Origin of the sequence: Pseudomonas sp. B21-015 (assembly GCF_024749285.1) — a bacterium.
In the GTDB taxonomy this organism is placed as follows: domain Bacteria; phylum Pseudomonadota; class Gammaproteobacteria; order Pseudomonadales; family Pseudomonadaceae; genus Aquipseudomonas.
Genome location: NZ_CP087196.1, coordinates 5,665,377 through 5,723,047 on the forward strand (window position 1 = coordinate 5,665,377; position 57,671 = coordinate 5,723,047).

Genomic DNA, 57,671 nt, shown 5'->3' on the forward strand with positions numbered 1-57,671 from the left:
AGCGCTACTGCTACGACAGCAGCGGTCAACGTGTACGCAAGATTCAAACGACTTATGCTGCATCAGTGACTCACACCCGGGAAGTCCGTTATCTGCCGGGCATCGAGATACGTACCCGCACTAACGAGCGACTGGAAGTCATCACCCTGCAAGCCGGCCGCTGTAGCGTACGTTACCTGCACTGGACCCAAGGCCGGCCGGCCGGTATCGCGGCAAACCAGCTGCGCTATAGCCTTGACGACCATCTGGGCTCCAGCTCACTGGAACTCGACGACCAGGCCTGGCTCATTAGCCAGGAAAGCTATTTGCCTTATGGCGGGACTGCCTGGACGGCATCCCGTTCGGCTGTGGAGGCCGACTACAAAACCATTCGGTATTCCGGCAAGGAGCGCGACGCCAGTGGCCTCTATTACTACAGACACAGGTATTACGCACCGTGGTTGCAGCGGTGGATCAGCGCCGACCCGGCGGGCACGGTCGACGGGCTGAACCTGTATTGCATGGTTGGGAATAATCCGCTGCGTTACATCGATCATCACGGCACTCAAAAAGACGAAGCCGCCATCAAGGAAGAATTAGGGGCCTATTCCGACATTTTGAGCGAAGTGAACAAAAGGGTGGGCACGCTGAACCATCAGCTCTACAACAGCATGAGAAAAAGAGACATCGTAAAAAGACTGTTTCAGAGTTACGGCTATAACGCAGTGAGGCATGTGATGGCATTGGGGGCGGGCCTGCTGGCCGCACCAACCGGACCGACTAGTATCGTGGGGGCGACAGTCGCCACTTCTTTAACGACTGACTCGCTTGCCGGGAAATTCAATGCAACACGGCATCTGCCCGTCGCCATGTATCCCCAGGCCAGGCGACTAGAGCCTGACGATATAGAATACACAGCACGGACGGCTTTCTATGACGCGAACGCAAAGTTACAGCATGCAAAAAAGAAGGACCTGAATCCGCAGCACGAGATCGGGCGGAAAAATCTGTCGATGATGGCAACCGGCTTCGTTCTGACAAAGGTGCTTGAGGTCAAAGGAGCGTGGATTCCAAACTTTGAATCGTCGACCCAAGCTACCAAAGCCCTCGACGGTCTGCCGGGACAGAAAATCGAGCGTTTGAACAATGCCCTGATCGAACTCGACAACTTTCTGGAGCACGATACTCACGCCATCAACGCAGCATTTGACGAATTGGGGGTGGATGAGTTTTATGCCTCGGGTGTGAAAGGCCAGCTGGGTCGAGCCACTGATCGCATGGCCAACCGTATAGGCATAGAAAGCTCAAGCCTCATAAGCCGCACCTCAATGCAAAGTGAGATGGCCATCTCGCGCGCAACGATACAAAGAGGACGGGAGTTACTGTTCAAGCTTAATGAACACAACAAATCGCAAGGCAAGTTTTTTGTTTGAAACTGGCCAGGCGAGGTCTCTCGGGAAATCGGCAGTTCTCGCTTGACCTCGCTCAATCAAACACTGATCGCATTGGTAAACACCAACCGATTGCCGAACGGATCACTAATGGTCATGTCCTGGCTCCCCCATGGCATGGCCTGAATCTGTGGGCGAGCGAAAGAATACTCCTTGGCCAGCAATTGCTGCTGGAACGCCTCCAACTCATCGGTCTCGATGCGCAGGGCTGATCCCGGTGTCGCGTCGCCGTGGTGTTCGGACAAGTGCAGCACGCATTCGCCACGGGAGATTTGCAGGTACAACGGGAAGTCCACTTCGAAGCGATGCTGCCAGTCGATCTTGAACCCCAGGAACTCGACGTAGAACTCCAATGCCTTGGTTTCATCGAAAATCCGCAGGATCGGGGTGGTTTTGCCGAAACTCATGGGGTAGCTCCCTGACTGAATGAGCCCAGTGTAGCTGGGCTGGATGTCAGCGCTTCGGCTTGGTAGCGGCTTTCTTTAACCCCAATGTGCCACCATGAGACACAGATCAAAGGATCGAAGCCTTCGGCAGCTCCTGCGGGCGTTCACATGTCTCTGTAGCTGCCGAAGATGCAATCTTTTCTATCAATGAAACCCTTTGCGCAAATCCCCTTCCCGCGCCAGAAACCGCCCTTCCCTTCTGCCATTCGCCTGACCGTCGCAGTAACTCAAGACACCGTTGACCCACACCCCATCAATCCCTTGCGCCGCCCGTTGCGGATCGTTGAAGTCCGCCACATCGCGAATCGTCGCTGGATCGAACAACACCAGGTTCGCCCAATACCCTTCACGAATCTCGCCACGCGCCTTCAAGCCAAATCGCGCCGCCGACAGTCCGGCCATCTTGTGCACGGCGGTGTGCAGCGGAAACAGACCAACGTCGCGACTGAAATGCCCGAGCACTCGTGGGAACGCACCCCATAAACGCGGATGCGGAAACGGGGCTTCCGGCAATCCGTCGGAGTCAACCATCGACAGCGGATGCGCGAGGATGCTTCGTAAACTTGACAATGACATTGTCGTAGCTGAAGTCGTACATCTCTATTCCTTGAAAAGTCACGATGCAGTGAGCCGAGATCAAATCGAGCTCTGTATCGAGATCAAGTCATCAGAGATTGCGCGATAGCGCCCTGCGCACGCTATCGCTGTTCAGCACAGGGCTTTCAGTCTCGACAGGGGGTTGCGCCGGTGCAGGACTTTCGACCTGGAAAGAGATTTCAGCCTGGACCGGGCTTTCAACTTGAACAGGGTCTGGTGCCCGACCGCGACTGGCGACCTGATTGTCCAGCTTCTCGATGTAGGCGTTCAAATCGCTAATCAGCCGTTTCTTGCGCTGGGAGCCTTGATACCACGCGTAGCAAAAATAGCCCGCTGCCGCCAGGAAGCCTAGCCCGGCTGTAGCAAAACCAGCGATGCACAATCCAAGCACGATCAGCACTGTCTTCCAGTTAAAGGGCGACAGCTCCAGCTCGGTATTCAGTACGTTCGCGTCACGCAACACCCAGCGCTTGGACGCCGTGTGGTTCTGCAAAATGGTGTGCAGAGGCGAACCATCCTTTTTCAAGGCACTGATCAAAGAGATTTCCTGACCTGTGCGCAAAGGAATGTCCACACCGCGCAGCTTTACATCGTGCTCGACGCCGTCCGGGGTTTTGACCCAGATCTCATGATTGATGATTGAAACAGAACTGATGCGCACAGGCGTCACATCACCGTCGTTACCGTTCACCTGAACGCCGCCCGTGGATGTCACACGGGTCTCGCTGAGTTTTTCGCTGCCCACCACTTCACCGCTCAAGACAGTGAAAGAAACGGTTTTATCGCCATGGGTGAAGTTGAGCATTTCGATTCCTTGATAGACCCACGTCGATCGACGTGCAGGAGAAAATCCGTATGCGGCGGATGCTACTAAGTAGCCATTATGCTGTCCAGAATTCGCCCGCACCAGTGACGCGGAGTATGGGAACGATCACTCATCGATTTCAGTCGTGATGCTCGCTGGCGCGTTTGAGCAGTTTCTTGCAGCGTTCGGACAGGTGCAGTACGCGTAGCTGCTTGCCAGCCTTGGCGTAGCGCTCGCGCAATGTCTTCAGCGCGGCGATAGCCGAGTAGTCGACAAAGCTCAGGTGGCGACAATCAAGGGTCACCTGGGCCGGGTCATTGGCGGGGTCGAACTGGTTGAGGAACGGCGTGGTAGAGGCGAAAAACAGTGTGCCGTGCAGGCGGTAGAGTTTGCTGCCGTCGCTTTCCTGATGACTGTCGGCATACAGCTCGCGAGCCTGCTGCCAGGCAAAGTTGAGCGCCGCAATGATGATCCCGCATAACACGGCGACGGCCAGATCGGTGAACACCGTAATCACCGTTACCGCGATGATCACCAAGACATCGTTCAGCGGCACCTTGTTCAGCACCCGCAGCGAGGCCCAGGCGAACGTCTGCTGCGACACCACGAACATCACCCCGACCAGCGCGGCCAGCGGGATGCGCTCGATCAGCGGCGAAAGGAACAGCACGAACAGCAGAATCATCCCCCCGGCCACCGCACCGGACAGCCGACCGCGACCGCCGGAGCTGAGGTTGATCATGGTTTGCCCGATCATCGCGCAGCCACCCATGCCGCCGAACACGCCAGAGACGATGTTGGCAGCGCCCAATGCCACGCACTCACGATCCGGGAAGCCACGGCTCTCGGTGATCTCGTCGGCCAGGCTCAGGGTCAGCAGGGTTTCCAGCAGGCCGACCAACGCCATCAATATCGCGTAAGGGGCGATGATGCGCAGGGTTTCCAGGTTCCAGGGGATGTCTGGCAGCGCAACACCCGGCAAGCCGCCAGCAATGTGCGCCATGTCACCCAGGGTGCGGGTCGGCAGGCCGAGCAGGTAAACCGCCAGCCCAACGCTCAGAATCGCCACCAGCGCCGGCGGCACGGCACGGGTCAGGCGCGGCATCAGGTAGACGATGGCCATCGTCAGCGCCACCAGCCCGATCATCATGTACAGCGGCGTGCCACTCAACCAGGCTTCACCGCTCTTGAAGTGCTCCAATTGGGCCAGGGCAATGACGATCGCCAGACCGTTGACGAAGCCGAGCATCACCGGGTACGGCACCATGCGCACCAGCTTGCCCAGCCTCAACAGACCGAACGCCAGCATGATCAGCCCGCCCAGCAGCACCGTCGCCAGCAAGTACTGGACACCGTGCTGCACCACCAGCGCGACGATCACCACGGCCATCGAGCCGGCGGCGCCGGACACCATCCCCGGCCGTCCGCCGAAGAGCGCAGTCAGGGTGCAGATGATGAAGGCGCCGTAAAGCCCCATCAGTGGATTGAGGTGAGCCACCAGCGCGAAGGCGATGCATTCGGGTAGCAGGGCGAAAGAGGTCGTGAGTCCGGCCAGGACATCGGCACGCAGACGTATGGGTTTCATGGCTTACCTAAAAATGCAGGCGGGAGAAGAGCGGCGGATGTTACGGAATTGAAGGTGGGCCGGCCAGTTAATGGGCTGCCGGAAATGCAATCGCGAGCAGGCTCGCTCCCACAATGGACTTGCGTCGATTCACAATAATGGGATCAACACAGAACCAATGTGGGAGCGAGCCTGCTCGCGAAGAACGATGACGCGGTCTGGGAATCAGCCCCTGAAGTCCGCAATCGCATAAACCGCCAACTTGCCCTGGATGAAGTCCAGGAAGCACTGAATTCGTAGGGCCAGTTGCGAGTTTCGGTAGTACACCGCGTTGATGGGCTGGCGATATCCGCTGTTGAACTCCGCCAGCAGCACCTGCAAGCGACCGGCGCGGATGTCGTCGATGGTCATGAAGTGCGAAAGACAGGCAATGCCCTGGCCGGCCAGCGCCAGGTGCCTGACCGTCTCGCCACTGGACGCGCTGATCGACGCCTGGATCGGCCAGCGATCACCGTGGACATAGCGCAGCGGCCATTGGTTGAGGCCTTCGTTATGGGTAAAACCCAGCAGCGTGTGCTCGCTCAAATCCGCGACAGCGCTCGGTACGCCGCGCTGCTCCAGATACGCCGGGCTGGCGACGATGTGCAGCGGGCTGCAACCCAGGGAACGGGCATGCAAGGTCGAGTCGGCCAGCGTGCCGATGCGAATGGCGATGTCGGTGCTTTGTTCAAGCAGGTCGATAATCAGGTCGTTGCTGTTGAGTTCGAGCTGGATGTCCGGGTAGAGACGGCGGAATTCTTCGATGTGCGGCACGATGGCATGCAGCATGAACGGCGAGGCGGCGTTGATCCGCAGGCGCCCGGACGGGGTTTGCTGGCGTGAGGACAGGCGCTCTTCAAGTTCGTCCATCTGATCGAGAATCAGCTTGGCGTGCTCGAAAAAATACTTGCCCTCCTCGGTCAGGTCCATGCGCCGTGTGGTGCGGTTGATCAGCGTGGTGTCGAGCTTGGCTTCCAGCCGCGACAGTGTACGGCTGACCGCCGATGGCGTTTGCCCGATCTGTTCGGCGGCAGCTGAAATCGACCCGCATTCAATTACGCAGACGAAAATCTGCAACTCATCGGATCTGGCTTTCACGTGTGTACCTTATCGATAGTCCCACGCCGCCGTTTTACTGTGGCGAGGGAGCTTGCTCCCGCTGGTGCGCGAAGCGGACCCAAAACAATGCAGTGATTCAGCAAACCACGTCGACTGACTTTACGACGGCTTCGCCGCCGAGCGGGAGCAAGCTCCCTTGCCACGGATTCGGTGCCCGCTTCAGATATCGATAGTAGCTGAGCGTTATGCCTTAAGGCCAAACACCTCGCTCAAGTGCTGCTCATAACGCACCACATCAGCTTCGACGTTCGGGCGTTTCATCACATCCACGCACAGGAAGGTCGGCAAACCGGTCATACCGAGGAAGGTGTTGGCTTTGTGGAACGGGAAGTACACCGCATCCACGCCCTTGGCTTCGAAGAAATCGGTCGGGTCGTCGAAGGCTTGCTGCGGGGCGTTCCAGGTCAGCGACAGCATGTATTTCTTACCGTGCAACAGACCGCCGCTGCCGTATTTTTGCGACGCGTCGGAGCGCGTGCGGCCATCGCTGGCGTAGAGGCTGCCGTGGCCTTCGGTGAAGACTTCATCGACGTATTTCTTGACGGTCCAGGGTGCGCCCATCCACCAGCCCGGCATCTGATAAATGATCACATCGGCCCAGAGGAATTTGGCGACCTCTTCGGCGACGTCGTAACCCTCGTCGATGAATGTGGCTTTCACATCCACACCACCGCGATCCAGCACGCTCAGCGCCGCTTCGTGCAGCGTCGTGTTGTAGCGACCATCGGAGTGGGCAAATTTTTTTCCGCCATTGAGCAACAGGACTTTTTTCATGAGAAATCTCGCAAGGTTGAAATTCGATGGCGGCAGAGTAGCGATCAGCCTCGCGTGGAATAAGCGCTCGATCAGCAAAATTCATTTGACCAATACGCACGAATCGACGAGCGATTGTTGCCATAAACTTGCGCCGATTCAGACTTTCAAGGACACCCTGATGAGCGAACTGCAAGGCTTCATCCTGTACGCCAAGACCCGCCCGGAAAAAGCCGAGGCTTTCGAAGCGTTCTTCCGTGCCTATGTCGAACCGAGTCGCGCCGAGCCCGGTTGCATCGAGTACCACATGCTGCGAGACCAACAGGACCCGACGCTGTTTATCTTCTACGAGATCTGGCAATCCCAGGCCCATCTGGACGAGCACTCGAACCTGCCACACATGAAGCAGTTCCTCGACCAGCGCATGGAGTATCTGGAGCGGGATTTCGATATCCGCTCGATCGAGATGCTCAGCACTTCGTCCGCTAGCCGCTGATCAGCAAATGGCTGCCGAGCGCGCCAAGGCCGATGAAGAACACCCGCTTGAACAACACGGCGCTGATCCGCTGGCGCAGCCATTGGCCCAGCAACATACCGAGCACCGCCGGGATCAGCGCCAGCAGTGATGCACTCAATTCACCACCGCCGAGGGCGCCGCGCCATAACAGGCCGGCGGCCAACGCGAGGGTCGAGACGGTGAACGACAGGCCCAGCGCCTGCACCAGTTCATCCTTGTTCAAGCCCAGCGCTTGCAGGTAAGGCACCGCCGGAATCACGAAGACACCGGTGGCCGAGGTGATGACGCCCGTCAGCACACCGCAGAGCGGACCGAGCCAACGCTCGGTGCGACCGCCGACGCGCAAGGTCGGCAGGAACAACCCACTCAAGGCGTAAATCAACAACGCCGCCCCCAGCCCCCGCACCACCCAGTGTCCACCGGCCATGCCGATCCATACTGTGCCGGCGCCGGTGCCGATGAAAATCGCCAGCAGCATCGGCCACAGCCGGTTAAGCAGCCCGCGCAAATGGCCGCCGAATGCCAGTTGCCAGACGTTGGTCAGCGTCGCGGGAATAATCAGCAATGCCGCAGCCTGCGACGGCGCCATAGCCAGACCGAGCAAGCCCATGGCAATGGTCGGTAGTCCGAGGCCGATCACGCCTTTGATCATCCCGGCCAGCAGGAAGGTGGCGATCACCAATAAGGACAGGGCCAAACCCAGGTGTTGGTAGAACGCGGCGAGTGTATTCATGGGGCTATGGTGAGCCCTGAAGGTTGCGCTGAAAATCTGCCATATACTGAGGCTGCCTCTTGATTTGGTAGAGGCTAAAGTTCTTCGTTGCGGCTGCTGACGCCTTCGCGGGCAAGCCTCGCTCCCACAGTTGAAATGTATCGAACACAAATTTGTGTGTCCGCCAAAGATCCCTGTGGGAGCGGGCTTGCCCGCGAAGGCGCCCGTCCTGACAACAAACATCCAGAGGTTGCCGATGCACTTCGACCTGACCGACCTGCGCCTCCACCTGAACATCCTCGACACCGGCAACATCACCGCCGGCGCCGCGCGCAGCCATTTGTCGCTGGCGGCGGCGAGTGCGCGAATCCGCGCCATGGAGGCTTCACTGGGTGTCGAGTTCCTTGAGCGAGGTCGTCGCGGTGTCAGCCCTACCCCAGCCGGAACAGCCTTGGCACAGCACGCCCAAGTCCTTTTGCAACAGGCCGAGCGCATGCAGCAGGACTTGCTTGAATACGCCAAAGGCGTCAAAGGCCAGGTGCGGTTGGTGTGCAACACCACTGCAATCACCGAGTACCTGCCGGAGTTGCTGGCAGACTTTCTGCGCGCCCATCCAAACCTCGACATCGACCTGCAAGAGTTGCCCAGCACGCGCATCACCCACGCCTTGCGCCAAGGTGCGGCGGACCTGGGCATCGTGTCTGACGCCGTGGATTCCGACGGCCTTCAGACCCGTTATTTCCGCGACGACCCGCTGGTACTGATCCTTGCGCGAGATCACCCCTTGGCCGACACCGGACCGTTAAATTTCAGCGCCACCTTGCATCATGATTACGTCGGCCTGAACGCCAACAGCGCCTTGGCCGTGTACCTGGAAGAGCAAGCCCTGCACAGCGGCTCACGGATGCAAATCCGCATCCGTGCCGATGGCTTCGATGGCGTGATGCGCATGGTCGCCCGAGGTGCCGGGCTGGCGATCGTGCCCTTGGCGGCGGTCGAACGCTGGCCAGCTGAAACACCGTTCAAAAGCATCGCACTGAAAGAGCCGTGGGCCCGACGCAAACTGTTGCTGTGCGCCAAGGACTTCGCCACGCTGCCCGGTTATGCCCAGGCCTTGCTGAGCGCCTTGACTCTCCCCTGAGGGGCAGACTTTACCCTTGAGTTTTCATCTTCAGGGACAACTACGGTGAGCAAACGAATTCTGGTGATTCTTGGCCATCCCTCAAGCAACAGTTTCTGCGGCGCACTGGCCGAACGCTACGCACAATCGGCGTTGCGGGCCGGGCATGAGGTGCGCCAGCTGTGGCTGGGCAACATGGACTTCGACCCGGTGTTGCGCGAAGGCTATCAACAGGTGCAGCCACTGGAAGCCGACCTGCGCCGTGCTCAGGCAGACATTCTGTGGGCCGAACACCTGACCCTGGTCTACCCGATCTGGTGGGGTGGCGTACCGGCTTTGCTCAAGGGTTTTCTCGATCGAGTGTTGCTGCCAGGCTTCGCCTTCAAGTACCGCGAAGGCAAAGCCTTTCCCGACAAATTGCTGCATGGCCGCAGTGCGCATCTACTCGTGACCATGGACACGCCACCCTGGTATTACCGCTGGATCTACCGCATGCCCGGGCTGCATCAGATGCGCAAAACCACCCTGGCGTTTTGCGGCATCGAACCCCGGCGCACGCTCACCTTCGGGCCGATTCTGGGGTCCAGCGCCGGTCAGCGCGAAACCTGGCTGCTGCAAGCCCAGGCTATCGCCAGCCGATGAGTCTGCCGATAATGGGTCTGGCTTACCCACGGCAAAAAAGGACTTTTCATGTACATCGGCCAAGCCGCGCAGCGCTCCGGAACGACGATCAAGAGCATCCGCCATTACGAGTCGATCGGCTTGCTGCCTACCGCTCAGCGACAAGGAAAATACCGTGTCTATGACCAGCAAAGCGTCGACTTGCTGATCTTCATCAAGTGCGCTCAACAACTGGGTTTCCGGCTCAAGGAGTTGCAGGCGATCTTTACCGGCCATCAAGGCCAGACGATGCCCTGGTCATTGGCGCAGCAGGCCATCGATGCCAAGAAGTGCGAAATCAGCGAGAGGATTGCCGCGCTCAGGTATCAACACGAGCAATTGGTCGAGTTTGAAGCCCGACTCACACAGGCCAAAGCCGATTGCCCGCTGGAAAGCCTTTGAGGTCTGCGCGTTTCTGGACAGCTCGATGTCGAATACAGACAACTGAACGGTGTATGGGCGCTATAGGGTGCGACTTCAGTTCTTGAACCCACTGCCCGGAGTCATCATGACCGCACCGATTACCGTCCTACGCGATACCCATCCGCTGCCCGTGCTCGACGCCTGCAAATGGGAAAAACTCGAAGGCGACCCGCACACCGTCAACCTCAACGCCTACACCAGCGAAGATGGCAGCAAGATCATGGGCACCTGGATCTGCACGCCGGGAAAGTGGTATGTGGAATACGTGAAATGGGAATACTGCGACTTCCGCGAGGGGTATTGCATCATTACACCTGACGGGCAGGAGCCTATTCATTTGAAAGCTGGTGATATTTTTATAGTTGAACCCGGCATGAAAGGCACTTGGGAAGTTGTTGAGACAGTACGTAAATATTTTGTATTTGCGTAAAACCCAAATCGGCCGGGCGCGAAAATGGATGGCGCGCCCAAGGCATGGCGAAGCAAGCCTGTGAACGACGTAAGTTCGTGCACTAGCGCTTGTTTCTACCCATATGATCGCTGAGAAACACCAGAACGATCCCTCCGATGATCAACATCGAAGCCGACAGCAATGTCGTATCCAGGTGTTGCTCCAAGGCAACACCTTCTATTCCCAACACCGCGACAGGCACGGCTACCGACGCCATGCTGGAGTGAAGCAGGTCAATGCGCGGCACAACATAAAACCACAGTGAAAATGCAACAACCGACCCAATGACGCTGACATACAACATGGCGAGCAGACTCTCAGCGTTTACGTTGAATTTGACTCCACCATCGACCATTAGCATGAGCACTAGTAGTCCAATCGCTCCAAAGGTCATTTGCCATGTTCCGATGGTCAACTTGTCAGTATTCGGAAGGTATTTTTTCAAAAGAAAGCTCGATATTGACCATGACATGGCCGAGCCGACCAGCAATGCTTCCCCAATGAAACTCTCTTTTGACAGGCTTGGGGAAACCATGACCACCATTCCAACACAACCGGCCATCAAGCCTGCACATTTGAGGGGTGTAAAACGCTCCTTCAAAAACAGCCAACCCAGCAAACTGCTCCACAAGGGCGTGGAGTAAATGAGAATCGCTGCTCTGGCTATCCCCACCTCAAGCAAACCATAAGTCGCGAGCGAAAACATTAGCGTGGTCTGAAACAATCCGATAAGAGCGACCCATACCCATTCCATGCTCTTCAATGCACCGCGCTTTTGCCGCCATGCCAAAATTGACTGCATTAAAACCGCCGCAAGCAAAAATCGCACGGCGGTGAATGAAAAAGGAGTCGAACTCTCCAAACCTACTTCGGTTAAAAACCAGCCGAGCGTCCAAACCCCTACAAGCACGGCCAACGCCGCATTTGTGCGAAAGCTATCCGATAACTGCATCCCTACTCCTTGGCGAATCATCAGGCACAGCCGCCCTCCCCAGCGGACGGTGATCGCACTTTAATCAGGCGTTGATAATTTTTCCAATAACATTATCGTAATCCATACCCGCCAACCCACTCGCCTTGACGAACACGCTGTGTGAATTCAAACCCGGTAACGTGTTGACCTCAAGAAGAAATGGCACTCCGTCCCTGATAATAAAATCAAATCGGGCGTAGTCCTTGATAGCGAGAATCCTGCACATCTGCCGAACATCATCCTCAACACGCGCCACTGTTTCAGGGGGCATCTGCGCAATCGAATAGCGTGTGGTTTCCGGGGAGTGAAATTTGGCATCGTAACTGAACAACGAGTGAGCATGAGATATCAGTAAGAATGGCAATATTTCTCCATTGAGCACTCCCACGGTGATTTCATCACCTGACACCAACTCTTCAAACAAAACCCGCCCCTTGAACCTGTTCAATATGGACAGTGCTACATCGAAATCATCTCTATTGTTTATAGCACTCACACCGATGCTGCATCCTTGCGCATCCGGTTTTACAACGAAGGTCGTCCCGAGGATAGATTGCAAGCGACTAAAGTTTGCGACTTCCCCACACGCTATCCAGACACCTTCCGGAACGCGGACACCGCTTGCCGAAGCGACCAGACGAGTCAGCACCTTACTCATGCAGATTGCGCTGGCCTCACGACCCGCACCGTTGTAGCGAATATTCAAGCCATCCAAAAATGCCTGAAGAGTCCCATCCTCCCCATACCCTCCGTGCAGCGCATTGAATACATAATCAACACCCTTCAATGGCAAGGACAACCCTTCGGAAAAACCATTTAACTCCCGCGATTGATAATCCAGCCCCATGCGTTCAAATGCGGCCTCTACCTGTGCGGCTGTCTTGAGAGAAACTTCTCGCTCAGATGAACTCCCGCCTTTCAGGATCAAGAACTTTCTTTGCTTTGTCACTGTCATCTCCTTTGGGATCGGAATTTATACTAACGACTGAAGTTGCAGCACCTTATTGGCAACAATGCGAACGGCGTCTTCGATTTGCGATCTGGTAATGCCCGGATGCAATGAAATTCTCACGGAACAGTTAGCGTCCTGATCACTCATGCCGATGCCTTTCAACACATAAGAGGGCTCCATACTGTCGGAGTTACAAGCCGATCCTGATGCAATACAAATATTATCCAGGGAGCTGATCAGGGTTTCGGCACGAACGCCTTGAAAACTGATATTCAAGATATGGGGCACACTCACGTCCAAAGAGGAGTTCACCTCATACGTTACCCCCGCAAAAGACAGGCCCGAGAGGAACAAATCCCGAAGAGTTGTGAGGTGGTTCCATTCACTCTCCAGGTCTGCGCCGCCCCGTATCTCGCAAGCCACACCCAAGCCGACGATCAATTGAGTCGGCAGGGTGCCGCTTCTCAGGCTGTTACGCTCACCGCCAAACGTCAGTGGACGCAAGCGTTGCTGAATGGCTTTGCGCACATACAGGGCCCCAATCCCCTTGGGCCCTCCGATCTTGTGAGCGGACAATGAAATACAGTCGATTCGACTGTTCTCTACTTCCAGTTTCACCTTGCCGAACGCCTGGGCAGCATCGATATGCAGAATGAGTTGGCGAGACTCACAAAGATGAGAAATTTCTTTGAGATCCTGAAACGTTCCGATTTCCGAGTTGACGTAACTGATACTGACCAACCGGGTATTATCATCAATCAGCGCTTCAAGAGATGACAGGCAGACACGCCCATTTCGCCCGACCTTGACATAACGCACGTCAACGCCTCTTCGGCACAATTCCTTTGAGACTTCAATAGTAGACTTATGGTCAATGGGACAAAACACTGCATTGACCGGCGCCGTCTCTCCATAGCCAAACGCGCCCTGAATGACAATGTTATTACTTTCGGTAGCGCCGGAAGTGAACACGACCTCGGTCGGAGATACACACAGTGCGCTCGCTATCTTCGCCCGAGCGACATTCACGGCATGCTGAGCAATTTTCCCCATTTTATGAGGGGATGACGCATTACCGTAGTGATCTGCGAGAAACTGATGCATTGATAAAATGACTTGATCATTACATTGAGTTGTTGCCGCACTGTCCAGGTATATATCCATCTGCCATCTCCACGTCTTGATCTGGACGGTTACTGATTACCCATTGAAAATATAACTGCTTTACCATCCGCCTTAAGGCCGGTACATGATTACCTCTGTACAGGCCTTGACCGCAAAATTAAGAACGGAAGACTGAAAAATTAACCATTTTGTTGTATATCTCTTCCGGTGTCAGTTCGCCACTTCCCCCCGGGTCCGCTACGACAATCTTCATTCCCTCCAGATTATAGAGAGAAAGAGCAATCTCGATACCCGACTTGACAGGTGCATGACATTCACCTGGTGCGAATATGAGCATGAGTCGCTTCCCGGCCTTATAGACTTCGGAAATCATTTCCGTCACTTCCCCTGCGCACCCCGTAATGCCGCAACTGATGAGCGTCCGGTAATGACCAGCCTCATCCAGAAAAGAGATTTCCGATTGGTTTGGGCGATCCTCAAGAACTCTTTTCTCTAGTTTCCCTTGCTTCACCAATTTGGCGGCGCTTTTTTGGAATCTATATTTCAGCCATGTTTCCGGGAAGGCAAGGCTGTGTTTACGGCTCGGAAGGACATCTTGTTCAGTAAATACCCCTTGAATCTCCAGAGATTCCCGATACGTATTCGGCAGTCGCGTGAAACCATCATAGAATTTTGTTCGATGCTCACTAGCCGATCCAGTCTCAGGCACATACTGCCAGTCGTTTATCAGCACTAGAAACTTAACATCACCCACCGACTCTCGGTATTTTTTGGCGATATCCAACGAGAGATCCCATGTGTACTTCGGAAAAATACCGACACGTTGCTTGATTCGCTCTTTGAGCACATTGTCGTTATGCTCCTGAAATATACCGGAAACCAGTTTCTGGGTCTGTTCATCATAAAAAAGCATGAAGTGCCCCGCCATTACAACGAGCTCATTAAAACCTGAATCTTTTAACTCTTTGTCGATCAACTCAAGCAGTTCTTTCTCTGATGCAACAAATTCATGATGAGATGAAATAACGGCCATTTGCACATCCTTACTTTGGATAAAAAGCGTCATAGTCGACGCGATACTTGCAACGCAGGAGAAGTCAGAGATCGCCACTGCCTGCCATTAATCGCAGGTACGCGCGCTATCGATGAATAAGTCTCTCGGCGCTAAAAACATGGCAAGAAGAGCGCTTTAATTTGAAATCACCCGAACCGGACAATCAATATCCAATGCGGACAGGGTCTGCTGATCAATCTCGATCCAAAATGCTACAACAGGTTTCTGATCGACTCGCTGAGGAACCGAAACTCGATGAACATTGACCCCCATGCGCTTCAATAGACGCTCGTTCCCCACGGCCGATACCGCAATCAATCTGTTGGCGCCCAATTCTATCGCCGTGGTAATAACTTTTCGAACAAGTGCAACGGTATCGGCCCAATGATTGCTTGAATGGCTACTTCCATTTCTGGAAGAGCTAATCGCAAAGCGAGACAGTTCCCATGTTTCCGAATTATTGGGGAGGCCGGTACCACCCATTAGATGAACAAAGTGCTCTGACAGCAAATATGGCTTGTTCGTTGGAAGCAGACGTGCACAGCCACATATTTTGTTATCGGCATCCAGCACAATCGCATATACGGTGTCCGGCCGATCAAATTCATCTTGTTCAAAACCTTCCGGGCAGTTCAGTGGCCAGCCCATTTTTTTGACAAAGATCTCGTAACGATACTCTGCAAGCCCATACATTACGTTTTGATTGATTTCGCTGTTCATCCCTGTAATCAAACGCAACATAACCCCTCCCATTGGTTAGCCCACCAATTAGAGATGTAAATGCTATTTGTTCATAGCTGCCCGTTTGGGCAGGTCACAGGAACATTCGCCTCTCCCAGGTCATGCAAGACAGCTACCTGGCAAGCAGGTGTTCCGAGAGACTCTCATCCAGGTCATAGCCATTGACACGGCCCGGCTTAGGGTGTCCGTTGACGGTCAAGGCGAAATCTGCCCAACCGATACTGACGGCCGTTGCAGCAGTACTTTATCCGAACGTTACTGTCTGCATCCTCAACCCACGAAGCTTATCTCTCAATTCGTCGATAACCATCGACACAGGGTGGTTAAACGTCAACTTCCATGAACGCCCTTGATTCCTGATCAAACAATCAACAATCGACGTCATATTCAAGTAGTGCTCACGGAGAGTTAAATAAGATCAATGGAAAACCCAATAGACATGACGTATCATTTTACACGGCAGCCCCCCTACTGCCGATTGCATGGACGCATTATAAAAAAAAGGACTATGCCTTGTCTGACTGGCTTGAAGATTTTCTGGCTCTCTGTTCGGAATCCAAATCCGAAACTGCATTATTTTCCAGCTTACAAAGCATCGCTGAAAGTTTAGGTTTTCAATCCTGTTCTTATGGCATTCGAATCCCCCTCCCTGTCAGCCCCCCCACCTTCCATTTGTTGTCCTCCTACCCCAAAGCCTGGGAAGAGCGCTATATCAGTAATAATTATTTTTTTCTGGACCCTACGGTGCGTCACGCGCTGAATACACATCGACCACTCACATGGGAAGCACAATCGGCGTCCCAGGATGGACAGTTCTGGGAGGAGGCCAGAATGCACGGCCTCGCCCATGGTTGGTGTCAGAGCGCGTTCAGCAGATTTGGCGTGATCGGTCAGCTTTCCATGGTGCGTAGCCATGATTTCATTTCTGCCAGGGAACTTGCACTTCAGGAACCCAAGCTGATGTGGCTGACCAGTCTTGTACACTCCACCATGAGTGGTTTTTTATCACCTGAAAGAATGCCAGAGTCCCTCACAGAACTGACCGATAGAGAGCGGGAGGTCTTAAGGTGGACTGCATCGGGCAAGACATACATCGAGATTGGCAACATCCTGAATATAGATGCACGCACAGTAAAATTTCATATCGTTAACACACTCAAAAAACTGAACGCGTCCAACAAGGCGGAGGCGGCAGTAAAAGCGACTGTGTTCGGTATGATTTGACAGTCACCGCGCCCACTTCCATCGAGTGATCAGCCACCCTAAAAAATCGAGAGGCCACCCGACGTGATCTCTCGGTAAAATTTTTGCTGTGTTGTCCCAAAAAAGATCGCAGCCGTCGGCAATTCCTACACGGGTTTGCGATAGCTATTGATGATCGCCGAGAAGTCCTTACCCCCTTCCCCACGCTGACTCATCGCCTGATACAACTGCTGCGCCAGCGCGCCGAGCATCACCGGTTGGTGCGCCTGACGTGCCGCCTCAGTGGCCAACCCCAGATCCTTGAGCATCAGTTCGGCACCGAAACCGCCGGTATACCCGCGCGAGGCCGGCGCCGTTTCGACGATGCCGGGCCACGGGTTGTACATCTCCGAACTCCAGCAACGCCCGGTGGAACTGTTGATGATCCCCGCCAGCACCGTCGTGTCGATCCCCAGCGCATCGCCCAAGGCCATGGCTTCGCTGACGCCGACCATGGAAATCGCCAGCAGCAGGTTATTGCAGATTTTGGCGATTTGCCCGGTGCCGACTTCGCCACAGTGGACAATGTTGCGGCCCATCTGCGCCAGCACCGGTTGCAGGGTGGCGAACAATTCAGGCGTGGCGCCGACCATGAAGGTCAGCGTCCCGGCCGCTGCACCGCCGGTACCGCCGGAGACCGGGGCATCGGCCATGGCCACACCTTGTTTGGCGGCAGCTGCAGCCACATCACGCGCCGTCTGCGGATCAATGGTGCTGCAATCCACCGCCGGCACGCCTTTGGCGATCCCCGCCAGCACGCCATCTTCGCCCAGCCAGACGCTGCGCACATGCACAGCGGCGGGCAGCATGGTAATCACCAGCTCTGCACCTTGAGCCGCTTCACGGGCCGAAGCGCTGATGCTGCCGCCCAGTTGCTCGAGCTCTGCCAGTACAGCTTTGTTCAGGTCGACCAGCCGCAGTGAATGGCCGGCCTTGATCAGGTTGCGCGCCATCGGCGCGCCCATGTTGCCGAGACCGATAAAAGCGATTTTCATGTCCGGCTCCTTAACGCAAGTGGATGGTGGTGTTCACACCGTCGTTGACGCTGTCATCGTCGAACCAGCGCGCGGTGACGGTCTTGGTTTGAGTGTAGAACTGCACCACTTGCTTGCCATACGGACCGAGGTCGCCGAGCTTCGAACCACGGGAACCGGTGAAACTGAAGAACGGCACTGGCACCGGAATCGGAATGTTGATGCCGACCTGGCCAACGTCGATTTCCGTCTGGAATTTACGCGCCGCCGCACCGCTCTGGGTAAACAGGCCCGTGCCGTTGCCGAACGGGTTGGCGTTGACCAGGGCGATGGCTTCATCGAGGGTGTTGACTTCCAGTACCACCAGCACTGGACCGAAGATTTCCTGGGTGTAGATCTGCATCTCAGGGGTTACGCCGGAGAACAGAGTCGGCCCCACAAAGTTGCCCTGCTCAAAACCCGGAACGCTGATGTCGCGACCGTCCAGCTCCAGCTTGGCACCCTCCTTGATGCCGCTTTCGATCAGCTCGAGAATCCGCGCCTTGGCCCGTTTGGAAATCACCGGACCAACATCAGTGCCCGGCTCGCTGCCGGCATTGACCTTGAGTTTCTGCGCCAGCGCTTTCAAATCCGGCAGCCATTGTTTGGCCGCGCCCACCAACACCACCACCGAGGTGGCCATGCAGCGCTGCCCGGCTGCGCCGAAACCGGCGCCGACCAGTGCATTGAGCGCCTGCTCGCGATTGGCATCGGGCAGCACAACGGCGTGGTTCTTGGCGCCCATCATCGATTGCACGCGCTTGCCGTGTTTGCCGGCCAAGTCGTAGACGTGAGTGCCGACCGCGGTCGAACCGACGAACGAAACAGCCTTGATGTCCTTATGGGTGCAGAGCGCGTCCACTACATCCTTGCCGCCGTGAACGACGTTGAGCACGCCCGGCGGAATGCCGGCTTCGATGGCCAGCTCCACCAGCAGCATGGTCGACATCGGATCCTGTTCGGACGGCTTGAGCACGAAGGTGTTGCCGCAGGCGATGGCCATCGGGAACATCCATAGCGGAATCATCGCCGGAAAGTTGAACGGGGTAATGCCGGCACAGACGCCGATTGGCTGACGCAGGGTGTAGGTGTCTACACCGCCAGCGACGTTCTCGGCGAACTCGCCCATTTGCAGGCTGCCAATGGAGCAAGCGTGTTCGACCACTTCCAGGCCGCGGAAGATATCACCTTCAGCGTCGGCGATAGTTTTGCCCTGCTCATTGCTGAGCACCACGGCAATACGCTTGGAGTGTTCACGAATCAACGCCTGAAGCTTGAGCATGATGCGCATCCGCGCGCCGATCGGCGTCAGCTTCCAGGTCTGGAAGGCACGATGGGCAGCACTGATAGCGGCATCGACTTCGGCAGCCGTCGCGAATGGGACTTTGGCCAACACTTGTTGGGTCGCCGGGTTGACGATGTCGTGCCATTCGGTGGTCTGGGACTCGACCCACTCGCCATCGATCAACAACTTGACCTTTTGCACGGTGGTTTCTAGCGATGCGTTCATGTTGGTCTCCGGGACGTTGTTCTTATGTAGAGAGCTATCTGGGGAGCCAAGGCGAGAAAGTCGCCTTGAGATGAGGCGTGTGTCGCGAATTGGTTGTCGGACTGTTTTTGGAGTATAGATGTGCAAACTTCTAATAAGAACGCACATAAAAGCCGGTCCATCATGCAAAAAAACATCACGTCTTTAGGCTCGTTGAACTGGGATGACCTCAAGTTTTTCCTCGAGGTTGCCCGCACTCGCAAGGCCAGCACCGCAGCCAAACGCCTGGCGGTGGACTACACCACCGTGTCGCGGCGCATCAGTTCGCTGGAAGCGGCATTGGGTACGTTGCTGTTCGAAAAATCCCGCACCAGTGGTTTCGTCCTGACCGCCGAAGGCCAGCGTCTACTGGGTTACGCCGAGTCGATCGAAAGTACCCTGCACATGGCTTGCGAGCAGGTTTCCGGCTCCGGCGTGGCGTTGTCCGGGCATGTGCGCATGGGCTGCACCGAAGGGTTCGGCAGCTTTTTCATCACCCCGCAGCTGAGCCATTTCGTCGACGCCTACCCGGCGATCTCGGTGGACATCCTGCCGCTGCCGCACTTCATCAGCTTGTCCAAGCGCGAGGCAGACATCGTCATCGCCCTGGAACGGCCGGAACACGGCCCCTATGTCTGCTGCAAACTCTGCGACTATCGATTGCAGCTGTATGCGACCCAGGATTATCTGGACAAGCACCCACCGATCCGCCGCCCGGCAGACTTGGGCAAGCATCAATTCATCAGTTATGTGGACGATCTGGCGTTCAGCTCGGAGTTGCTGTACCTGGCGAATGTGTTGCCCGGCGCCAGTGCCAACCTGCGCAGCACCAGCGTGATTGCGCAGTTTGTGGCAGCCCAGCAAGGACGATCACTGGCGATTCTGCCGTGCTTCCTGGCCGCTCAGGATCCGCGATTGCTGCCGGTGTTGCCGCAAGAAATCACCATTACCCGGCAGTTCTGGATGTACTGCCGGGAGGACTTGCGCAAGCTCAAGCGGATCACGTTGCTATGGGACTACATCCGTGCCGTCACCGAGCAGAATCAAGGGCTGTTGATGGGGGAAAGTCGGAAGATGCTGTTCGCCGACTGACAGTTCTTCAAGGAATCAGGTAGCGGCATCGTAACGAGCTCAGCAGGCCTTCGCCAACGGTTTGTATCAGTGGTTGGCACTCGACTTGTAACACTGAGAGGTACTCGCAGACACCGAAAAGGACCAATTTCCAGAGGCCTGCGCGAGCGCGATAAGGACCCACGCGGACACGCGATAAGACTCAGGCGCGAGGGCCTACGGGGGAACCTGCGCACGTATGCGTAGTGAGGTGGTCATTCAGATTTTTCTGCCAGATCCTCAAAGAGACCGTCCCGGCCAAGGTTGAGACTTTCCTACAGACTCCTCCATCCGTTTCCGGTAGCCTCCCGCGCGCCAGAATAAGACTGGTCACTGTCCATGGATGAAAGAGACAAGGATGATGCAGGATGATTTCTTCTGCTCGATTGGGTGACAAGCATGTCTGGGGGAAAGGCATCCGTGAACACAAATGCAAGCAATACTAAAATCAGATACGGCCGCTGGCTGCTTGTCGCCCTATTAGTCTGCCCTATTGCGTTTTGGTACTTGGCTTCTCCAGTCGTAGCAGTCAATTTTTCGCATGAAGGAAAGGAAGAGTTTCGATACATCTGGAACACTCAGCATCGAATCTATAAGGGTGACATGCCCGAAGGGGGTGGCTCATCCGTCGAGTGGGGCCATATTTTTCCTGATAAAGATTTCTTCATGAGGTTCGATTGGTGGACCGACAAGGGAGCTCAGAGGTGTTTCTATGTAACGCCAAAATGGGGGCGGATGATAGATATCTACCTTGATGCTAAAGGTCGAATCGATACTGCTCTCACTGACCCTGACGTTATCACTCGTTTAAAACAGTGTGCAGGCGAACCTGATCCCTTCCGCTCATAAGGTGCCTAATCAGCATCACAGCAAGCTTACCCGGCGCAGCCCCCAAGTAGGACACACACGACATTCCCAAAGCCTTCGACCAGCGGACCACCTTGAGCAACTCCCAGAGTGACAAGGAGCAAACCAAGAAATCGATAGGTGACACGATGGGTAGTTGATGGGGGAAAGCAGGAAGATGCTGTTCGCCGATTAATCCGCGCTCACCACGATCGACACCCGACGGTTCTCGGTGCGTCCGGCCGCGGTGTCGTTGGACGCAACGGGCTTGCTGCTGCCCAAGCCGCGAAACTGAATGTTTTCTTCTTTTAGGCCGACAGCGCTCAGCACCTTGCCAACGCTTTTCGCGCGACGCAGGGAAAGCTGTTCGTTATAGGGCTCTTTGCCCGAGGTATCGGTGTGGCCGTCAACCCTCACCCGCTCGATTCCCACACTCAACAACGCCTTGCCAATACGCTCGACGATCTCGGTACTGGCAGGGTTGAGGCTCTCGACATCACTGCTGAACAGCACTTTGTCGGACAGGCCAAAGGCCCACCCCTCATCGGTCATCTCGAACCCTTGCTGCTTGAGCATGGCGATCTGCGCCGCAGTCAGGCCCTTTTGCGGTGTCGTCTGGCAACCGGTCAATGCCAGCAAGGCCATAAGCAGGGTAATCGTGAAAAATCGCAAGGAACGCTGAGTGAGTGTGAACACAGAAATTAGCTCCTGGTTTGAACATGAGCGACAGGGTGCTCCGACCCCGACGTGTGCTGGGCGCCTCGGGAAAGGCGTTTGGCCTGGTACATCGCGGCGTCGGCCGCATCGAGCAGCGCACCCGGTGTGCCCCCATGATCCGGGTACACGGCGATGCCAATACTGAGTGAAGTCAACACCTGAGTACTGCCCGGCAACGGGATGGGTACTTCCATGCTGGCGATGATTTTGTCGGCAATCCATTCAGCGTCTTCGGTCTTGTGCAACGGCGTCAGCAGGACGGCAAACTCGTCGCCGCCCAGACGCGCGACCAGATCCTCTTCACGCAGCTGTGCGCGAACCCGGGTTGCCACAGCGATCAGCACCGCATCGCCGGCGGCATGGCCGAAGTTATCGTTGATCTCCTTGAACCGGTCGCTGTCGAGAAACAGCACGGCCACTCGCTCATCCAGCTTGCCGGCATTGCGCAAGGCACGCATCAGGCGGCCTTCGAAAAACGCCCGATTCGGCAGTCCGGTAAGGCTGTCATGGCTGGCCTGGTGGGCCAGGGTTTCGTTTTCGCTTTGCAGGTGGGTCTGCCAGGACTCAAGCTCATCGAGCAAGGCATTGAAGTCGTTGCCCAGGTTGTCGAGTTCGGCAATGTCGGCGGGCGGCACGCGCCGGTCGAAGGCTCGCTCGCTGCGGGCGGCGTGAGCCACGGCGGCCAGGCTGCGCAACGGGCCAATGATCCCCCGCAATTGCCGACGCGCCAGATAGAGCGCAACCCAGGCACTGACAGCGGTACACAAGACGATCCCCACCAGACCACTGAGCAAAAAGCGCATCAGGCTGCCGCCGTGACCGGTGAGCAGAATGCTGCCGATTTCCTGACCTTGATGGACGATCGGCATGCTGATGGGTTTTTCCAGAATCGCCCGGGCGATCTGCATTTCAAGATCAGAAAGCAACCCCGTTTCCGGTCGTTGCCAACGTGCGAGCACCTCGCCTTGCTCGTCCATCACCTGTGCATCAGCCACTTCTTCGGTGGATGCGATCAACGCCAGCGCTTCGGTAGCCGCGACCTTGTCGTTGAACACCACCGCGGCTTCCACGGTGTAGTTGATCGAACGGGCGATCAGATGCAGGTTGTGATCGGCGTAGACCCGCAAGGCCAGAACGCCCAGCAGGGTCAATGAAACACTGGCCATGGCCACGCCCACCAGGGCGACGATCAAATGTCCACGGCCGATAACCGACCCCAGGGTCGGACGTATACGAAGTTTGAACAGGCTCATGGTGCCGCCGGCTTGCGGCGTGACAGTTGCAGCACACTGGGATGAATGCGCACGCCGCTGCGGGCGATCGAGTCGAGGTTGACCTCGAAGGACACCTGCTCATCGCCGACCCGAAGGCAGAACAGACTGCCGACGGTGCATTGATCACCGCCTTCGCTGATGCTCACCACCGGGCGCCCTGTCAACGAGGTGAATAGCTGACTGCGTTCGTCGCTGGTCAGCTTGCCGATGTACACCGCATCGCACTCACCGGCAATGGCCGGGTTGTCGGCCAAAAGCCGCCGCACGGTAACCGGCCGACCAGTGGCCTGGGTGGGGCCTTTGACCAGGTCGTCTGTGTATTCGGTGGGGCCGACCACGCACAGACGCAGCTGTTGGGGCTCAACAGGCCACCGGGCATAACTGAGGATCCCGAGCACCACTTGAGTGACTGATCTGGCACGTTGGTCGGCCTTGCTCACGGCGGTTTCCGGCTCAGCGCAGACAACGCCCGTCAACAAACAGAGAAGGCCGGCAAGTAGTACTTGCTTGCAGCCAACGACGCGCTCTGTCGCCCAGACAGCCACCTTCATGCAGGGATTCTCTTCGATTACAACGAAATGATGCCGCAACGATAGCACAGCACCGAAACACCCGCGAGGCCACGCACTACGGCACTTCGGACAGATTCCGTCGTCTGGCGCGCCTCCGTCAGTGACTCGGCTCGATCCCCTCTTCCAGCTCCAGCATCAACCCGCTCAAGCGCTTGACCTTGCGCTGCACGGCCTCTTCGAATACGCCGGCGCGAGGCTCAATCAGGGTGAACCAGTCTTTGGCCCGGGTAATCCCGGTATAGATCAGCTCCTTGGTGAGCACAGGGTTCAGGGCATCCGGCAGAATCAACGCGGTATGGGCAAATTCCGAGCCCTGGGATTTGTGTACGGTCATGGCGTACACGGTGTCGACATCGTTGAGCCGGCTTGGCAGGACAAAACGCACACCGCCCTGACCATCGTTGCGCGGGAAGGCCACACGCAACACTTGCCGGCCGGCCTCGGGGCCTTCACGCTCCGGCAGCCTGAGGGCAATGCCAATGTCGCCGTTCATCAAACCCAGGCCATAGTCGTTGCGGGTCATCAGCACGGGCCGCCCTTCGTACCACTGGTGGTCGCTGTCGATCAGCCGAGCCTTGAGCAGCGCGTCGGTCACTCGCTGATTCAAGCCTTCCACACCCCAAGGCCCTTTGCGTACCGCGCACAATAGCTGGAAAGCGTCGAAGGCTTGCAGCACCACGCGAGCCCAATGGGTCCAGCGTGGATCGTCGAGCGGGCTGTCGAGCGGTGGCCGCTGACTGCGTAAAAGACTCAGATAATGCCGATAGCCTTGCGGTCCCTCGCCATGGCCTTCGAGCAGCAAGCGCTCCAGAGCACGGTCCTGCTCCCCCTTGAGGACCAGGGAAAATACGTCGTCATGACTTGCAGCGGCCAATAGCTTGCGCGCGTCCTCGGGACGCTGCTGGTTGACCCAACGGGCCAACTGACCAATGCCGCTACCCTCGCCGAAGCGCCGTGAGTGGCGCAGCATCACGACTTGCTGGGCCAGTGGATGCGCTCCGTGGGTGTCTTCCCGCAAACCGCTGGCATCGAGGTTTTCACCGCTGACCGCCTCCAGCCACTGGCGGGTCTGCGGGCTGTACCAACCGGCTTCGGCATCGCGACACAGATCACCCAGGACGGCACCGGCCTCTACCGACGCCAGTTGGTCCTTGTCACCGAGCAGTACCAAACGGGCATGGGCCGGCAACGCGTCGAGCAGGTTGGCCATCATCTCCAGGTCGATCATCGAGGCTTCGTCCACCACCAATACATCCAGCGGTAAGCGATTACCGGCGTGGTGGCGGAAATGCCGGGTGCCGGGACGACTGCCGAGCAAACGGTGCACGGTGGTCACATCCGACGGGATCTTCTCCCGTACGGCTTCAGCAACTTTCAGGGTTTGAACCTGCTGACTGATGGACTCGGTCAATCGTGCGGCAGCTTTGCCGGTGGGGGCCGCGAGACGAATGCGCAGCGGTTTGCCGGCCTCCACCGCGGGTGCCTGGAGCAATGCAAGCAAGCGCACGACCGTGGTGGTTTTACCGGTTCCCGGGCCGCCAGTGACGATGCTGAATGCGCTACGGGTTGCCAGGGCGCAAGCGAGCTTCTGCCAGTCGATCACTTCATCAGACTTGGCTGGACCGAACAGGCCGGTCAGACGTTGGGGCAAATCATTCGGTGTTGTTTCGTGTGCCGCCAGACGCTGACGCAGGGCGTTGTCGATCCGCCGCTCGTAAGCCCAGTAGCGGCGCAGGTACAGGCGTTTACCCGACAGCACCAATGGTCGGTGCTGCGCGGCCTCACGCCCGTCAACGGCCAGAGCCACCAGACGGCTGGACGCCAGGACCTTGCACCAATGGGCACCCTCCAGTGCCTCAAGCAATTGCGACGGCAGCAACATCGCACCGCTTTGCAGATCACCTTCCGGTGGCAGCGACAGAGCGAAGTCTGGTTCTTTCAGCGTTTCGAACAGATCCAGACAGACATGGCCATGGCCCAACTGGTGACTGGCCAACGCGGCGGCCAGCAGCACCAGTGGATCATCGTCGGGTGCGAGCTCGTGGAGAAACGCAACGAAGGCCTTGTCCAGCGGCCGCAACCAACCGCGTTCGACCCAGCGCGTGAGCAGCAGCAACAAATCATCAGCGCGACTCAACGGGGCCAGACCCGCCAGACTTTCGGCCGCCAACGGCATGGGCAGCAAATCGGCGAAGGTGCGACTCATAGCAGTACTCCCTGTTCCCAGGCGGGTTCAGCCTTGGGCTCTGGCTTGCCTTGGAACAACCGGTCCAGGCGCTCGATCAGCTGCCGTGGTGGACGGGCGAAATACACGCCCTGGCTGGCCGCGCGAGTACCGCGCAGGAACAGGTACAACGCCCCACCGACATGTCGGTCGTAATCGTAATCGGCAAGCCGCGCCTTGAGCTGGCGATGCAGGGCGAGCAGGTACAACACATATTGCAGGTCATAGCGGTTATCGAGAATCGACTGCTCCATGGCCTGCTCGGTATAGGCCGCATCATCGCCGCCCAGCCAGTTGGATTTGTAGTCAGCGACGTAATAGCGGCCATCATGCTCGAACGTCAGGTCGATGAAACCTTTGAACATGCCATTGAGCAACACCGGTTCAGCGGCCACCCGGGCCACACCGTTGTGAGTGTATTGACACACCAGCTCATCGAGTTTGAGCACATCGACCTTGTGGCTGGCGAACCAGAACTCCATCTCGACCCGGTATTGAGTCAGTTTCTCGAACACCACCGGTGCCTGCCCATCACCGATGTGCAGCGAGGATTTGAGCAAGTGCTGCAGCCAGTCGCTCAGCGTGGTGATCCAGCCTTCCCAGCCACGGCGGTTGCAACGGCGGGCGATGGCATCTTCCACGTTTTGCGGTGCGGCGGAAAAACCTTCGTCACCGGCCCATTCGAGCAATCCATGGAGAAAAGTGCCGGGGTTCGGGCCACGAGGGAATCGATGGATATCAGCACCGCCAGCGATCACTTCTCGCGGCGTTTGCGGATCGAGACGTTCGTCGTCAAAAAGCTTTTGTGCTTGCGGGCTCTCCGGGGCTTCGTCACTGCCCACGCTCAGACTGTCGCCAATGCGCAAAGCGCTGTAGGAGGCGATCCACCAGTTTTCACTGGCTTTGCGCTTGGGTATCAGCGGGGCAAGCAAGGTCGCTTCATTGCGCGGCGGATGGTAATGCTCGGCGGTCGCTTCAGGCATTTCACCGTAGTTCAGCGCCGGACAGCCCTGCTGCAAATCTTCCAGCCAACGCCGCAATCCTGCCGACTCGGCCAATGGCGCACCACCGCCCAGCAGATAACCCAACGCAGAGAGGTGCAGAACCGAGCCGTTGTTATTGCCGCGTTTGAGGTCGGTCACACCGAGCCAGCAAGCATGCTGTGCCCGGGTCAGGGCTACATAGAGCAGACGCAGGTCTTCGGCCAAACGCTCATCATCGGCCTGGGCGATCAACTCGGTCGTTGGCTTCAAGCTCACCTGAGCCTTACCCGTCGCGTCGTGGTAATGCAACGGCAAACGGCTGCCATCCACCGGTTTTGCCGAGCAGATGAACGGCAGAAACACCAACGGATATTCAAGCCCTTTGGATTTGTGGATGGTCACGACCTTGACCAGTTGCTCGTCGCTTTCCAGGCGCAGGATCTGCTCTTCGCCAGCCTGGCCGGACAACGCCAGATGCTCGGACAAATGACGGATCAGCGCTTGCTCGCCATCGAGTTCGGCAGCGGCCTGCTGCAGCAACTCGGACAGATGCAACAGGTTGGTCAATACCCGCTCGCCATCGCTGCGCGCGATCAATGCCTGGGGCAGCTGGAAATCGTGCAGCAAACGCCGCAGCATTGGCAATACGCCCTGCTTGCGCCAGAGCTCGCGATAACCGCGGAACTGCATGACCCGTGCTTCCCAGGCCAGTTCATCCTGATTCAGTCGTTCCAGCTCTGCCAGCGAAAGGTTCAGCGTGATGCAAGCCAGCGCAGCCCGCAGTGGACGCTCGACATCCGGCTCGGCACACGCCTTGAGCCAGGTCAGCAGGTCATGGGCTTCCTGCGCGGCGAATACTGAATCCTTGTCTGACAGGTAAACACTGCGCACACCCCGGGCGGCAAGTTCGCCGCGCACGGTCTGGGCCTCTTTGCCGTCACGCACCAGAATCGCGATATCCGCCGGCAGCAGACCTCTTAAGTCCTTACCGTCCTGGATGAAGCCCGCACGGCCTTGCTGACCGCCATTGAGCAGTGCGGTGATTTCGCTGGCGCAGGCGGAGGCCAATTGTTGTCGATACACGGCGCCAGACAGTGGCTGATCGGCGGACAGGTGCCAGATATTCAGGGCAGGTACAACCTGACCATCAATACGCAGAACTTCTTTGCGTCCCTGGGACTCGACGGGCAGAAACGGTACAGGGTTTTCGCCATTCTTCTCACGAAACAGGAATGCTCCACGCCCCTGCTCCCGAGATTCGGCGCGCTCGAACACATGATTCACCGCACCGACCATGCCATGACTGGAACGGAAGTTGGTGCCCAGGGTATGCAGGCGGCCAGCGGTAGCCTGGCGAGCGCGCAGGTAGGTGTAAATGTCGGCACCGCGAAAGGCATAGATTGCCTGCTTCGGATCGCCGATCAGAAACAGACCGGATTCAGGATTGTTATCTTCGATGCGATAAATGCTCTCGAAGATTCGGTATTGCACCGGGTCGGTGTCCTGGAATTCGTCGATCAGCGCGACCGGGAACTGCTCGCGGATGAGGGTTGCCAGGCGCTCACCGCCATCGGACTGCAAGGCCGCATCAATGCGCAGCAGCATGTCATCGAAGCCCATTTCCGCGCGGCGACGCTTTTCTTCCTCGAACCGAGCACCGACCCAGTGGGCAGCGTGTTGCAGCACGGCGGCATCGGGGGTCGGCAAGCCATCGAGGCTGGCCTTGAGGCCGGGCATGGCATCCAGACCCGGATGGCGGGGGGCTTCACCCTTCCAGGCTTCTGCCATGCCATCAGGAGTCAGGCGAGTGAAGCCGGTGCCAATGTCCAGCTGCTCCAGAGATTCATCTTCGGCCCAGGTCCGAAGTTTTTCGAACCAGGGTTCGAAGTAGCGTGCCTGCATCTTGCGACCATCGACGCTCTTGCTCGCGACGCCCTGGTGACAGATGGCAAGCAACTCATTGGCCCATTGACGCCAGGGCATCTTGAGCTCGAGCAAAGCGGCCCGTCGTTCCTCCAGGCACTCGGCAATCAACTCGGCGGGTTCTTTACCTTCAACGCTGTCACGCTCGCTGGCGAACAACCCACGCACTCGCGGCAACAACGCCGCCGGGCCACCCCAGTTACCGCGAACCCAGTTCAGCGCATCGCCTTGCATCGGGTAGCAGAACAGTCGCCAGTAGTCGCGCAGGACTTCGCCGAGCAAATCGCTGTGATCGGTTTCCAGGGTCTGGGTAAACAGGCTGCCACTGTCGAATGCATGTTCGCGCAACATACGCTGGCACCAACTGTGGATGGTCGATACCGCCGCTTCATCCATCCACTGAGCGGCGATGTCCAGACGGTTTGCGCAACTGGACCACTGTTCGGGCAGGTATTGCTCGCGCAGTTCGGCAATGAGGCCATCCGGTGCCGGTGTCTCTTCACGGAAAAACCGTGCCGCTTCGGCCAGCCGAGTGCGAATACGCTCGCGCAGTTCTTTGGTCGCGGCATCGGTGAAGGTCACCACGAGGATTTGCGGCGGCAACAATTCACGCCCAAAACCACTCGATTCGTCACCGCGCCCCAGGACCAGACGCAAGTAAAGCGCAGAAATGGTGAAGGTCTTGCCGGTCCCGGCGCTGGCTTCGATCAGTTGGCTGCCACGCAGGGGGAATGCCAGGGCCAACGGTGTTTTCGTGGTCATGAGCGCGCCTCCTCGCTGCTCAATGAACGCCAGGAAGCCTCAAACAGCGGCCGATACAAAGCGTCGCACCAATCGGGGAAGGTCTCATCGGCAACCAGTGCATCGTAATCGCCAAATTGCCGAGCCAGTGCCGGGCTTTCGCGGCGCTCGCCGTCAGTGGTCTGGCCGTCGCCTTCATAAGCCTTGCGAGCAGCGGCGTCAGCTTTGGCCGGGTCGGTTTGAGCGAGCCAGGCGAAGGCCGTTTTTACTGCAATCGGCAGCGGCTGGCGCATGCCTGTTTGCCAGGCCAGTAACAGGTTATTCAGGACATCAAGTGCTGCACCCTTCGCCAAGGGGGCCAATAGCAAACTGTCATCGCTGGCCACCAGTGCGGTTGTCATCGACATACCGCTGGCACAGGCAACCAGGTGATTGACCCATGGCCGCGTCAGGCGATGCCATTTGCGGGCCTTGATTGAACCGATGCTGTTGGGAATCGTAGAAACCGACAATAAGCCGCCATCTGCGCGTTGATGCAGGCCACCGAGCCAACCCTCCAGATGTAGTCCATGCAGTTCCAGATTCACCGGCAACGCGCTGGTGAGCGGGGTCGGCCATAGCGCCAGAAGCTGCTGATAGCGCAGCAGCAGATCCGGCAGCGGCTCGATCAACTCGCGCTGCAGACACTCGCCAAAACCGGCCATGGGCAAGAGCCCGCTGTTTTGCAGGCGTTTTGCCTGCGCCTCCAGCGCCTGATCGGTTTGGTCCAGTTGCCCGAGTGCCGCCTCGAGCAAGCTGTCGCTGAGGCTATAGCGTTGCAGCGCGTCGAGAACAAACGGCTCTTCATCCGCCAAAGGCACTTCAGCAGCCTCGAAGAACACTTTGAGCCGCTGACTGAAGAAATGCCTCACAGGATTGCGCAAGAAATCCTGCAACTGCCCCAGGCTCAACGGTTCGTCCTGAACGTAGGGTTCGAGAACCTCGGTATGAGTCGTTAGATCACTGGCTTGATGAAGTAACTGCCACTCGCTGGCGTAGCTGAACAAATCATCGCCTTCATGGAAATAGCGAGCACTGAAGGGTTGCAGGGGATGTTCCTGAGTCATGGACTCAAGCAGATCATCATTGTCATCGTGCGATTGCCAGCCGCTGGCGAGATGGTCACGCAGCTGTCCTATCAATACCGAAGCAGGGCGCTCGCTGTTGTCCCGAATACTGCGACCGACCCAGCTGATATAGAGTTGGTCACGTGCCGACAACAATGCTTCCAGTAAAAGATAGCGGTCATCTTCGCGCCGGGAACGATCACCAGGCCGGTAGTCGCTGCCCATCAGGTCGAAGTCCAGCGGCGGCTGTGCGCGAGGGTAATCGCCGTCATTCATGCCCAACAGGCAGACTCGTTTGAACGGGATCGCTCGCATGGGCATCAAGGTACAGAAGTTAACTGCACCGGCGAGAAAGCGCTGAGACAGGCGACCTTGGTCGAGACCAGCCAGCCAGGCTTCACGGACCACGGTCAGCGGTAACTCATCCTGCAAGCCTACGGACTCGCAGGTCTCAAGCCAGGTCTCACGCAACTCTTCAAGTTGAGCCAACAAATAGTCGTCATGCTCGTTACTGGCCAGGAAGAACAACTGCACCAAAGCTTGCAACCTCGAGCCCCATTGTTTGGGCGCCGCAGGTTGAGTGAGTTCCTGGTGGGCAATTTCCAGCGCATCCAGCAATGCCACCAAAGGACCTATGAGCGCGGCATCCAGACCACCAATCTCATCGTAGGGTTCGATCCCCTCGCAGGCACTGGCACTACCCACGGCATAACCGAGCAGCATCCGTCGCAGACCAAAATGCCAACTGTTTTGCTCCAGTTCTTCAGGCAGCCCCAAACCCGCGCGTTGCTCGGCATTCATCCCCCAACGGATACCTGCGCCTTCGATCCAACGGTGCAAGATCGGCAGGTCACGTTCTTCTACGCCAAACCGGGCGCGTAATGCCGGAACGTCGAGCAGATCAAGGATCTCGCTGACGGGAAAGCGACTGTCGGGCAACTTCAGCAGATGCTCGACAGCAATCAGTAGCGGATCCCGGCCGCGCTGGCCTTGATCCGCGAGCGTGAAGGGAATGAAACGCGGGTCATGGCGATCAAGCTGACCAAAGACAGCACGGATGTGAGGGGCATAACTGTCGATGTCCGGAACCATCACGATCACGTCGCGAGGCCTTAAGTCTGGATCAGCACTGAATCGAGCCAGCAACTGATCGTGGAGGATCTCCACTTCGCGTTGAGCGCTATGAGCGACGTGAAATCGGATCGATTCGTCCTTATCCAGATCAACAGCAGGCCAACGCTCGCGAGTTTCATTCAGGGGACGCAATTCCAGGATGTCGTCCTGCAGTTGATTGAGCATGTTCTGCGGCTGGTTATCGCTGAAAAGGTCGATACGCCCGTCGCGAAACGCCGAGCGATAGCTGTTGGGGTCGTCGTAACTGTCGAGCAGATTGATGTAGTCCCGCCCCTGTTTACCCCACGCGGCCAATAGCGGGTGCGCATGCTGATGGAGAGTTTGTGGGTCGAGCACAACGGGCATGCCGCGCTTGCGAGCCTGACGTTTGTATTGATGCCGCAACAGATCTTTATCGGCGACGATGTCCGCCCAATGGTGACGACATGGGTTGTGTACGCACAACAGAACCTGGCTGAACCGAGCCAAGCCGGCAAGTGCTTCCAGGGCTTGGGCAGGCAATGAAGAAATCCCGAAAACAATCACCCGTGAAGGCAATCCACAGGGCGCCATGTCGAGACTATTGATACGCTCGATAAAGCGTTGGTGGACGCCCGCGCGGCTTTGCGCCATGCCTTGTTCACCAACATCCAGCAACAGCGCACGCCACAGCTCCGCCTGCCAGCAGTTGGCCGGGGTCAGGGCTTTGGCTTCGCCTCTGCCATTTCGTAACTGATGACGACCTTCTGCCCAGTCTTCGAGCCAGTCGGCCCTATATACCTGATATTGGTCGAACAGATCCGCCAGTCGCTCCGCCAATTGGTAGCGCTTGCGTAAATCGGTGTCATGGGTAAGGAAGCGATGCAGGGGCTCGAAATGCGGTTGATTGATCAACTGAGGTAACAGACGCATCAGACGCCAGGTCAGCGGAGCTTTATCGAGCAGGGATTTGGCCGGGATTTCGTTACGTCCCAGCACCATGCGATAGAGCTGCCACATGAAGCTGCCTGGTAACTGCACATCGATGGCGGCGGCGATTCCGCAACCGCCCATGTCGTCATCTTCAGGATCTTCGGCCAGTGCCAGCTTCAGCCATTGGGCGATGCCGTTGCTCTGTACCAGAGCGATTTCATTTTCCAAGGGAGCCAGCGGGTAGCGCCGCATCCAACTGACCACCAGGCTGCGCAACTCGTCCAGGCGGTTGCCGTGAACCACCATAAAACCAGCACTGAGGGACGTGGCGTCCGGCATAAAGGCTTCCTTGGGAAAATACAAAAGCTAGGGCCGAACCTTAGCACTGTCGGCAGACCGTGACAGCCGGGAGCGGTCCGATGATGTTGTACGAACTTTCCTGCGGGAAAAACAAAACCCCTACCTGCATACGCAGATAGGGGTTTCGGAATTTAATCTTGACGATGACCTACTCTCACATGGGGAAACCCCACACTACCATCGGCGATGCATCGTTTCACTGCTGAGTTCGGGATGGGATCAGGTGGTTCCAATGCTCTATGGTCGTCAAGAAATTCGGGTACCGAACCGTCTTTCGACGCTTCAGCAAATTGGGTATGCGATAGTTTGTGTGTTTGTGCGAACTTTCGGTTCATTGCGTCTTCACACACCGCAATCTGGTGCTCTCTCGAGTCAGCAAATTGCTTGGGTGTTATATGGTCAAGCCTCACGGGCAATTAGTATTGGTTAGCTCAACGCCTCACAGCGCTTACACACCCAACCTATCAACGTCGTAGTCTTCGACGGCCCTTCAGGGGACTCAAGGTCCCAGTGAGATCTCATCTTGAGGCTAGTTTCCCGCTTAGATGCTTTCAGCGGTTATCTATTCCGAACATAGCTACCCGGCAATGCCACTGGCGTGACAACCGGAACACCAGAGGTTCGTCCACTCCGGTCCTCTCGTACTAGGAGCAGCCCCTCTCAAATCTCAAACGTCCACGGCAGATAGGGACCGAACTGTCTCACGACGTTCTAAACCCAGCTCGCGTACCACTTTAAATGGCGAACAGCCATACCCTTGGGACCGGCTTCAGCCCCAGGATGTGATGAGCCGACATCGAGGTGCCAAACACCGCCGTCGATATGAACTCTTGGGCGGTATCAGCCTGTTATCCCCGGAGTACCTTTTATCCGTTGAGCGATGGCCCTTCCATACAGAACCACCGGATCACTAAGACCTACTTTCGTACCTGCTCGACGTGTCTGTCTCGCAGTCAAGCGCGCTTTTGCCTTTATACTCTACGACCGATTTCCGACCGGTCTGAGCGCACCTTCGTACTCCTCCGTTACTCTTTAGGAGGAGACCGCCCCAGTCAAACTACCCACCATACACTGTCCTCGATCCGGATAACGGACCTGAGTTAGAACCTCAAAGTTGCCAGGGTGGTATTTCAAGGATGGCTCCACGCGAACTGGCGTCCACGCTTCAAAGCCTCCCACCTATCCTACACAAGCAAATTCAAAGTCCAGTGCAAAGCTATAGTAAAGGTTCACGGGGTCTTTCCGTCTAGCCGCGGATACACTGCATCTTCACAGCGATTTCAATTTCACTGAGTCTCGGGTGGAGACAGCGCCGCCATCGTTACGCCATTCGTGCAGGTCGGAACTTACCCGACAAGGAATTTCGCTACCTTAGGACCGTTATAGTTACGGCCGCCGTTTACCGGGGCTTCGATCAAGAGCTTCGCGTTAGCTAACCCCATCAATTAACCTTCCGGCACCGGGCAGGCGTCACACCCTATACGTCCACTTTCGTGTTTGCAGAGTGCTGTGTTTTTAATAAACAGTCGCAGCGGCCTGGTATCTTCGACCGGCGTGGGCTTACGGAGCAAGTCCTTCACCCTCACCGGCGCACCTTCTCCCGAAGTTACGGTGCCATTTTGCCTAGTTCCTTCACCCGAGTTCTCTCAAGCGCCTTGGTATTCTCTACCCAACCACCTGTGTCGGTTTGGGGTACGGTTCCTGGTTACCTGAAGCTTAGAAGCTTTTCTTGGAAGCATGGCATCAACCACTTCGTGTTCTAAAAGAACACTCGTCATCAGCTCTCGGCCTTGGAATCCCGGATTTACCTAAGATTCCAGCCTACCACCTTAAACTTGGACAACCAACGCCAAGCTGGCCTAGCCTTCTCCGTCCCTCCATCGCAATAACCAGAAGTACAGGAATATTAACCTGTTTTCCATCGACTACGCTTTTCAGCCTCGCCTTAGGGACCGACTAACCCTGCGTCGATTAACGTTGCGCAGGAAACCTTGGTCTTTCGGCGTGGGTGTTTTTCACACCCATTGTCGTTACTCATGTCAGCATTCGCACTTCTGATACCTCCAGCAAGCTTCTCAACTCACCTTCACAGGCTTACAGAACGCTCCTCTACCGCATCACCTAAGTGATACCCGTAGCTTCGGTGTATGGTTTGAGCCCCGTTACATCTTCCGCGCAGGCCGACTCGACTAGTGAGCTATTACGCTTTCTTTAAAGGGTGGCTGCTTCTAAGCCAACCTCCTAGCTGTCTAAGCCTTCCCACATCGTTTCCCACTTAACCATAACTTTGGGACCTTAGCTGACGGTCTGGGTTGTTTCCCTTTTCACGACGGACGTTAGCACCCGCCGTGTGTCTCCCATGCTCGGCACTTGTAGGTATTCGGAGTTTGCATCGGTTTGGTAAGTCGGGATGACCCCCTAGCCGAAACAGTGCTCTACCCCCTACAGTGATACATGAGGCGCTACCTAAATAGCTTTCGAGGAGAACCAGCTATCTCCGAGCTTGATTAGCCTTTCACTCCGATCCACAGGTCATCCGCTAACTTTTCAACGGTAGTCGGTTCGGTCCTCCAGTCAGTGTTACCTAACCTTCAACCTGCCCATGGATAGATCGCCCGGTTTCGGGTCTATTCCCAGCGACTAGACGCCCTATTAAGACTCGCTTTCGCTACGCCTCCCCTATTCGGTTAAGCTCGCCACTGAAAATAAGTCGCTGACCCATTATACAAAAGGTACGCAGTCACCCAACAAAGTGGGCTCCCACTGCTTGTACGCATACGGTTTCAGGATCTATTTCACTCCCCTCTCCGGGGTTCTTTTCGCCTTTCCCTCACGGTACTAGTTCACTATCGGTCAGTCAGTAGTATTTAGCCTTGGAGGATGGTCCCCCCATATTCAGACAAAGTTTCTCGTGCTCCGTCCTACTCGATTTCATGACTAAGAGATTTTCGCGTACAGGGCTATCACCCACTATGGCCGCACTTTCCAGAGCGTTCCGCTAATCTCAAAGCCACTTAAGGGCTGGTCCCCGTTCGCTCGCCACTACTAAGGGAATCTCGGTTGATTTCTTTTCCTCAGGGTACTTAGATGTTTCAGTTCCCCTGGTTCGCTTCTTAAGCCTATGTATTCAGCTTAAGATACCTAACTTATGTTAGGTGGGTTCCCCCATTCAGACATCTCCGGATCAAAGTCTGTTTGCCGACTCCCCGAAGCTTTTCGCAGGCTACCACGTCTTTCATCGCCTCTGACTGCCAAGGCATCCACCGTATGCGCTTCTTCACTTGACCATATAACCCCAAGCAATCTGGTTATACTGTGAAGACGACATTCGCCGAAAATTCGCGATTAAACTCACAAATTTTACCTTAGCCTGATCCGTTACCAGTGAAAGTAACGTTCAGTCTATCTTTCTATCACATACCCAAATTTTTAAAGAACGATCTAGCCAAAGACTAGAAATCAACATTCACCATCATCACGATGGAATGCTCATTTCTAAGCTTTAATACAAAAAAGCTTCTCTTTAAGGAGAAACCTTATCGTCTTCTTCAATGAATCAAGCAATTCGTGTGGGAACTTATGGAGCAGCTGATGTCGTCGATTAAGGAGGTGATCCAGCCGCAGGTTCCCCTACGGCTACCTTGTTACGACTTCACCCCAGTCATGAATCACACCGTGGTAACCGTCCTCCCGAAGGTTAGACTAGCTACTTCTGGTGCAACCCACTCCCATGGTGTGACGGGCGGTGTGTACAAGGCCCGGGAACGTATTCACCGCGACATTCTGATTCGCGATTACTAGCGATTCCGACTTCACGCAGTCGAGTTGCAGACTGCGATCCGGACTACGATCGGTTTTATGGGATTAGCTCCACCTCGCGGCTTGGCAACCCTCTGTACCGACCATTGTAGCACGTGTGTAGCCCAGGCCGTAAGGGCCATGATGACTTGACGTCATCCCCACCTTCCTCCGGTTTGTCACCGGCAGTCTCCTTAGAGTGCCCACCATTACGTGCTGGTAACTAAGGACAAGGGTTGCGCTCGTTACGGGACTTAACCCAACATCTCACGACACGAGCTGACGACAGCCATGCAGCACCTGTCTCAATGCTCCCGAAGGCACCAATCCATCTCTGGAAAGTTCATTGGATGTCAAGGCCTGGTAAGGTTCTTCGCGTTGCTTCGAATTAAACCACATGCTCCACCGCTTGTGCGGGCCCCCGTCAATTCATTTGAGTTTTAACCTTGCGGCCGTACTCCCCAGGCGGTCAACTTAATGCGTTAGCTGCGCCACTAAGAGCTCAAGGCTCCCAACGGCTAGTTGACATCGTTTACGGCGTGGACTACCAGGGTATCTAATCCTGTTTGCTCCCCACGCTTTCGCACCTCAGTGTCAGTATCAGTCCAGGTGGTCGCCTTCGCCACTGGTGTTCCTTCCTATATCTACGCATTTCACCGCTACACAGGAAATTCCACCACCCTCTACCATACTCTAGCTCGACAGTTTTGAATGCAGTTCCCAGGTTGAGCCCGGGGATTTCACATCCAACTTAACGAACCACCTACGCGCGCTTTACGCCCAGTAATTCCGATTAACGCTTGCACCCTCTGTATTACCGCGGCTGCTGGCACAGAGTTAGCCGGTGCTTATTCTGTCGGTAACGTCAAAACAATTACGTATTAGGTAACTGCCCTTCCTCCCAACTTAAAGTGCTTTACAATCCGAAGACCTTCTTCACACACGCGGCATGGCTGGATCAGGCTTTCGCCCATTGTCCAATATTCCCCACTGCTGCCTCCCGTAGGAGTCTGGACCGTGTCTCAGTTCCAGTGTGACTGATCATCCTCTCAGACCAGTTACGGATCGTCGCCTTGGTGAGCCATTACCTCACCAACTAGCTAATCCGACCTAGGCTCATCTGATAGCGCAAGGCCCGAAGGTCCCCTGCTTTCTCCCGTAGGACGTATGCGGTATTAGCGTCCGTTTCCGAGCGTTATCCCCCACTACCAGGCAGATTCCTAGGCATTACTCACCCGTCCGCCGCTCGCCACCAGATACAAGTACCCGTGCTGCCGCTCGACTTGCATGTGTTAGGCCTGCCGCCAGCGTTCAATCTGAGCCATGATCAAACTCTTCAGTTCAAACATCTTTGGGTTTTTAAGAAACCCTAAACTTGGCTCAGCAATCGTTGGTTACATCTTTGATTTCTCGCGGAGTAACTTGTGATGCTGATAATCTTGTTGACTATCAGTCTGACTCCACAAGCACCCACACGAATTGCTTGATTCAGTTGTTAAAGAGCGGTTGGTTAAGATCTTTCGTCTCAACCGAGGCGCGCATTCTACAGCAGCCTCCGTTGCTGTCAAGTGGTTATTTTCAGAAGTTTTCAAAGTTTCCTTTGCAACTTCAACCACTTGCGCTTCCGATCTCTCGTTAGCGGGAGGCGAATTCTACAGCGTTAGTCGCTGCTGTCAACACCTGTTTTTCTCCGCTTTCGACCGAGAAGATCGAACCGTCAATAAGGCGACAACACACTGCCTTACCAACTCCTTCTGGCCTCGATGAACTGAAGCGTAACCGCTGCCGAAAACTGCGTAACTCATTGTTTACCAAGAAGTTTTCCGTTTCGACTGCGCCGGAAGTGGGGCGAATTATAGACGTCCAGAATCTGCCGTCAACTCCTATCTTCACATTTCTGTCATATAGGTCAAAAAAGCCCGAAAACACAAAGGCCGACCTCAAGAGGTCGGCCTTCAGCCCTTCTACTTACAAGCTAGGGAATGCAAATTGCGAAGCTTCATGACTCGCCCGTTGCGGCCAGCGCTGGGTAATAGCCTTGCGACGGGTGTAGAACCGCACGCCATCCGGACCATAAGCATGCAGATCGCCGAACAGTGAACGCTTCCAGCCGCCAAAGCTGTGATACGCCACAGGCACCGGCAATGGCACGTTGACGCCGACCATACCCACTTCGATCTCATCGCAGAACAACCGCGCCGCTTCCCCATCACGGGTAAAGATGCAGGTGCCGTTGCCATACTCGTGATCATTGATCAGTTGCATCGCCTCTTCCAGGCTGTTGACCCGAACGACGCACAGCACCGGCCCGAAGATCTCTTCTTTATAGATGCGCATTTCTGGCGTGACGTTATCGAACAGGCAGCCACCCAGGAAGAAACCTTCCTCATGACCGGCCACGCTCAGACCACGACCGTCGACCACCAAGGATGCACCGGACGAAACGCCATCTTCTATATAGCCACTGACTTTATCCCGCGCCTGACCGGAAACCAGCGGCCCCATGTCCAGACCACAGGTCGTACCCGCACCGATCTTCAGCGCCTTGATCTGCGGCGTCAGTTTGGCCACCAACGCATCCGCCACCTGATCGCCGACGCACACCGCCACCGAGATCGCCATGCAGCGCTCACCGCAGGAACCATAAGCCGCGCCCATCAGTGCGCTGACTGCGTTATCCAGATCCGCATCCGGCATCAATACCGCATGGTTCTTCGCCCCGCCCAACGCCTGGACGCGTTTGCCGCGCCTGGTGCCTTCGGCGTAGATGTATTCGGCAATCGGCGTCGAACCGACAAAGCTCAGCGCTTTGACTTCCGGCGCTTCAATCAAGGCATCCACCGCAGCCTTGTCGCCATGCACCACACTCAGCACGCCTTTCGGCAGGCCGGCTTCCAACAGCAGCTGAGCAATCAGCAGCGTCGAGCTTGGATCGCGCTCGGACGGTTTCAGAATAAAGCAGTTGCCGCAGACGATCGCCAGCGGATACATCCACAGCGGCACCATGGCCGGGAAGTTGAACGGAGTAATACCGGCCACCACGCCCAATGGCTGGAAATCCGACCAGGCATCAATGTTCGGCCCGACGTTACGGCTGTACTCGCCCTTGAGGATTTCCGGCGCCGCACAGGCGAACTCGACGTTCTCGATCCCGCGCTTCAATTCACCGGCAGCATCTTCCAGGGTCTTGCCGTGTTCTTCGCTGATCAGTTGTGCGATACGGGCTTCGTTCTGTTCCAGCAGTTGCTTGAAGCGGAACATCACCTGAGCGCGCTTGGCCGCCGGCGTATTACGCCAGGCCGGGAACGCAGCCTTGGCCGAGTCAATGGCTTTCTGAATGGTTTCGCGGCTGGCCAATGGCAGCTTGTGGATAACCTGACCGGTGGACGGGTTGAACACGTCGGCCGTGCGACCGTCTTCGGTCACCAGTTCGCCATTGATCAAATGCGGGATAAGGCTCATGCGGGGCTCCTGAAAAATTGTCCACAGGCGCCCGCTAAAGGACGCCTTTCTTTCTATTAGAGGGAATAGAGGGAGAAATCAGTCGGTCTTGTTCAGCACTTCGCCGACCGCATCGAACAGACGATCAAGGTCTTGCGGCTTGCTGTTGAAGGTTGGGCCGAACTGCAGGGTGTCGCCGCCGAAGCGCACATAGAACCCGGCTTTCCACAGGGCCATGCCGGCTTCGAACGGACGCACGATGGCATCGCCGTCGCGAGGCGCGATCTGGATTGCACCGGCCAACCCGTAGTTACGAATGTCGATAACGTTCTTCGAGCCCTTCAAACCATGCAACGCATTTTCGAAATGCGGCGCGACTTCAGCCACGCTCTGCACCAGGTTTTCCTTTTGCAGCAGGTCAAGTGCCGCCAGGCCAGCGGCGCAGGCTACCGGGTGCGCGGAATAGGTGTAGCCATGCGGGAATTCCACGGCGTACTCAGGCGTCGCCTGGTTCATGAAGGTCTGGTAGATCTCGGAGCTGGCAATCACTGCGCCCATCGGAATCGCGCCGTTGGTGACTTGCTTGGCAATGCACATCAGGTCCGGCGTCACGCCGAAGCTGTCAGCACCGAACATCGAACCGGTACGGCCGAAACCGGTGATCACTTCGTCGAACACCAGCAGGATGTTGTGCTGATCGCAGATCTCGCGCAGACGCTTGAGATAACCCTGCGGCGGAACCAGCACGCCAGCGGAACCGGCCAACGGCTCGACGAATACCGCTGCGATGTTCGAGGCATCGTGCAGTTCGATCAGCTTGAGCAATTCATCCGCCAGCGCGATACCACCCTGCTCCGGCATGCCACGAGTAAAAGCATTGCTCGCCAGCAAGGTGTGCGGCAGGTGATCGACGTCCATCATCGCCTGACCGAACAGTTTGCGGTTGCCGTTCACGCCGCCGAGGCTGGTGCCGGCGATGTTCACGCCGTGGTAGCCACGAGCGCGGCCGATCATTTTGGTCTTGGTCGCCTGGCCTTTCAGGCGCCAGTAGGCACGCACCATTTTCACCGCTGTATCTGCACACTCGGAACCCGAATCGGTGAAGAACACGTGATTCAGATTGCCCGGGGTCAGGTCGGTGATTTTCTCGGCCAGCTGGAACGACAGCGGGTGACCGTACTGGAAGCCCGGCGAGTAATCGAGGGTGCCCAATTGCTTGGCCACCGCCTCCTGGATTTCCTTGCGAGTGTGCCCGGCGCCACACGTCCACAGACCCGAGAGCGAATCGTAGACCTTGCGGCCCTTGTCGTCTGTCAGCCAACTGCCCTCGGCCGCTACGATCAGGCGCGGGTCACGCTGGAAGTTGCGGTTCGCGGTGTAGGGCATCCAGTGAGCGTCAAGCTTGAGCTGGCTGGCCAGGGAAGTCGGGGCGTTTTCAGGCACGTTCATGGGCAAAACCTCGCAGAGCAAATAAGCGGCGTGGAGATCAAAAGCGTTCTTGCAGCTAAATTGCCACGGGGATAAAGTCGATGAAATCCAACTTTTCTAACCTTCAGTCAGGCCCGAACTAAACTATGAGTACCCGTCGCCCCGATCCACTGGCGCAAGTCAGTGACTTTGATATCCGCCTGCTGCGGATTTTTCGCAGCGTGGTGGAATGCGGCGGCTTCTCCGCAGCGGAATCGGTGCTGGGCATCGGTCGCTCTGCGATCAGCCAGCAGATGAGCGATCTGGAACAGCGCCTCGGTCTGCGCCTGTGCCAACGAGGTCGCGCCGGTTTTTCCCTGACCGAAGAAGGTCGCGAGGTCTACCAATCAGCGTTGCAGCTATTAAGTGCGCTGGAAAGTTTCCGCACCGAGGTCAACGGCCTGCACCAACACTTGCGCGGCGAGTTGACCATCGGCCTGACCGACAACCTGGTCACCCTGCCCCACATGCGCATCACCCACGCCCTGGCTCAACTGAAGGAACGCGGCCCCGACGTGCAGATCCAGATCCGCATGATCGCACCCAATGAGGTTGAACAAGGCGTGCTCGACGGTCGCTTGCATGTCGGCGTGGTGCCGCAAGCCAGCGCGCTATCGGGGCTGGAATATCAGCCGCTCTACAGCGAGCGCTCGCTGTTGTATTGCGCGGTCGGCCATCCGTTGTTCTATGTCGACGACAAACAGCTGGACGATGAGCGTCTCAACCGCCAGGACGCCATCGCCCCGACCTTTCGTTTGCCCGCCGAGATTCAGGCTCATTATCAGGCGCTCAATTGCACCGCCAGTGCGTCGGATCGCGAAGGCATGGCATTTCTGATTCTGACCGGGCGCTACATCGGTTATCTGCCGGATCATTACGCCAGCCTCTGGGTACAGCAGGGCCGATTGCGTGCACTGAAACCCAAGGCACGCTTTTATGACCTGAGCCTGGCATCGGTCACACGCAAGGGCCGTCGTCCCCACTTGGTGCTGGAGAGTTTTCTGGAGAGCCTGGCGGCGACGCGTTGAGAACTTGTGGGAGCGAGCGTGCTCGCGAAGAGGGAGTGTCAGTCGATATTTATGCAACTGACACACCGCCTTCGCGAGCAAGCCCGCTCCCACAGGGACTGTGGTGTTCAGGATTTATCGCGTCGGGACTTGTCTGAGACGTGCGGGTGCGCTATCAACGCATCTGGTTGCACCCATCTACCTGTTCGGAAGTGCCTATGACCTTTGAAGTCCCAGCCCACGGCGGCAAACCCGCCAGCCGCATTCGTCAGAAGAACGAAGAGACCATCATCAAAGCCGCCGAAGACGAGTTCGCCCGTCACGGGTTCAAAGGCACCAGCATGAACACCATCGCGCAGAAAGCCGGGTTGCCCAAAGCGAATCTGCATTACTACTTCACCAACAAACTCGGTTTGTACGTGGCGGTGCTGAGTAACATCCTTGAGTTATGGGACAGCACCTTCAATACCCTGACCGTCGAGGACGATCCGGCAGAAGCATTGACGCGATACATTCGCGCAAAAATGGAGTTCTCCCGGCGCCAGCCACAGGCTTCGCGGGTCTTCGCCATGGAAGTCATCAGCGGCGGCGAATGCCTGACCGAGCATTTCAACCAGGACTACCGCAACTGGTTTCAGGGCCGGGCCGCGGTGTTTCAGGCGTGGATCGACGCCGGCAAAATGGACCCGGTCGACCCGATCCACCTGATCTTCCTGCTGTGGGGCAGCACCCAGCATTACGCCGACTTTGCCACGCAGATCTGCCGTGTCACCGGGCGCACCAGGTTGACCAAGCAAGACATGGAAGACGCCGGCAGCAACCTGATTCGCATCATTCTCAAAGGCTGCGGCCTGACGCCTTCGCTCTAAGACACTTATGCCTTTTACCCTCAGCGGTTTTTGCGAATACCGCGAAGAGATTCGCAAAAGCCGCTTCATCGCCCTCGCCGCGCCAATCACCAGCGCAGGTGACGCCCAGGCGTTCCTTGAGCAACACAGTGATTTGAATGCCTCGCACAATTGCTGGGCCTGGAAGCTCGGCGATCAATACCGCAGCAGTGACGATGGCGAACCCGGTGGCACCGCTGGCCGGCCAATCCTTGCAGCGATCGAAGCGCAGGAGTGCGATCAGGTCGCGGTCGTGGTGATCCGCTGGTATGGCGGCATCCAGTTGGGCACCGGCGGCCTCGCCCGAGCGTATGGCGGCAGTGCCAACAAATGCCTGCAAGGGGCACCGAAAGTCGAGTTGATCAGTCGGGTGCCGGTCAGTTGTGCCTGTGCATTTGGCGAGTTGCCGTTGGTGAAGCTTCGGGTGGCGGAGCTGGGTGGTTTGGTGGTGGAGGAAACCTTCACGGCCAATGGTGTGGAACTGCAATTGGCGATTGGCGACGAGCAGATAGATACGCTGCAAATGCAACTGGCGGATTTGAGTCGCGGGCGCATTTTGTTGCAGCGTTGAAGATCAAAGATCAAAAGATCGCAGCCTTCGGCAGCTCCTACGCCGACCTTGCCCACCCGTAATACCGGATAAACGCAAATCCCGTAGGAACTGCCGAAGGCTGCGATCTTTTGGGGCACCCCGATTTTCTTAGCCCTCGACACTTGCCCACATCTGCTGTGCACCCGGCTGTGGATAACCTGAGCACATTCTGCTGTAACCCTTCTGTCATGCGGCTTTGCGGGCTTTGCTCATTTTTCGTCCAACTCACCAGTCGTGACGTTTATTCCATGTAAAAACAGTCAGTTAGAGCGGTTTATCGCCATTAGAAGAAAGCCCCTCGGTGCTTATGCCCGTGCGGTCGGCTTGCGCACAAATACTGTGGAACAACCTGTGGATAACCCGTTCATGGCTGGCGCAGCGCCATATCCAACCTAGCGTGTAGCCTGTTGCTTGTTTTTTGACCAACTCATCGCGCGCAAAACCGGAGCCTGATCAAACGGCTTGCCCTCAAGTGGTGCCTGATTTGGAATTGGGATAAGGCGAGGCACCGTCGAAAAAGCCTATGCCTGCAAGGCTTTGCCGTTTTCCTGACTCAATGGCCAGGAAATTGCTTTATCCCCAGGCATAACTTCAGTTGACCCGAGCCTGTCATGTCCAACCCCGTGCCGATCCCCGATCAAACACCCCGCCTGCAATTGCGCAGAATCACCAAACGTTATCCCGGTTGCCTGGCCAACGACGCCATCGACCTGAGCATTGCGCCCGGTGAAATCCACGCCTTGCTCGGCGAAAACGGTGCGGGCAAAAGTACCCTGATGAAGATCATCTACGGCGTCACTCACGCCGACTCAGGGGAAATGATCTGGCAGGGCCAGCGCGTGAGCATGCGCAATCCGGCCCAGGCTCGCGGTCTCGGGATCGGCATGGTGTTCCAGCATTTCTCGCTGTTCGAAACCCTGAGCGTGGCGCAGAACATCGCGCTGGCAATGGGCGCCGCGGCAGGAACACCGAAGCAGCTTGAGCCGAAGATTCGTGAAGTGTCCCAGCGCTACGGCATGGCGCTGGAACCGGAGCGACTTGTCCACAGCCTGTCCATCGGCGAGCGTCAGCGGGTGGAAATCATTCGTTGCCTGATGCAAGACATCCGCCTGCTGATTCTCGATGAGCCGACGTCGGTACTGACTCCGCAAGAGGCCGATGAATTGTTCGTCACTTTGCGCCGACTGGCCGCCGAGGGCTGCAGCATTCTGTTTATCAGCCACAAGCTCGGCGAAGTACGCGCGTTGTGCCACAGCGCTACGGTGTTGCGCGGCGGTCGGGTGGCCGGGCATTGCGTACCGGCCGAATGCTCGGACCGGCAACTGGCGCAGTTGATGGTCGGTGAAGCCGCCGAGCTGATCACCGACTACCCAAAGGTCATGGGCGCTGATGCTTTTTTGAATGTGGCTGAATTGTCCTGGCACAACCCGGACCCGTTCGGCTGCTCGCTCAAGGACATTAATCTCGAGGTGCGCAGCGGCGAAATCGTCGGTGTCGCCGGGGTGGCGGGCAATGGCCAGGATGAGTTGCTGGCCTTGCTCAGTGGTGAAGAACGGTTGCCCCGCGATGACAGCGCGACGGTCCGTTTCGGCGGGCAACCGGTCGCTCATTTGCGGCCGGACGCACGACGCAAACTTGGTTTGGCATTCGTCCCCGCCGAGCGTCTGGGCCACGGCGCGGTGCCGGAGCTGAGCCTGGCAGATAACGCCCTGCTCACCGTATTTCAACAGGGGCTGGTCAGCAATGGGCTGATCCAGCGTGGCAAGGTCGAAGCGCTGGCCGAAGACATCATTCGCCGCTTCGGGGTCAAGACACCCAATGCCCAGGTACCGGCTCGCAGCCTGTCCGGCGGCAACTTGCAGAAATTCATCCTCGGCCGGGAAATCCTTCAGCAGCCCAGACTGTTGGTGGCCGCGCACCCGACCTGGGGCGTGGACGTCGGTGCCGCCGCGACCATTCACCGGGCGCTGATTGCCTTGCGCGACGCTGGCGCGGCGATTCTGGTGATTTCCGAAGACCTCGACGAACTGTTCCAGATCAGTGATCGCCTCGGCGCCTTGTGCGGCGGTCGATTGTCGGCACTGCAGGCCACCGTCGACACCCAACTGAGCGATGTCGGCGGCTGGATGGCCGGTCAGTTCGACGCTCCTCATTCACCTGCCCCCGTAGCGCTTTAACGGAGTTTCACATGCTGCTTTCTCTCGAACCCCGTGGCCAGCAATCGCGCCTGATGTTGTGGTGTTCGCCCTTGCTGGCGGCCGTGTTGACGCTGGGCTGCGGCTCATTGCTGTTTATCGCGCTGGGGCATGATCCACTGCTGACCTTGCACACGTTGCTGATTGCACCGATCAGCGACTTGTACGGCGTCTCCGAATTGTTGGTCAAAGCGTTGCCGATTCTGCTCTGCGCATTGGGCCTGGCAGTGGCGTATCAAGCACGGATCTGGAACATCGGCGCCGAAGGTCAGTTGCTGCTCGGCGCCCTGGCCGGCAGTGCGCTGGCGGTAAACATCATCGATATGCAAAGTCGCTGGGCGCTGGTGCTGATCCTGGTGGTCGGCACCTTGGCCGGTGCTGCATGGGCCGGCCTGACGGCATGGCTGCGCACACGCTTCAACGCCAATGAAATCCTTACCAGCATCATGCTCAATTACATCGCCCTGAATCTGCTGCTGTTCTGTGTCCACGGGCCACTGAAGGACCCGGCCGGGTTCAACTTTCCGGAGTCGGCAATGTTTGGCGATGCCAGTCGTTTGCCGCTGTTGCTGGAGGACGGTCGGGTTCACGCCGGGGTGTATTTCGCCTTGCTCGCGCTGGTGGCGGTGTGGGTGTTGTTGCAGAAAAGCTTTGTCGGCTTCCAGATCAAAGTGCTTGGGCTGGACAAGCGTGCGGCGGGTTTCGTCGGTTTTCGCGAGAAGCGGCTGATCTGGCTGGCGCTGTTGATCAGCGGCGGCCTGGCGGGGTTGGCCGGGGTATGCGAAGTCACCGGGCCCATCGGCCAATTGGTGCCGCAGGTTTCACCGGGTTACGGCTATGCGGCGATCACCGTGGCGTTTCTCGGGCGACTGAATCCCATCGGCATTCTGTTTTCCAGCCTGTTGATGGCGCTGCTGTACATCGGCGGCGAGAGCGCGCAGATGAGCATGAACCTGCCGCAAGCGATCACTCAACTTTTCCAAGGGATGATGCTGTTTTTCCTGCTGGCCAGTGACGTGCTGATTCTCTACCGACCGCGTTTGAACCTGCGCTGGGTACGGCGCACCTCGACCACCGCCGTACACGCAGGAGCCTTGTGATGGATATCGATCTGCTGAGCAATATTTTCTACGCGATGGTCCGCTGCGGTACGCCGTTGCTGCTGGTGGCGCTGGGCGAGCTGATCTGCGAGAAGAGCGGCGTCCTCAATCTGGGTCAGGAAGGCATGATGCTGTTTGGCGCGGTGATCGGTTTCATCGTCGCGCTGAACAGCGGCAATCTCTGGCTGGGTGTGTTGCTGGCGATGCTCGCCGGGATGCTGTTGTCGTCGCTGTTTGCCTTGGTGGCACTGGTGTTCAATGCCAATCAGGTGGCGACCGGGTTGGCGTTGACGATCTTCGGCGTGGGCCTGTCGACCTTTGTTGGCGCAGCGTGGGTCGGGAAGCCGCTGGCGGGTTTCGAGCCGGTGGCGATTCCGTTCTTGAGTGACATCCCGCTGATCGGGCGGATGCTGTTTGCCCAGGACCTGCTGGTGTACCTGTCGTTCGCACTATTTGCCCTGGTGGCCTGGATGATTCTGAAAAGTCGCGTCGGCCTGATCATTCAGGCGGTCGGCGAAAACCCGGACGCCGCCAGTGCGATGGGCTTGCCGGTGTTGGGCGTGCGCACGCTGGCGGTGCTGTTTGGCGGCGCAATGGCGGGATTGGCCGGAGCTTATCTGTCGTTGGCGTATACGCCGATGTGGGCGGAAAACATGAGCGCCGGTCGCGGCTGGATTGCTCTGGCGCTGGTGGTGTTTGCCAGTTGGCGAGTGTGGCGGTTGCTGCTCGGGGCGTATCTGTTCGGGCTCGCCAGCATCCTGCATTTGGTGGCGCAGGGGTTGGGGCTGGCAATTGCGTCGAGCCTGCTGGCGATGCTGCCTTATGTCGCGACCATTGTGGTGTTGGTGCTGCTGTCCCGGGATGCCGTGCGCACACGGTTGTATGCGCCGGTATCGTTGGGGCAGCCGTGGCAGGCTGGGCATTAAGCGGTGACCGGGCGGGCCTCTTCACGAGCAAGCCCGTTTCTACATCGCGAAGGCGCCCGAACAGGCAACACCTGAGCCACGCCCCACGCCAACTCAAAGAACAGGAAAATCGCCAAGAGCGAACTCGCCCCATAGGCCAGGGCATAAGCCTGCCAAGCCGAAAGCAGAAACCTGGCCACCGCGTCAAAGCTAAAACCTGGAGCATGCTCCAGGGTCAAGCCCTCTCGAGACATCAAGATGCGCATCGGTGAATTAGCCCAGGCCAGCGCCGTCAGCCGCGACACGTTGCGCTTTTACGAGCAACGTGGATTGATCGCCGCGCAACGCAGCGCCAATGGTTATCGCGACTATCCGGCGGAGATGGTGCAACTGGTGCTGTACATCAAGACAGCTCAGCGGTTGGGCTTTACCCTTGGCGAAATAGGTAATAGCGTTGTCGCGTTATGGCAGTCGCCCGACCCGGACAGTGCCGTCACGCAACTGCTGCAAGAAAAACTCAAGTTGATCGAAACCCGCATGACCGAACTCGGCGCGTTGTGCCACGAACTGCAACAACGGCTCGGTCAGCATTGTCCTTTAAGTCAGTATCCTTTGAATCCGTGATTCTCATCCATCAAGGAAGCCACTCATGTCCACGGCAAAAACCGCACTCATCATCGGCGCCTCCCGGGGCTTGGGCCTCGGCCTGGTGAAAACCCTGCTGGCCGACGGCTGGCAAGTCACCGCCACCGTGCGCAACCCGCAGAACGTCGAAGCCTTGCAGGCGTTGGGCAAGGTGCGGATCGAAAAACTCGACATGGACGATCAGCAAGCGGTGATCGCCCTCAGCCAACAGCTCAAGGGCGAGGTGTTCGACCTGCTGTTCGTGAATGCCGGGGTCAAGGGGCCGGAGGTCCAGACGCCGGGTGGCGCGACCCTGGCCGAGGTCGGTCAATTGTTCTTCACCAACGCCGTGGCGCCGATCAACCTGGCCCAGCGTTTCGTCGGGCAGATTCGTGAAGGCAGCGGCGTGCTGGCGTTCATGAGTTCGGTGCTGGGCAGCGTGACCATGCCCGACGCGCCGGAGCTGGCGCTGTACAAGGCCAGCAAAGCGGCACTGAACTCCATGACCAACAGCTTCGTCACGCAACTGGGCGAACAGAAGCTCACCGTGCTGTCGCTGCACCCGGGTTGGGTGAAAACTGATATGGGTGGCGAAGGTGCGGACATTGATGTGGAAACCAGCACCCGTGGGTTGATCGATCAGGTGAATGCGTATGCCGGCAAGGGTGGGCATCATTTTGTGAATTACAGGGGTGAGACCATTCCCTGGTAAACACCACATTCCCCTGTGGGAGCGAGCCTGCTCGCGATAGCGGTCTGACATTCAAAATTAATGCAGAATGCAATGGCCCCATCGCGAGCAGGGGTTTCGCGTTGTCCTGTCGGGCCGGGCTTGCCCGCGAAGCTTTTTTGTTCGAAACTCCGCACCTCGCCCCCGCGGCGACCCTGGATCAGCAGACAGGGCAACACTGAGCTGGCAACCCTGAACCTAACTTTCAGAGGAGCCGGCCACCATGCCTGCGACCCGTACTTGGTTAAAAAATCCCCTCGCCATTTTCACGGCCAACGCGCTCGATGCCCGTGGCGGTCTGGTGCTGCAAGACGGTTTGATCGTCGAAGTGCTCAGCGCCGGCCAGCAACCGTCTGCACCCTGTGGACAAGTCTTCGATGCCCGCGAACATGTGATCCTGCCGGGGCTGATCAACACCCATCACCACTTCTATCAAACCCTGACCCGCGCCTGGGCGCCGGTGGTCAATCAGCCGTTGTTCCCATGGTTGAAAACCCTCTATCCGGTCTGGGCCCGTCTCACCCCTGAAAAACTTGCCCTCGCTACGAAAGTCGCGTTGGCCGAGTTGCTGTTGTCTGGCTGCACCACCGCGGCCGATCACCATTACCTGTTTCCGGAAGGCCTGGAAAACGCGATCGATGTGCAGGTCGAGAGTGTTCGCGAACTGGGCATGCGCGCCATGCTCACTCGCGGTTCCATGAGCCTCGGTGAAGCGGACGGTGGCCTGCCGCCTCAGCAGACGGTGCAACAAGGTGAAGTGATTCTCGACGACAGCCAACGTTTGATTGCCGCGTACCACGAACGTGGTGATGGCGCGCAAATCCAGATCGCTTTGGCGCCCTGCTCGCCGTTTTCGGTGACCCCGCAAATCATGTCCGCCAGCGCCGAATTGGCGAACACCCTCGACGTGCGTCTGCACACGCACCTGGCGGAAACTCTCGACGAAGAAGACTTCTGTCTGCAACGCTTCGGCCTGCGCACCGTGGATTATCTGGACAGCGTCGGCTGGCTCGGTCCGCGTACGTGGCTTGCCCACGGCATTCACTTCAACCCCGACGAAATCGCCCGCCTCGGCGCAGCCGGCACAGGCATTTGCCATTGCCCGAGTTCGAACATGCGCCTGGCATCCGGCATTTGCCCAACGCTGGACCTGACCGCTGCGGGTGCGCTGCTGGGGCTGGGCGTGGACGGTTCGGCGTCCAACGATGCGTCGAACATGATCCTCGAAACCCGTCAGGCGCTATACATTCAGCGGCTGCGTTATGGCGCGGAAAAGATCACACCGGAACTGGTATTGGGCTGGGCGACCAAGGGCTCGGCGCAGTTGCTCGGGCGCACCGATATCGGTGAATTGGCGGTGGGCAAGCAGGCGGATCTGGCGCTGTTCAAGCTCGATGAGCTGCGCTTCTCCGGCAGCCATGATCCGGTTTCAGCGCTGTTGCTGTGCGGCGCGGATCGGGCGGACCGGGTGATGGTCGGCGGTAAGTGGCGGGTGATCGATGGGCAGGTTGAGGGGCTGGATCTGAAAGGGTTGATTGCCGATCACAACCAGGCGGCTCGGCAGCTGATCGCCAGCACCTGACACAACACCGCTCCCACGGTTTTGTGTGAGGCGCTCGCACCAGTGGATGGCATGAGTTGGAGCCGCTGCACCGGGTTGGCTCTGGTGATGAATTGAACATCAAAAGGTCGCAGCCTTCGGCAGCTCCACAGGAGCATGAACTCATGCCGCAGGCTGCGATCTTTTGATTTTGTTGTCCTATTGGTCAGCAATTTGCATTAGCCCCGCCAACCTCACAACAAAATGGAGTTCCAGTTCATGCATAAACGTCCGTTGAAGCAGCTGCTTTGCGCTGTCGCCGCAGCCATCGGTCTGAGCGTCAGCCTGACCGCCAGTGCCGCCGACCCGCTGAAAGTCGGCTTCGTCTATATCGGCCCGATCGGTGACCACGGCTGGACGTATCAGCATGAACAGGGACGCAAGGCGCTGGCAGAGAAATTCGGTGACCGGATCACCACCAACTACGTGGAGAACGTCGCCGAAGGCGCCGATGCCGAGCGGGTGATCCGCAATATGGCCAAGGACAAGTACGACCTGATCTTCACCACGTCTTTCGGCTACATGAACCCGACCCTGAAAGTCGCCAAACAATTTCCCAAGGTGACCTTCGAACACGCCACCGGCTACAAGCAGGACAAGAACCTCGGCACTTACCTGGCGCGCACTTATGAAGGTCGCTACGTCGGTGGTTTCCTTGCGGCGAAGATGACCAAGACCAAGAAGATCGGCTATGTCGCTTCCTTTCCGATCCCGGAAGTCATCCGCGACATCAACGCCATTCAACTGGCCCTGAACAAGTACAACCCCGGCACCGAGATCAAAGTGGTGTGGGTCAACTCCTGGTTCGACCCGGGCAAGGAGGCCGACGCCGCCAATGCGCTGATAGACCAGGGCGTGGACGTGGTATTCCAGCACACCGACAGCCCGGCACCGATCCAGGCGGCCGAACGGCGCGGCGTGTATGCCGTCGGCTATGCCTCGGACATGGCGCATTTCGGGCCGAAAGCGGTGCTGACGTCTATCGTCAACGACTGGGGGCCGCACTACATTCAGGCGACCCAAAGCGTGCTCGACCACACATGGAAATCCCAGGATTACTGGGGCGGTCTGAAGGAAGGTACGGTTGAACTGCCGATCAGCGACCTGGTACCGGCGGCGGTGAAAACCGAAGCCGAGCAGATCATTACCGACATCAAGAGCGGTGCATTGCATCCGTTCACCGGGCCGATCAAGGATCAGGCCGGTGTCGAGAAAATCCCGGCGGGTGCAACGGCAACCAATGCGCAACTGGCGTCGATGAACTACTACGTCGAAGGCATGAAGGCCGAGATGCCGAAGTGACTTAGCCAGACACGACACCCTGTGGGAGCGGGCTTGCCCGCGATGAGGCCATTACATTCAGCATCAATGTTGACTGTCAGTTCGCTATCGCGGGCAAGCCCGCTCCCACAGGGCTGTGCGGTGCTTTTTCAATCTGCGTACTCTTCAGGACAATCGCATGAACAGCCTCCCAATCATCGACATCAGCCCGCTCTACAGCGCTGATCAAAACGCCTGGAAATCAGTCGCCACACAAATCGACCATGCCTGCCGCGAATGGGGCTTTTTCTATATCAAGGGCCACCCGATCGCCCCGTCGCGCATCGACGCTGTGCTCGACCATGCCCAACGTTTCTTCGCCCTGCCCGCCACCGAAAAACTCAAGATCGACATCACCCAGACCCGCCACCACCGTGGCTATGGCGCCATCGCCACCGAACAACTCGACCCGAGCAAACCCAGCGACCTGAAAGAAACCTTCGACATGGGCCTGCACCTGCCCGCCGATCATCCCGAGGTGCTGGCGGAAAAACCCTTGCGCGGGCCCAACCGTCATCCGTCGATACCCGGCTGGAAATCGCTGATGGAACAACACTACGTCGACATGCAGGCCCTCGCCCAAACCCTGCTGCGGGCCATGACCCTGGCCCTGGGCATCGAGCGTGACTTCTTCGATAGCCGATTCAAAGAACCGGTGAGCGTGCTGCGGATGATTCACTACCCACCGCGCCACACTGCCACCTCGCAAGAACAGCAAGGCGCCGGCGCCCACACCGATTACGGTTGCATCACCCTGCTCTACCAGGATGCCGCCGGCGGTCTGCAAGTGCGCAACGTGCGGGGTGAATGGATCGATGCGCCGCCGATCGAGGGCTCCTTCGTGGTCAACCTCGGCGACATGATGGCCCGCTGGAGTAACGACCGTTACCTGTCGACGCCGCATCGGGTGATCAGCCCGCTGGGGGTGGATCGGTACTCGATGCCGTTCTTTGCCGAGCCACACCCCGACACGCCCATCGAGTGCCTGCCCGGCTGCCAGGACGAACAGCATCCGGCGAAGTATCCAGCCACCACCTGCGCCGAATTCCTGCTGTCGCGCTTCGCCGATACTTACGCCTATCGACGGGAACAGGAAGCTGTGTAATGAACCGGCTGGTCAGGTTTTGCTCATTGTTTCCACGGGCATCTGTAGAATGCCCTCATTGCACCTGATGAGATTTCAAAAATGTACGACTGGCTGAACGCTCTGCCCAAGGCAGAATTGCACTTGCACCTGGAAGGCTCGCTGGAGCCTGAGCTGCTGTTCGCCCTGGCCGAACGCAACAAGATCGCCCTGCCGTGGAGCGACGTCGACACCCTGCGCAAGGCCTACGCCTTCAACAACCTGCAAGAGTTTCTCGACCTGTATTACCAGGGCGCTGATGTGTTGCGCACCTCTCAGGATTTCTACGACCTGACCTGGGCCTACCTGTTGCGCTGTAAAGAACAGAACGTGATTCACACCGAACCGTTCTTCGACCCGCAAACCCACACCGACCGTGGCATCCCGTTCGAAGTGGTGCTCAACGGTATCGCCGCCGCGTTGAAAGATGGCGAGCAGCAACTGGGCATCACCAGCGGTTTGATCCTCAGCTTCCTGCGCCACCTGAGCGAAGACGAAGCGCAGAAAACCCTCGACCAGGCGCTGCCGTTCCGCGATGCGTTTGTCGCCGTGGGCCTGGACAGTTCGGAGATGGGCCACCCACCGAGCAAGTTCCAGCGCGTGTTTGACCGTGCCCGCCACGAAGGCTTCCTGACCGTGGCCCACGCCGGTGAAGAAGGCCCGCCCGAGTACATCTGGGAAGCCCTCGACCTGCTGAAAATCCAGCGCATCGACCATGGCGTGCGTGCCATCGAAGACGAGCGCTTGATGCAGCGGATCATCGACGAGCAGATCCCGCTGACCGTGTGCCCGTTGTCGAACACCAAACTGTGCGTGTTCGATCACATGTCCCAGCACAACATCCTCGACATGCTCGAGCGTGGCGTGAAGGTTACGGTGAACTCCGATGACCCGGCGTACTTCGGCGGGTATGTCACCGAGAACTTCCACGCGCTGTATACCGATCTGGGCATGACCCAGGATCAGGCCAAGCGTCTGGCGCAGAACAGCCTGGATGCGCGGCTGGTGAAACCGTAAGGTTCACCAAATAAACCTGTGGGAGCGAGCCTGCTCGCGATAGCGGACTGACGTTCAACATTGATACTGAATGTTATGGCCTCATCGCGAGCAGGCTCGCTCTCACAGGTATTGAGTTCAGCCGACGACCTCTGCCTCACTCAACTCTTCCAGCGTCTTGCCCCGGGTCTCCATCCCGAACATCCACACCACCCCCGCCGCAATCGCAAAGCACATCGCTCCCAACGCAAATACCCCGCCCTGCCCGGTTATCGGGAACACCAGCCCGGTCACCAATGGCCCGAGCAACGACCCCACGCGGCCGATGGCCGAAGCGAACCCCGAGCCCGTGGCCCGTGCCGACGTCGGGTACAACTCCGGGGTGTAGGTGTAGAGCACCGCCCACATGCCGAACAGGAAGAACTGCATCAGCAGCCCCGAGACGATCAACAGGCTGACGTTGCCGCCGAACACCGCGCTCTGGCCATAAAGAAACGCCATCACCCCGCCGCCGAGCATCGTCACAACGCACACCGGTTTACGCCCCCAACGCTCCACCAGCCAGGCGGCCATGAGGAAACCGGGAATCCCGCCGAGGGAAATCAGCACCGTGTAATACACCGACTGGGTCACGGCGAAGCCCGACTGTTGCAACAGCGCACTGAGCCAGGATGTCAGGCCATAGAAACCCAGCAAGGCGAAGAACCACACGCTCCAGATCATCATCGTGCGCTGGCGATACTGCGCCGACCAGATTTCCCGCAGCGCGGAAAAGAAGTTGCCCGGTTGACTCGCCCCCCGTGGCAGGCGAATCGGCTCAGGCAGATCCGAACACCCCAGTGAAGCCCGAACCCGGCCTTCGATGCGGCGCAAGACTTTGTCCGCCGCGTCATGATGCCCGGCCTGCTCCAGCCAGCGCGGCGACTCGGGGATGAAAAAGCGAATTGCCAGGACGAACACCGCCGGCACCGCCAACACCAGAAAAATGTCACGCCAGCCAATCACCGGCAACAGGAAATACGACAGCACCCCGGCCGCGACGAAACCAAGCGGCCAAAAACCGTCCATCAACGCGATGTAACGCCCACGGCGTTTGGCTGGAATCAGCTCTGACAGCATCGACTGGGCAATCGGAAACTCCATGCCCATACCGATCCCCAACAGGATTCGGAACAGCGTCAGCGTTTCGACATTCTGCGCCGTGGAGCACAGATAGCTGGCGATACCCCACAACACAATGCTCCACTGGAACACCGGTTTGCGCCCGAAACGGTCGGCCAGCATGCCCGACAGCGACGCGCCCACCACCATGCCGAAGAAACTCGAACTGGCCAGCAACCCGGCCTGCGCCGTGCTCAGGCCGAACTCGGTTTTGATCGAGCCGAGCAGAAAGGTCATCATCGCCAAGTCCATGGAGTCGAAGAAAAACGCCAGGGCAATGATGATGAAAATGATGCGGTGATAACCGCTGACAGGCAGCCGTTCCAGTCGTTCTGCCGCGCTGAAGCTACGTGTTTCCATGCCACATTCCCCCAATCCGAAAGTCCCCGGATCGAGTGTGCGTGATCGCGGTGGGGGGTTATTGCTGGATGCGACCTGTCCACAGCTCTGAACGACGCCTGAAACCCAAGATCCCGGACGTCGCACCTCAATGGCTCTAAAACGCCATTTCCAGCTCGGTTTCCTTGGCGAAACGATGGATTTCACGCTGCCCCGCGGCCGTGATCTGCAAGGCTCGCGAATCGTTGGGCAGGCTCAGCCAGCCGGACTGCATGAACAGCTGCAACAAGGCTGCGCCCAATGAGCCGCCCATGTGCGGACGTCTTTCGCTCCAGTCCGGGCAAGCGCAGGCCACTCTGCTGTCGCGATAAGCCAGCGCCTGAATGAACACACCGCGTGTTGCCAACTGTGTGGAACCCTTGTGAGTGATCATGACCCGCTGATCGAATTGCTCGATCCAGCCTGCATCCAGCAGACGCTGGTAGAGGTCGGCGGCCAGGGTGCCTCCCAAATGGTCATCGCAGAGCCTGGCCCGCAGCAGTGACGAAGGCGCCACCTGAGGTTTGGCGATAGGGCTCGTGCGTTTGAAAACATCTGGAATGTCCTGAGGCGTGCTGGCCAGAGTAGCGCTGGCCAGCGCTTCTATCGCGGCGCCGACTTCGGGCGCGGCAAGCCGGAAAAACCGCTTGCGCCCACGGGTTTCGACTTTCAACAGACCGCCGGTGGACAAGCGCCCCAAATGCGCACTGGCCGAAGACGGAGACAGGCCCGCCAGCAACGCCAGCTCCTCGGTATGCCGTGCCGAGCCGTCCATCAAGGCCCACATCATTGCGCTGCGCTTTGGGTCAGCCAGCAACGTGGCGATCTGGCTGATGCAAGGTGCATGTTCCATGTATTCACTCCCTGTTGAATCGTTTCGTCTACTGCTCAGAGACATCTTGACCAGTAATGTATCGTCGGCCAAAACGCGAAAACCGCCATAAACCGGGTAAAGACCCCCACTCACCCAGGCCATTGCTTCGCGGGTGCAGCGAAGGTCCGGTGAGGACCATGGGGGCTGACCGAATCGAACGTGAACTCGCCATTGCGAGATCGACTGTGCGTACATGAGGCGGGCGCTAGTATAAGCGGGTTAACCGCCGGTTCCTGCCCTCGGGAATCCCTTGGTGGTGATAGTTCCTGACAGAAATTTCGCTATTTGCCTGCGACTAATGATCGACACCCGATATCGCCGGAAATTG

At 57.5% G+C, this 57,671-nt stretch carries 46 protein-coding genes, 3 rRNA genes and 2 pseudogenes (2 of these 51 cut by a window edge); 21 read left to right on the plus strand and 30 right to left on the minus strand.

Annotated features, from left to right (window positions below):
* Positions 1–1,412: the 3' portion of an RHS repeat domain-containing protein gene (locus tag LOY38_RS25960; protein ID WP_258697652.1), read on the plus strand. Its footprint begins 1,423 nt before the window's first position; 1,412 of the gene's 2,835 nt are visible here — the last part of the coding sequence; its start codon lies off the left edge, out of view; it ends in the stop codon at positions 1,410–1,412.
* Positions 1,413–1,468: 56 nt separating this feature from the next.
* Here LOY38_RS25960 and LOY38_RS25965 read toward each other — a convergent pair whose 3' ends face one another.
* The 6 genes and pseudogenes from LOY38_RS25965 to LOY38_RS25990 all read right to left on the minus strand — a co-directional run bounded on the left by LOY38_RS25965 (position 1,469) and on the right by LOY38_RS25990 (position 6,774).
* Positions 1,469–1,837 carry a VOC family protein gene (locus LOY38_RS25965; protein ID WP_258697653.1) on the minus strand — a complete coding sequence of 123 codons (369 nt, stop codon included), beginning with the start codon at positions 1,835–1,837 and terminating at the stop codon, positions 1,469–1,471.
* 183 nt (positions 1,838–2,020) lie between these two features.
* A pseudogene (locus LOY38_RS25970) lies at positions 2,021–2,434 on the minus strand (amidohydrolase family protein); the annotation flags it as partial.
* 109 nt (positions 2,435–2,543) lie between these two features.
* On the minus strand, positions 2,544–3,380 hold the full coding sequence (locus LOY38_RS25975; RefSeq protein ID WP_258697654.1) for a hypothetical protein: 837 nt from the start codon (positions 3,378–3,380) through the stop codon (positions 2,544–2,546).
* A gap of 37 nt (positions 3,381–3,417) precedes the next feature.
* A complete protein-coding gene (locus LOY38_RS25980; RefSeq protein WP_258697655.1) occupies positions 3,418–4,863 on the minus strand; it encodes a SulP family inorganic anion transporter in 1,446 nt (481 codons plus the stop codon).
* 204 nt (positions 4,864–5,067) lie between these two features.
* Positions 5,068–5,979, minus strand: a complete 912-nt coding sequence (locus LOY38_RS25985; RefSeq protein WP_258697656.1) for a LysR family transcriptional regulator — start codon at positions 5,977–5,979, stop codon at positions 5,068–5,070.
* Positions 5,980–6,183: 204 nt separating this feature from the next.
* A complete protein-coding gene (locus tag LOY38_RS25990; RefSeq protein ID WP_258697657.1) occupies positions 6,184–6,774 on the minus strand; it encodes an NAD(P)H-dependent oxidoreductase in 591 nt (196 codons plus the stop codon).
* Between the two features lie 160 nt (positions 6,775–6,934).
* Between LOY38_RS25990 and LOY38_RS25995 the strand changes: the two genes are divergently transcribed.
* A complete protein-coding gene (locus LOY38_RS25995; protein WP_258697658.1) occupies positions 6,935–7,249 on the plus strand; it encodes a putative quinol monooxygenase in 315 nt (104 codons plus the stop codon).
* On the opposite strand, the gene LOY38_RS26000 is transcribed toward LOY38_RS25995, so the two are convergent.
* Positions 7,239–8,003 carry a sulfite exporter TauE/SafE family protein gene (locus tag LOY38_RS26000; RefSeq protein ID WP_258697659.1) on the minus strand — a complete coding sequence of 255 codons (765 nt, stop codon included), beginning with the start codon at positions 8,001–8,003 and terminating at the stop codon, positions 7,239–7,241. The genes LOY38_RS25995 and LOY38_RS26000 overlap by 11 nt on opposite strands.
* A gap of 235 nt (positions 8,004–8,238) precedes the next feature.
* On the opposite strand from LOY38_RS26000, the gene LOY38_RS26005 reads away from it, so the two are divergent.
* From LOY38_RS26005 to LOY38_RS26020, 4 genes are all read left to right on the plus strand, one after another.
* Positions 8,239–9,123, plus strand: coding sequence for a LysR substrate-binding domain-containing protein (locus LOY38_RS26005; RefSeq protein WP_258697660.1), 885 nt, complete (start codon positions 8,239–8,241; stop codon positions 9,121–9,123).
* A 45-nt stretch (positions 9,124–9,168) separates the two neighbouring features.
* Entirely contained in the window at positions 9,169–9,744 is a 576-nt protein-coding gene (locus tag LOY38_RS26010) for an NAD(P)H-dependent oxidoreductase (RefSeq protein ID WP_258697661.1), read from the plus strand.
* A gap of 48 nt (positions 9,745–9,792) precedes the next feature.
* Positions 9,793–10,164 carry a MerR family transcriptional regulator gene (locus LOY38_RS26015; RefSeq protein WP_258697662.1) on the plus strand — a complete coding sequence of 124 codons (372 nt, stop codon included), beginning with the start codon at positions 9,793–9,795 and terminating at the stop codon, positions 10,162–10,164.
* Between the two features lie 106 nt (positions 10,165–10,270).
* Positions 10,271–10,615 (plus strand): cupin domain-containing protein, encoded by a 345-nt coding sequence (locus LOY38_RS26020; RefSeq protein ID WP_258697663.1) that lies wholly within the window; start codon positions 10,271–10,273, stop codon positions 10,613–10,615.
* An 82-nt stretch (positions 10,616–10,697) separates the two neighbouring features.
* On the opposite strand, the gene LOY38_RS26025 is transcribed toward LOY38_RS26020, so the two are convergent.
* The 5 genes from LOY38_RS26025 to LOY38_RS26045 all read right to left on the minus strand — a co-directional run bounded on the left by LOY38_RS26025 (position 10,698) and on the right by LOY38_RS26045 (position 15,481).
* On the minus strand, positions 10,698–11,588 hold the full coding sequence (locus LOY38_RS26025; RefSeq protein ID WP_258697664.1) for a DMT family transporter: 891 nt from the start codon (positions 11,586–11,588) through the stop codon (positions 10,698–10,700).
* Between the two features lie 64 nt (positions 11,589–11,652).
* Positions 11,653–12,558 (minus strand): D-alanine--D-alanine ligase, encoded by a 906-nt coding sequence (locus LOY38_RS26030; protein WP_258697665.1) that lies wholly within the window; start codon positions 12,556–12,558, stop codon positions 11,653–11,655.
* Between the two features lie 24 nt (positions 12,559–12,582).
* Positions 12,583–13,725: a cysteine desulfurase family protein gene (locus tag LOY38_RS26035; RefSeq protein WP_258697666.1), complete on the minus strand. Its 1,143-nt coding sequence runs from the start codon at positions 13,723–13,725 to the stop codon at positions 12,583–12,585.
* 118 nt (positions 13,726–13,843) lie between these two features.
* The gene (locus LOY38_RS26040) at positions 13,844–14,719 is read right to left on the minus strand and encodes an LPD16 domain-containing protein (RefSeq protein ID WP_258697667.1); all 876 of its coding nucleotides are present in this window, start codon (positions 14,717–14,719) and stop codon (positions 13,844–13,846) included.
* Between the two features lie 156 nt (positions 14,720–14,875).
* Positions 14,876–15,481, minus strand: coding sequence for an acyl-homoserine-lactone synthase (locus LOY38_RS26045; protein WP_258697668.1), 606 nt, complete (start codon positions 15,479–15,481; stop codon positions 14,876–14,878).
* A gap of 513 nt (positions 15,482–15,994) precedes the next feature.
* On the opposite strand from LOY38_RS26045, the gene LOY38_RS26050 reads away from it, so the two are divergent.
* Entirely contained in the window at positions 15,995–16,705 is a 711-nt protein-coding gene (locus LOY38_RS26050; RefSeq protein WP_258697669.1) for a LuxR family transcriptional regulator, read from the plus strand.
* A gap of 125 nt (positions 16,706–16,830) precedes the next feature.
* Here the strand turns inward: LOY38_RS26050 and mmsB are convergent, their stop codons facing one another.
* A complete protein-coding gene (gene mmsB, locus LOY38_RS26055; RefSeq protein ID WP_258697670.1) occupies positions 16,831–17,718 on the minus strand; it encodes a 3-hydroxyisobutyrate dehydrogenase in 888 nt (295 codons plus the stop codon).
* A 10-nt stretch (positions 17,719–17,728) separates the two neighbouring features.
* Positions 17,729–19,246 carry a CoA-acylating methylmalonate-semialdehyde dehydrogenase gene (locus tag LOY38_RS26060; RefSeq protein WP_258697671.1) on the minus strand — a complete coding sequence of 506 codons (1,518 nt, stop codon included), beginning with the start codon at positions 19,244–19,246 and terminating at the stop codon, positions 17,729–17,731.
* 162 nt (positions 19,247–19,408) lie between these two features.
* On the opposite strand from LOY38_RS26060, the gene LOY38_RS26065 reads away from it, so the two are divergent.
* Complete coding sequence (locus tag LOY38_RS26065) at positions 19,409–20,356, plus strand: LysR family transcriptional regulator (protein ID WP_258697672.1); 948 nt, start codon at positions 19,409–19,411, stop codon at positions 20,354–20,356.
* Between the two features lie 417 nt (positions 20,357–20,773).
* Positions 20,774–21,223, plus strand: coding sequence for a hypothetical protein (locus LOY38_RS26070; protein WP_408980543.1), 450 nt, complete (start codon positions 20,774–20,776; stop codon positions 21,221–21,223).
* A gap of 26 nt (positions 21,224–21,249) precedes the next feature.
* On the opposite strand, the gene LOY38_RS30425 is transcribed toward LOY38_RS26070, so the two are convergent.
* From LOY38_RS30425 to LOY38_RS26125, 12 genes are all read right to left on the minus strand, one after another.
* A complete protein-coding gene (locus LOY38_RS30425) occupies positions 21,250–21,417 on the minus strand; it encodes a gp19.5 family protein (protein WP_408980641.1) in 168 nt (55 codons plus the stop codon).
* Positions 21,413–21,916, minus strand: coding sequence for an OmpA family protein (locus LOY38_RS26075; RefSeq protein WP_258697674.1), 504 nt, complete (start codon positions 21,914–21,916; stop codon positions 21,413–21,415). The genes LOY38_RS30425 and LOY38_RS26075 overlap by 5 nt, the downstream gene beginning before the upstream one ends.
* 5 nt (positions 21,917–21,921) lie before the next feature.
* A complete protein-coding gene (locus LOY38_RS26080; protein WP_258697675.1) occupies positions 21,922–23,190 on the minus strand; it encodes a diguanylate cyclase domain-containing protein in 1,269 nt (422 codons plus the stop codon).
* Entirely contained in the window at positions 23,187–23,762 is a 576-nt protein-coding gene (locus LOY38_RS26085; protein ID WP_258697676.1) for a YfiR family protein, read from the minus strand. Before LOY38_RS26085 ends, LOY38_RS26080 begins: the two co-directional genes overlap by 4 nt.
* Before the next feature lie 118 nt (positions 23,763–23,880).
* On the minus strand, positions 23,881–25,989 hold the full coding sequence (gene recD / locus LOY38_RS26090; RefSeq protein WP_258697677.1) for an exodeoxyribonuclease V subunit alpha: 2,109 nt from the start codon (positions 25,987–25,989) through the stop codon (positions 23,881–23,883).
* The gene (recB, locus tag LOY38_RS26095) at positions 25,986–29,675 is read right to left on the minus strand and encodes an exodeoxyribonuclease V subunit beta (protein ID WP_258697678.1); all 3,690 of its coding nucleotides are present in this window, start codon (positions 29,673–29,675) and stop codon (positions 25,986–25,988) included. Before recB ends, recD begins: the two co-directional genes overlap by 4 nt.
* The gene (gene recC, locus LOY38_RS26100) at positions 29,672–33,124 is read right to left on the minus strand and encodes an exodeoxyribonuclease V subunit gamma (RefSeq protein ID WP_258697679.1); all 3,453 of its coding nucleotides are present in this window, start codon (positions 33,122–33,124) and stop codon (positions 29,672–29,674) included. The genes recB and recC overlap by 4 nt, the downstream gene beginning before the upstream one ends.
* A gap of 156 nt (positions 33,125–33,280) precedes the next feature.
* Positions 33,281–33,396 (minus strand): 5S ribosomal RNA (rrf, locus tag LOY38_RS26105).
* 144 nt (positions 33,397–33,540) lie between these two features.
* A 23S ribosomal RNA gene (locus LOY38_RS26110) occupies positions 33,541–36,432 on the minus strand.
* A 315-nt stretch (positions 36,433–36,747) separates the two neighbouring features.
* Positions 36,748–38,286: ribosomal RNA gene (locus LOY38_RS26115) — 16S ribosomal RNA — on the minus strand.
* The 16S, 23S and 5S rRNA genes sit together here, the layout of an rRNA operon.
* 625 nt (positions 38,287–38,911) lie before the next feature.
* Entirely contained in the window at positions 38,912–40,405 is a 1,494-nt protein-coding gene (locus tag LOY38_RS26120; protein ID WP_258697680.1) for a CoA-acylating methylmalonate-semialdehyde dehydrogenase, read from the minus strand.
* 78 nt (positions 40,406–40,483) lie between these two features.
* The gene (locus LOY38_RS26125; RefSeq protein ID WP_258697681.1) at positions 40,484–41,833 is read right to left on the minus strand and encodes an aspartate aminotransferase family protein; all 1,350 of its coding nucleotides are present in this window, start codon (positions 41,831–41,833) and stop codon (positions 40,484–40,486) included.
* Positions 41,834–41,958: 125 nt separating this feature from the next.
* Here LOY38_RS26125 and LOY38_RS26130 point away from each other — a divergent pair, with 125 nt between their 5' ends.
* From LOY38_RS26130 to LOY38_RS26155, 6 genes are all read left to right on the plus strand, one after another.
* Positions 41,959–42,879 carry a LysR family transcriptional regulator gene (locus tag LOY38_RS26130; protein ID WP_258697682.1) on the plus strand — a complete coding sequence of 307 codons (921 nt, stop codon included), beginning with the start codon at positions 41,959–41,961 and terminating at the stop codon, positions 42,877–42,879.
* Positions 42,880–43,076: 197 nt separating this feature from the next.
* Positions 43,077–43,727 (plus strand): TetR/AcrR family transcriptional regulator, encoded by a 651-nt coding sequence (locus LOY38_RS26135; RefSeq protein WP_258697683.1) that lies wholly within the window; start codon positions 43,077–43,079, stop codon positions 43,725–43,727.
* A 7-nt stretch (positions 43,728–43,734) separates the two neighbouring features.
* Positions 43,735–44,316: a YigZ family protein gene (locus LOY38_RS26140; RefSeq protein ID WP_258697684.1), complete on the plus strand. Its 582-nt coding sequence runs from the start codon at positions 43,735–43,737 to the stop codon at positions 44,314–44,316.
* A gap of 632 nt (positions 44,317–44,948) precedes the next feature.
* On the plus strand, positions 44,949–46,514 hold the full coding sequence (locus LOY38_RS26145; protein ID WP_258697685.1) for an ABC transporter ATP-binding protein: 1,566 nt from the start codon (positions 44,949–44,951) through the stop codon (positions 46,512–46,514).
* Between the two features lie 11 nt (positions 46,515–46,525).
* Positions 46,526–47,632 (plus strand): ABC transporter permease, encoded by a 1,107-nt coding sequence (locus tag LOY38_RS26150; RefSeq protein ID WP_258697686.1) that lies wholly within the window; start codon positions 46,526–46,528, stop codon positions 47,630–47,632.
* A complete protein-coding gene (locus LOY38_RS26155; RefSeq protein WP_258697687.1) occupies positions 47,632–48,558 on the plus strand; it encodes an ABC transporter permease in 927 nt (308 codons plus the stop codon). The genes LOY38_RS26150 and LOY38_RS26155 overlap by 1 nt, the downstream gene beginning before the upstream one ends.
* Here LOY38_RS26155 and LOY38_RS26160 read toward each other — a convergent pair.
* A pseudogene (locus tag LOY38_RS26160) lies at positions 48,555–48,746 on the minus strand (hypothetical protein); the annotation flags it as partial. The gene LOY38_RS26155 and the pseudogene LOY38_RS26160 sit on opposite strands and share 4 nt — an antisense overlap.
* A gap of 49 nt (positions 48,747–48,795) precedes the next feature.
* On the opposite strand from LOY38_RS26160, the gene LOY38_RS26165 reads away from it, so the two are divergent.
* The 6 genes from LOY38_RS26165 to LOY38_RS26190 all read left to right on the plus strand — a co-directional run bounded on the left by LOY38_RS26165 (position 48,796) and on the right by LOY38_RS26190 (position 54,951).
* A complete protein-coding gene (locus LOY38_RS26165) occupies positions 48,796–49,161 on the plus strand; it encodes a MerR family transcriptional regulator (RefSeq protein ID WP_258697688.1) in 366 nt (121 codons plus the stop codon).
* A gap of 25 nt (positions 49,162–49,186) precedes the next feature.
* On the plus strand, positions 49,187–49,873 hold the full coding sequence (locus LOY38_RS26170) for an SDR family oxidoreductase (RefSeq protein WP_258697689.1): 687 nt from the start codon (positions 49,187–49,189) through the stop codon (positions 49,871–49,873).
* Between the two features lie 241 nt (positions 49,874–50,114).
* A complete protein-coding gene (locus LOY38_RS26175) occupies positions 50,115–51,473 on the plus strand; it encodes an 8-oxoguanine deaminase (RefSeq protein WP_258697690.1) in 1,359 nt (452 codons plus the stop codon).
* Between the two features lie 237 nt (positions 51,474–51,710).
* Entirely contained in the window at positions 51,711–52,793 is a 1,083-nt protein-coding gene (locus LOY38_RS26180; RefSeq protein ID WP_258697691.1) for a BMP family ABC transporter substrate-binding protein, read from the plus strand.
* Between the two features lie 157 nt (positions 52,794–52,950).
* Positions 52,951–53,916, plus strand: a complete 966-nt coding sequence (locus tag LOY38_RS26185; protein WP_258697692.1) for a 2-oxoglutarate and iron-dependent oxygenase domain-containing protein — start codon at positions 52,951–52,953, stop codon at positions 53,914–53,916.
* Between the two features lie 81 nt (positions 53,917–53,997).
* On the plus strand, positions 53,998–54,951 hold the full coding sequence (locus tag LOY38_RS26190; protein WP_019582307.1) for an adenosine deaminase: 954 nt from the start codon (positions 53,998–54,000) through the stop codon (positions 54,949–54,951).
* Between the two features lie 117 nt (positions 54,952–55,068).
* Here the strand turns inward: LOY38_RS26190 and LOY38_RS26195 are convergent, their stop codons facing one another.
* From LOY38_RS26195 to LOY38_RS26205, 3 genes are all read right to left on the minus strand, one after another.
* Positions 55,069–56,451 carry an MFS transporter gene (locus tag LOY38_RS26195; protein WP_258697693.1) on the minus strand — a complete coding sequence of 461 codons (1,383 nt, stop codon included), beginning with the start codon at positions 56,449–56,451 and terminating at the stop codon, positions 55,069–55,071.
* A gap of 136 nt (positions 56,452–56,587) precedes the next feature.
* On the minus strand, positions 56,588–57,322 hold the full coding sequence (locus tag LOY38_RS26200; RefSeq protein ID WP_258697694.1) for a helix-turn-helix transcriptional regulator: 735 nt from the start codon (positions 57,320–57,322) through the stop codon (positions 56,588–56,590).
* Between the two features lie 316 nt (positions 57,323–57,638).
* Positions 57,639–57,671, minus strand: partial view of a LysR family transcriptional regulator gene (locus tag LOY38_RS26205; RefSeq protein ID WP_258697695.1) — the end only. Its footprint extends 897 nt past the window's final position; only the last 33 of its 930 coding nucleotides appear in the window; the start codon falls outside the window, past its right edge — the gene reads right to left on this strand; its stop codon occupies positions 57,639–57,641.

Coding starts and splice junctions, on each gene's coding strand:
- LOY38_RS26135 (WP_258697683.1), top strand. CDS start 43,077: ATGACCTTTGAAGTCCCAGCCCACGGCGGCAAACCCGCCAGCCGCATT.
- LOY38_RS26150 (WP_258697686.1), top strand. CDS start 46,526: ATGCTGCTTTCTCTCGAACCCCGTGGCCAGCAATCGCGCCTGATGTTG.
- LOY38_RS26170 (WP_258697689.1), top strand. CDS start 49,187: ATGTCCACGGCAAAAACCGCACTCATCATCGGCGCCTCCCGGGGCTTG.
- LOY38_RS26200 (WP_258697694.1), bottom strand. CDS start 57,322: ATGGAACATGCACCTTGCATCAGCCAGATCGCCACGTTGCTGGCTGAC.
- LOY38_RS26065 (WP_258697672.1), top strand. CDS start 19,409: ATGCAAAAAAACATCACGTCTTTAGGCTCGTTGAACTGGGATGACCTC.
- LOY38_RS26130 (WP_258697682.1), top strand. CDS start 41,959: ATGAGTACCCGTCGCCCCGATCCACTGGCGCAAGTCAGTGACTTTGAT.
- LOY38_RS26070 (WP_408980543.1), top strand. CDS start 20,774: ATGTCTGGGGGAAAGGCATCCGTGAACACAAATGCAAGCAATACTAAA.
- LOY38_RS26195 (WP_258697693.1), bottom strand. CDS start 56,451: ATGGAAACACGTAGCTTCAGCGCGGCAGAACGACTGGAACGGCTGCCT.
- LOY38_RS26155 (WP_258697687.1), top strand. CDS start 47,632: ATGGATATCGATCTGCTGAGCAATATTTTCTACGCGATGGTCCGCTGC.
- LOY38_RS25995 (WP_258697658.1), top strand. CDS start 6,935: ATGAGCGAACTGCAAGGCTTCATCCTGTACGCCAAGACCCGCCCGGAA.
- LOY38_RS26145 (WP_258697685.1), top strand. CDS start 44,949: ATGTCCAACCCCGTGCCGATCCCCGATCAAACACCCCGCCTGCAATTG.
- LOY38_RS26025 (WP_258697664.1), bottom strand. CDS start 11,588: ATGCAGTTATCGGATAGCTTTCGCACAAATGCGGCGTTGGCCGTGCTT.
- LOY38_RS26040 (WP_258697667.1), bottom strand. CDS start 14,719: ATGGCCGTTATTTCATCTCATCATGAATTTGTTGCATCAGAGAAAGAA.
- LOY38_RS26000 (WP_258697659.1), bottom strand. CDS start 8,003: ATGAATACACTCGCCGCGTTCTACCAACACCTGGGTTTGGCCCTGTCC.
- LOY38_RS25965 (WP_258697653.1), bottom strand. CDS start 1,837: ATGAGTTTCGGCAAAACCACCCCGATCCTGCGGATTTTCGATGAAACC.
- LOY38_RS26185 (WP_258697692.1), top strand. CDS start 52,951: ATGAACAGCCTCCCAATCATCGACATCAGCCCGCTCTACAGCGCTGAT.
- LOY38_RS26035 (WP_258697666.1), bottom strand. CDS start 13,725: ATGGATATATACCTGGACAGTGCGGCAACAACTCAATGTAATGATCAA.
- recD (WP_258697677.1), bottom strand. CDS start 25,989: ATGAGTCGCACCTTCGCCGATTTGCTGCCCATGCCGTTGGCGGCCGAA.
- LOY38_RS26180 (WP_258697691.1), top strand. CDS start 51,711: ATGCATAAACGTCCGTTGAAGCAGCTGCTTTGCGCTGTCGCCGCAGCC.
- LOY38_RS26060 (WP_258697671.1), bottom strand. CDS start 19,246: ATGAACGCATCGCTAGAAACCACCGTGCAAAAGGTCAAGTTGTTGATC.
- LOY38_RS26125 (WP_258697681.1), bottom strand. CDS start 41,833: ATGAACGTGCCTGAAAACGCCCCGACTTCCCTGGCCAGCCAGCTCAAG.
- recC (WP_258697679.1), bottom strand. CDS start 33,124: ATGCCGGACGCCACGTCCCTCAGTGCTGGTTTTATGGTGGTTCACGGC.
- LOY38_RS26045 (WP_258697668.1), bottom strand. CDS start 15,481: ATGTTGCGTTTGATTACAGGGATGAACAGCGAAATCAATCAAAACGTA.
- LOY38_RS26005 (WP_258697660.1), top strand. CDS start 8,239: ATGCACTTCGACCTGACCGACCTGCGCCTCCACCTGAACATCCTCGAC.
- recB (WP_258697678.1), bottom strand. CDS start 29,675: ATGACCACGAAAACACCGTTGGCCCTGGCATTCCCCCTGCGTGGCAGC.
- LOY38_RS25990 (WP_258697657.1), bottom strand. CDS start 6,774: ATGAAAAAAGTCCTGTTGCTCAATGGCGGAAAAAAATTTGCCCACTCC.
- LOY38_RS26015 (WP_258697662.1), top strand. CDS start 9,793: ATGTACATCGGCCAAGCCGCGCAGCGCTCCGGAACGACGATCAAGAGC.
- LOY38_RS26165 (WP_258697688.1), top strand. CDS start 48,796: ATGCGCATCGGTGAATTAGCCCAGGCCAGCGCCGTCAGCCGCGACACG.
- LOY38_RS26140 (WP_258697684.1), top strand. CDS start 43,735: ATGCCTTTTACCCTCAGCGGTTTTTGCGAATACCGCGAAGAGATTCGC.
- LOY38_RS26080 (WP_258697675.1), bottom strand. CDS start 23,190: ATGAGCCTGTTCAAACTTCGTATACGTCCGACCCTGGGGTCGGTTATC.
- LOY38_RS26190 (WP_019582307.1), top strand. CDS start 53,998: ATGTACGACTGGCTGAACGCTCTGCCCAAGGCAGAATTGCACTTGCAC.
- mmsB (WP_258697670.1), bottom strand. CDS start 17,718: ATGAAAATCGCTTTTATCGGTCTCGGCAACATGGGCGCGCCGATGGCG.
- LOY38_RS25980 (WP_258697655.1), bottom strand. CDS start 4,863: ATGAAACCCATACGTCTGCGTGCCGATGTCCTGGCCGGACTCACGACC.
- LOY38_RS26175 (WP_258697690.1), top strand. CDS start 50,115: ATGCCTGCGACCCGTACTTGGTTAAAAAATCCCCTCGCCATTTTCACG.
- LOY38_RS26020 (WP_258697663.1), top strand. CDS start 10,271: ATGACCGCACCGATTACCGTCCTACGCGATACCCATCCGCTGCCCGTG.
- LOY38_RS26085 (WP_258697676.1), bottom strand. CDS start 23,762: ATGAAGGTGGCTGTCTGGGCGACAGAGCGCGTCGTTGGCTGCAAGCAA.
- LOY38_RS26120 (WP_258697680.1), bottom strand. CDS start 40,405: ATGAGCCTTATCCCGCATTTGATCAATGGCGAACTGGTGACCGAAGAC.